The 57,671-nt window shown below is 42.2% G+C and carries 44 protein-coding genes (1 of these 44 cut by a window edge); 36 read left to right on the plus strand and 8 right to left on the minus strand.

The window, feature by feature from the left end:
• From OQX62_RS13255 to OQX62_RS13265, 3 genes are all read right to left on the minus strand, one after another.
• A protein-coding gene (locus OQX62_RS13255; RefSeq protein ID WP_265832014.1) for a DNA-formamidopyrimidine glycosylase family protein crosses the window boundary here: on the minus strand, positions 1-686 show its 5' portion. It extends 76 nt beyond the left edge of the window; the window shows 686 of its 762 coding nt (coding positions 1-686); its start codon is at positions 684-686; its stop codon lies off the left edge, out of view.
• Positions 687-986: 300 nt separating this feature from the next.
• On the minus strand, positions 987-2,144 hold the full coding sequence (locus OQX62_RS13260) for a hypothetical protein (protein ID WP_265832015.1): 1,158 nt from the start codon (positions 2,142-2,144) through the stop codon (positions 987-989).
• Positions 2,145-2,166: 22 nt separating this feature from the next.
• The gene (locus OQX62_RS13265) at positions 2,167-3,060 is read right to left on the minus strand and encodes a TssN family type VI secretion system protein (protein WP_265832016.1); all 894 of its coding nucleotides are present in this window, start codon (positions 3,058-3,060) and stop codon (positions 2,167-2,169) included.
• Positions 3,061-3,179: 119 nt separating this feature from the next.
• Between OQX62_RS13265 and OQX62_RS13270 the strand changes: the two genes are divergently transcribed.
• Positions 3,180-4,118 carry a type VI secretion system baseplate subunit TssG gene (locus OQX62_RS13270; RefSeq protein WP_265832017.1) on the plus strand — a complete coding sequence of 313 codons (939 nt, stop codon included), beginning with the start codon at positions 3,180-3,182 and terminating at the stop codon, positions 4,116-4,118.
• Here the strand turns inward: OQX62_RS13270 and OQX62_RS13275 are convergent.
• Together OQX62_RS13275 and OQX62_RS13280 are read right to left on the minus strand one after the other, a co-directional pair.
• Entirely contained in the window at positions 4,115-5,962 is a 1,848-nt protein-coding gene (locus OQX62_RS13275) for a hypothetical protein (protein ID WP_265832018.1), read from the minus strand. The two genes, OQX62_RS13270 and OQX62_RS13275, sit on opposite strands and share 4 nt — an antisense overlap.
• Before the next feature lie 177 nt (positions 5,963-6,139).
• A complete protein-coding gene (locus OQX62_RS13280) occupies positions 6,140-6,574 on the minus strand; it encodes a GPW/gp25 family protein (RefSeq protein ID WP_265832019.1) in 435 nt (144 codons plus the stop codon).
• Positions 6,575-6,721: 147 nt separating this feature from the next.
• Between OQX62_RS13280 and OQX62_RS13285 the strand changes: the two genes are divergently transcribed.
• The 34 genes from OQX62_RS13285 to OQX62_RS13450 all read left to right on the plus strand — a co-directional run bounded on the left by OQX62_RS13285 (position 6,722) and on the right by OQX62_RS13450 (position 54,149).
• Entirely contained in the window at positions 6,722-7,243 is a 522-nt protein-coding gene (locus OQX62_RS13285; RefSeq protein ID WP_265832020.1) for a hypothetical protein, read from the plus strand.
• 2 nt (positions 7,244-7,245) lie between these two features.
• Complete coding sequence (locus OQX62_RS13290) at positions 7,246-7,737, plus strand: type VI secretion system transmembrane protein TssO (protein WP_265832021.1); 492 nt, start codon at positions 7,246-7,248, stop codon at positions 7,735-7,737.
• A 23-nt stretch (positions 7,738-7,760) separates the two neighbouring features.
• A complete protein-coding gene (locus tag OQX62_RS13295) occupies positions 7,761-8,708 on the plus strand; it encodes a PKD domain-containing protein (protein ID WP_265832022.1) in 948 nt (315 codons plus the stop codon).
• Positions 8,709-8,714: 6 nt separating this feature from the next.
• Complete coding sequence (gene tssR, locus OQX62_RS13300; RefSeq protein WP_265832023.1) at positions 8,715-11,072, plus strand: type VI secretion system protein TssR domain-containing protein; 2,358 nt, start codon at positions 8,715-8,717, stop codon at positions 11,070-11,072.
• 6 nt (positions 11,073-11,078) lie between these two features.
• On the plus strand, positions 11,079-13,607 hold the full coding sequence (locus OQX62_RS13305) for an ATP-dependent Clp protease ATP-binding subunit (RefSeq protein WP_265832024.1): 2,529 nt from the start codon (positions 11,079-11,081) through the stop codon (positions 13,605-13,607).
• A 26-nt stretch (positions 13,608-13,633) separates the two neighbouring features.
• A complete protein-coding gene (locus OQX62_RS13310) occupies positions 13,634-14,080 on the plus strand; it encodes a hypothetical protein (protein WP_265832025.1) in 447 nt (148 codons plus the stop codon).
• 38 nt (positions 14,081-14,118) lie between these two features.
• The gene (locus OQX62_RS13315; RefSeq protein ID WP_265832026.1) at positions 14,119-15,510 is read left to right on the plus strand and encodes a DUF5458 family protein; all 1,392 of its coding nucleotides are present in this window, start codon (positions 14,119-14,121) and stop codon (positions 15,508-15,510) included.
• A 141-nt stretch (positions 15,511-15,651) separates the two neighbouring features.
• Complete coding sequence (locus OQX62_RS13320) at positions 15,652-16,221, plus strand: NAD(P)H-dependent oxidoreductase (RefSeq protein ID WP_265832027.1); 570 nt, start codon at positions 15,652-15,654, stop codon at positions 16,219-16,221.
• Between the two features lie 127 nt (positions 16,222-16,348).
• Positions 16,349-16,744, plus strand: a complete 396-nt coding sequence (tssD, locus tag OQX62_RS13325; protein ID WP_265832028.1) for a type VI secretion system tube protein TssD — start codon at positions 16,349-16,351, stop codon at positions 16,742-16,744.
• A 60-nt stretch (positions 16,745-16,804) separates the two neighbouring features.
• Positions 16,805-17,200, plus strand: a complete 396-nt coding sequence (gene tssD, locus OQX62_RS13330) for a type VI secretion system tube protein TssD (protein ID WP_265832029.1) — start codon at positions 16,805-16,807, stop codon at positions 17,198-17,200.
• A gap of 218 nt (positions 17,201-17,418) precedes the next feature.
• Entirely contained in the window at positions 17,419-17,814 is a 396-nt protein-coding gene (gene tssD, locus OQX62_RS13335; RefSeq protein WP_265832030.1) for a type VI secretion system tube protein TssD, read from the plus strand.
• A gap of 73 nt (positions 17,815-17,887) precedes the next feature.
• Positions 17,888-18,283: a type VI secretion system tube protein TssD gene (gene tssD, locus OQX62_RS13340; RefSeq protein ID WP_265832031.1), complete on the plus strand. Its 396-nt coding sequence runs from the start codon at positions 17,888-17,890 to the stop codon at positions 18,281-18,283.
• Between the two features lie 343 nt (positions 18,284-18,626).
• A complete protein-coding gene (locus tag OQX62_RS13345) occupies positions 18,627-19,280 on the plus strand; it encodes a DUF4142 domain-containing protein (protein ID WP_265832032.1) in 654 nt (217 codons plus the stop codon).
• A 50-nt stretch (positions 19,281-19,330) separates the two neighbouring features.
• Positions 19,331-19,846: a DinB family protein gene (locus tag OQX62_RS13350; protein WP_265832033.1), complete on the plus strand. Its 516-nt coding sequence runs from the start codon at positions 19,331-19,333 to the stop codon at positions 19,844-19,846.
• 147 nt (positions 19,847-19,993) lie between these two features.
• The gene (locus tag OQX62_RS13355) at positions 19,994-20,119 is read left to right on the plus strand and encodes a hypothetical protein (RefSeq protein ID WP_265832034.1); all 126 of its coding nucleotides are present in this window, start codon (positions 19,994-19,996) and stop codon (positions 20,117-20,119) included.
• 420 nt (positions 20,120-20,539) lie between these two features.
• On the plus strand, positions 20,540-23,518 hold the full coding sequence (locus OQX62_RS13360) for a SusC/RagA family TonB-linked outer membrane protein (RefSeq protein WP_265832035.1): 2,979 nt from the start codon (positions 20,540-20,542) through the stop codon (positions 23,516-23,518).
• Positions 23,519-23,537: 19 nt separating this feature from the next.
• Positions 23,538-25,058: a RagB/SusD family nutrient uptake outer membrane protein gene (locus OQX62_RS13365; protein ID WP_265832036.1), complete on the plus strand. Its 1,521-nt coding sequence runs from the start codon at positions 23,538-23,540 to the stop codon at positions 25,056-25,058.
• Between the two features lie 12 nt (positions 25,059-25,070).
• The gene (locus OQX62_RS13370; protein ID WP_265832037.1) at positions 25,071-26,171 is read left to right on the plus strand and encodes a discoidin domain-containing protein; all 1,101 of its coding nucleotides are present in this window, start codon (positions 25,071-25,073) and stop codon (positions 26,169-26,171) included.
• Between the two features lie 20 nt (positions 26,172-26,191).
• Positions 26,192-27,295: a DUF5007 domain-containing protein gene (locus tag OQX62_RS13375; RefSeq protein WP_265832038.1), complete on the plus strand. Its 1,104-nt coding sequence runs from the start codon at positions 26,192-26,194 to the stop codon at positions 27,293-27,295.
• Entirely contained in the window at positions 27,288-30,446 is a 3,159-nt protein-coding gene (locus tag OQX62_RS13380) for a SusC/RagA family TonB-linked outer membrane protein (protein WP_265832039.1), read from the plus strand. The genes OQX62_RS13375 and OQX62_RS13380 overlap by 8 nt, the downstream gene beginning before the upstream one ends.
• An 11-nt stretch (positions 30,447-30,457) precedes the next feature.
• The gene (locus tag OQX62_RS13385) at positions 30,458-32,014 is read left to right on the plus strand and encodes a RagB/SusD family nutrient uptake outer membrane protein (RefSeq protein ID WP_265832040.1); all 1,557 of its coding nucleotides are present in this window, start codon (positions 30,458-30,460) and stop codon (positions 32,012-32,014) included.
• Positions 32,015-32,045: 31 nt separating this feature from the next.
• On the plus strand, positions 32,046-32,774 hold the full coding sequence (locus tag OQX62_RS13390) for a hypothetical protein (RefSeq protein WP_265832041.1): 729 nt from the start codon (positions 32,046-32,048) through the stop codon (positions 32,772-32,774).
• Positions 32,775-32,787: 13 nt separating this feature from the next.
• On the plus strand, positions 32,788-34,410 hold the full coding sequence (locus tag OQX62_RS13395; protein WP_265832042.1) for a DUF5008 domain-containing protein: 1,623 nt from the start codon (positions 32,788-32,790) through the stop codon (positions 34,408-34,410).
• Between the two features lie 28 nt (positions 34,411-34,438).
• The gene (locus OQX62_RS13400) at positions 34,439-36,154 is read left to right on the plus strand and encodes a DUF4983 domain-containing protein (protein WP_265832043.1); all 1,716 of its coding nucleotides are present in this window, start codon (positions 34,439-34,441) and stop codon (positions 36,152-36,154) included.
• Between the two features lie 38 nt (positions 36,155-36,192).
• Positions 36,193-37,602 carry a PA14 domain-containing protein gene (locus OQX62_RS13405; protein ID WP_265832044.1) on the plus strand — a complete coding sequence of 470 codons (1,410 nt, stop codon included), beginning with the start codon at positions 36,193-36,195 and terminating at the stop codon, positions 37,600-37,602.
• Positions 37,603-37,642: 40 nt separating this feature from the next.
• The gene (locus OQX62_RS13410; RefSeq protein WP_265832045.1) at positions 37,643-38,674 is read left to right on the plus strand and encodes a PKD domain-containing protein; all 1,032 of its coding nucleotides are present in this window, start codon (positions 37,643-37,645) and stop codon (positions 38,672-38,674) included.
• A gap of 20 nt (positions 38,675-38,694) precedes the next feature.
• Positions 38,695-40,968, plus strand: coding sequence for a GH92 family glycosyl hydrolase (locus OQX62_RS13415; protein WP_265832046.1), 2,274 nt, complete (start codon positions 38,695-38,697; stop codon positions 40,966-40,968).
• Positions 40,969-41,023: 55 nt separating this feature from the next.
• The gene (locus OQX62_RS13420) at positions 41,024-41,584 is read left to right on the plus strand and encodes a hypothetical protein (RefSeq protein ID WP_265832047.1); all 561 of its coding nucleotides are present in this window, start codon (positions 41,024-41,026) and stop codon (positions 41,582-41,584) included.
• 79 nt (positions 41,585-41,663) lie between these two features.
• The gene (locus tag OQX62_RS13425) at positions 41,664-43,511 is read left to right on the plus strand and encodes a 7TM diverse intracellular signaling domain-containing protein (protein ID WP_265832048.1); all 1,848 of its coding nucleotides are present in this window, start codon (positions 41,664-41,666) and stop codon (positions 43,509-43,511) included.
• Positions 43,512-43,743: 232 nt separating this feature from the next.
• Positions 43,744-46,812, plus strand: a complete 3,069-nt coding sequence (locus tag OQX62_RS13430) for a SusC/RagA family TonB-linked outer membrane protein (protein ID WP_265832049.1) — start codon at positions 43,744-43,746, stop codon at positions 46,810-46,812.
• Between the two features lie 10 nt (positions 46,813-46,822).
• Entirely contained in the window at positions 46,823-48,694 is a 1,872-nt protein-coding gene (locus tag OQX62_RS13435; RefSeq protein ID WP_265832050.1) for a RagB/SusD family nutrient uptake outer membrane protein, read from the plus strand.
• 101 nt (positions 48,695-48,795) lie between these two features.
• On the plus strand, positions 48,796-51,462 hold the full coding sequence (locus OQX62_RS13440; protein WP_265832051.1) for a glycoside hydrolase family 2 TIM barrel-domain containing protein: 2,667 nt from the start codon (positions 48,796-48,798) through the stop codon (positions 51,460-51,462).
• On the plus strand, positions 51,463-52,974 hold the full coding sequence (locus OQX62_RS13445) for a hypothetical protein (protein ID WP_265832052.1): 1,512 nt from the start codon (positions 51,463-51,465) through the stop codon (positions 52,972-52,974).
• Positions 52,971-54,149, plus strand: coding sequence for a glycoside hydrolase family 88 protein (locus tag OQX62_RS13450; protein WP_322973752.1), 1,179 nt, complete (start codon positions 52,971-52,973; stop codon positions 54,147-54,149). The genes OQX62_RS13445 and OQX62_RS13450 overlap by 4 nt, the downstream gene beginning before the upstream one ends.
• Before the next feature lie 92 nt (positions 54,150-54,241).
• Here the strand turns inward: OQX62_RS13450 and OQX62_RS13455 are convergent, their stop codons facing one another.
• Both OQX62_RS13455 and OQX62_RS13460 read right to left on the minus strand, forming a co-directional pair.
• Positions 54,242-54,877: an MgtC/SapB family protein gene (locus tag OQX62_RS13455; RefSeq protein ID WP_265832053.1), complete on the minus strand. Its 636-nt coding sequence runs from the start codon at positions 54,875-54,877 to the stop codon at positions 54,242-54,244.
• Between the two features lie 113 nt (positions 54,878-54,990).
• Positions 54,991-56,070, minus strand: a complete 1,080-nt coding sequence (locus OQX62_RS13460) for a Kelch repeat-containing protein (protein WP_265832054.1) — start codon at positions 56,068-56,070, stop codon at positions 54,991-54,993.
• Between the two features lie 234 nt (positions 56,071-56,304).
• Here OQX62_RS13460 and OQX62_RS13465 point away from each other — a divergent pair, with 234 nt between their 5' ends.
• Positions 56,305-56,598, plus strand: coding sequence for a hypothetical protein (locus OQX62_RS13465; RefSeq protein ID WP_265832055.1), 294 nt, complete (start codon positions 56,305-56,307; stop codon positions 56,596-56,598).
• Between the two features lie 51 nt (positions 56,599-56,649).
• Here OQX62_RS13465 and OQX62_RS13470 read toward each other — a convergent pair whose 3' ends face one another.
• The gene (locus OQX62_RS13470; protein WP_265832056.1) at positions 56,650-57,372 is read right to left on the minus strand and encodes a hypothetical protein; all 723 of its coding nucleotides are present in this window, start codon (positions 57,370-57,372) and stop codon (positions 56,650-56,652) included.
• Positions 57,373-57,671: the final 299 nt, after the last annotated feature.

Raw genomic sequence — 57,671 nt, forward strand, 5'->3', positions numbered from 1 at the left:
TTGCCTGTCTCCATTTTTACCATTGGAATATGGCAACGCGGACATGTCTCTTTTGAATAGGCAAGCCATCTTTGTATTAAGGTTCGTTCTTTCTTCCACCTGTAAAAGTCGAAGCTGTAATTCCTTACTTCATCGATGATTTCTCTCAGTTTGGGTTTAGGAACTGCACCTATACGACTCAAAGGATGCACTTTTGAGCGAAACAAAGCTTCATTTTTAATAATATTGCCGGCGCCTGCAAAAACGGACTGATCTAATATTGCATCACAAATAAAAGTAGCAGGCTTTTTTATCAATTTCCGGAGTGCCGCTTCAGGATTCCAGGAAGGCGACATGATGTCGGCCGACCAATCATATATTTCTTCTAAATTCCGGGTAATGTAAACTAATGAAGCTGAATAAATATTAACTATCTGGCTGTCGAATGTAAGGCTGATGTCCTCCGATCCATTTGGTAACCCATTAATCGTATATGCGCCAGACATCATGAGATGTATCCTGATCGTGAATTGCTCAAAACACAGCAAAAGATGTTTCCCCCAGCTTTTTATCTCTATCAGCTTTGCATGCAGTAACTTTTGACTGGCTATTTCGGTGATGCCGGTTACTTTAGTAATTGCTTTTCCCTCAACGTGCAGCGCTTTGAGCCGCTCCTTAAAAATAGCGATTATAGGTCCTTCTGGCATAACAATGATACATTGTTGTTTCACATATCAAACCCTTATAGAGGTGATTTGTTTTTCACAGGCAATTAAAATATGTTTATCAAAAATTAGTTTCAGATTTGCTGGTGAGATAAGCTTTATCTCAAACAGTTCGATCTTGAAGCGGGGTACCAAGTACAAAGACCTTTTAAAGTGAAAAATGAATTGGGAACCTATCAGAAACCTGCACATACGTTCAGACTGGGGATAGGATACAGATTTAAATAGGTGAAAATACATTCAAGCGGTGATGATACCACTTGAATGTATTGATGGATGGAACTAATCCAGTAAGGTCCAGGTACGTTTTGTTTGCACCTGCTGCACCATCTGTTGTTCTGCAACAACGATATTTTCTTTACGCTGACCGATGTATTCGAGTAAGCTCAATTTATTCCACAACGCTACCATGACCTTAAGGAATTCCTCCACCATGGACATGGACGCAAAGATGTCCTGATGGTCATATACCAGTTCAATATTCCTGGCGAGCAGCTCTTCAAAGTTACCCGGTGTTACGTCTCTCCATTCGTAAAAATACTTCAGCATTTCTTCGCGTTCTTTTGGCTCAATCATCTTGATCCCGGTAAAAAACACATGCGCCAGATTTGAGCCTACGCCGGCAATGTATACCGGCGATTGCTGATAACCGAGGTTCCTGTAATTAAAAAAGATCTGTGCGATATAGTCCAGCATCTTTTCGGAAAGTAAACGGATATTTTTACCCAGTGGGGTGATTGCCTCTTTTCCTGAAGTTTTGTCGATAATTTTAAAAGCTGCCAGTTGAAGATCGTTAATCAGCTTGCTGTATAATTCATAATACCTGAGCAGGTTGGGGTGACTAATGATACTGCTGCTCGGCGGGATATAATTATTGTTAATCGAGATCCTGCCATTTTCCAGCACCAGCTGTCCGATGGTAAGGTGATAATTATCTATTGCCTTAGGTGCCATTTCTGAAGCGGGCAGAATTGAAATGCTGTACCCTTTTTTCACATCCGGATAGCGTGGTGGATTATCTTCCGGGTCAGGATTGCCTGTAGGAACTCTTTCAAAAGGGTTCACCAGTAGCAGGATATTATATAGTGTACTTTTAGAAGATTCTCCGTTTTCACCGCTGAAATACTGACTGTAAACCAGCTGGTCATCAACGTTTGAAGAATTTACAATGTCTATTCTGCAACCTTCTGCGGTGATCGCGTTACAATGCCTGACTTTAATTTCTATATGATTCGTAGCTTTCTCAATAATTTCTATATCATGAGAAGTACGCTGACCAGATAGAGGAGGTAATAATCCGTAATTGAAGTTATTGATAAATATAGAGCTGGCGTCTCTTACAAAATCCTGGTTAAACTGATCTGTGGCTACAAAATGATCGCTGGACAGCTTCATACCATCCACCCAGTTTACGGGTTTGTATTTTAATGGTGATATCATAATCGTTTAGGTATAATTTTATTTATATAAAAATAGATTCGTCACCTATTTTATCAGGCTTGTTTGCATTTTCAGACACTCTTTTCGCGTATATAGTATCTTTCTCCGTGATCTTGTTGTGAATAATATCCAGGTCGGGATCTATAAAAATGTTCTTTTTAAAGAATGATGTTTTAATGAAAAAGATCCACCGGTAAGAATCGTTGTCATCTGCTTTGAACTGGACAGGGTTCTTAGGGAATTTAAGATTATAATCTTCAATGAACTTATAAAACCAGTTGCCAAAAATCATATTTTCAGGTGCCTTTGCCTTTACTTTCAGTGGTTCTGCATCGTTTGTGTTTTTATAGAGCTCCAGTTCCAGTACCAGCATACGATCGAAATCCAGGTGGTCCATATCAATATTAATGGGTGTTGGCGGGTATGCCCAGATTTTGTAAATTTCTGTCGGAATACTGATCAGTGAAACATAAGCCCACCAGAATAATAAGGGAAGAATAAACGTAAAGATACTTGTAGCCGCCCATATCCCGAACCGGATATCGCTAAGCCAGTTGAAGGCGAGTTGAAACAGGTAAAAACTCAGCAAAAAACTAATTAAGATCCCAAATACAATGAAAAATTTCCTTTCAAGGATTTCTTTCGGATAATATTTTGAGAAAAGGTACACGAACAGGCAACCAAGGGCAACATAATAAATCTGGCAAATAATATAACCCCATGGCATAAAATCAAAGCTTAAAAATCCGAGTAAACCGGGAATGGAAAGCGTGATACTTAACACCAGAATGCTGACGATTAATCTTTTGTTGTTAAGAAACTGATTCTTCTTATTTACAATGGAGAGTAATGCAGCAGAGATGATGAAAATTAAAGGAAATAGAAGATAGCGGATAAAAAATGATTGAACGTCCATTAAATTATACTTGATGTTTTTTGTTTAAAGCCTTAACAAATATAATACCTTAAATTTTTTAGGATTAACTTGGTATAGTTATTAAGGTACTATGGTTTAATTATACGGTTAATTAATATATGAAGCAAAATCTACATTTAAAGAATGACCTGAACACAGACTTTAAAGCTGTGGCAAAAGCAGCGGAAATGATGGAGAACGGCGATTATCAGTCGGACCAGATTATGGTTCTTCCTGCCGGACCCCGCCAGATGGCTTATGCTAAAGATATCGGGAACCATTCTTTTTATTACTCTGACAGTAAACGTAAGGACTGTATCATCATCGAAACCAATCAGGAAGGCTTCTATGATATGTTGCCGGAAGGCCTGTTCCATGAGACACCCACTGGTAGTTCAGGTTTATCAGAGCAGGAAATGATTGAAGATGTGCAGTTAAGGCGCATTGAAGAAAAAGAAGCAAGAAAATTCTTTATGCCCTTTGAGGCTGAGGTTAATCATATGCGTACAGTGCTTCAGCTGTATGAGAACCGGCTGGATAAAAGAACTACCTATGATGACCTGACCATGATTTTTGGCGCAGAATGGAAAGAATTCGAATTATTTGATAAAGAACAAAGTATCATCTGGATGCATCTTTTGCCGGTAATTCATCAAAAACGTAACGATGTAAAATTTTTGGGACAATTACTTAGCCTGCTTTTTAAGGTGCGTGTAGATGTTGTGCTGAAATCACTGACTGCCAAGCCAAAGGCAATTGATGAGCATATGCAATTCAAACTGGGATTCGGCACATTGGGGATCAGTTCAATTATCGGGAGCAGTTTTGACTCGGATGAGGAAGAGATACATATCAACGTAGGGCCGGCAGATACGAACAAATTAGTCAATTTTATGCCTGGTACACCATATTCCAGGATTATTGATCTGGCGGTATCCTATCTTATTCCGGTAGAAACAGAGATCAGGGTCAACCTGGTCGCCAATGCGCGTGACCGTTCAGGCGCACTGGGACAGGACAATAGTCATTCTTTTTTAGGATATACGGTTTACCTCTAAGCGAGTATGAGCCTGTAATGAATATTCATGGTGCTGCGGTTCTCCAGTTTGGACTTGGTGAGGCTCAGCATAGATTTCCATTCTTCGCTGTTCAGCTCATTGTGTTGTGCAGGGGTAATCAGGATATCTGTCGTTTTTATAAATCCCTCCTTAGGGTTTTGTGCAGCCATTAAGCCCTTACGGATATTTACTGCCTTTATCTTGCTGCCCAGTTCATAGAAGCAGAAGTTCACAATATCAGCCTGTGTAACCAGTCTGTTTCCTGTAGTAAGGCCATATTTGTAAGCCTGGACCCTGTCGCCCGCATTTAGCCTGGATCGGCCGCCCTGAGAATTACTAAGCAAGAAGATACTTTCAGGAATCATCTTATTGCTTTCGAACGACTGTAAGTGACTTCCCGGTCTGATCTGGTTGCCCATCTCTGCATTCGTGGTCCAGTAATCTAAAAACATGATATCAGCATTGTTTAAAGGCTTTACAATGATATAATTGATCAGCTCTTTGATGGTGATCAGCTGGGCTTTCGTTTTCTGCTCAATAACAGAAATATTTTGTTCCAGTTCTTTCAGGGAGCTGTTCAGGAAATCAGATCCATAGGAAGAGAATGCGGCTTTTTCATCTCTCAGCAACTCAAAAAGATAGTCGACCACCTCTTTTGCATTACGGTTATCAAATCTTTCTGTTCCGCCGTAGCGGATAGAGAATGAGCCTGCATTCGCATCATCATCCTGACTGTGTGGTATTTCCGTATAGGCATTTCCTAACTTATCTGTCAACGAGTGTACGGCCAGAAACTGGTGATGATCCGGCAGTTTCACGGGAATAATATTCGTCATCATTTTCAAACGGTGTTTGAAATCATGAATCCTTTTGTTTACGACAGGGAATGCATTGATGGAGATATGTATCTCATCCAGCATGACCTCGTTGATAGCTGCGGGCAAAATAACTTTAAACCACAGTATTTCCTTCTTAAAGTTGGCCAGACTTCCCGGCTGAAAGACCTGATCAAATTCCGGTGGATATAACTGCGTTTGAGGAAGCAACAGATTATCTTCTTCAATAGTCAGGAACCGGTTGGAATAAAAGGCATTGATATCATCCGTAAGCAGGTTGAGGATGTCCTGTTTCTCGAAAGGAGATTGAAAGTTCTTTTCAGGCTCCAGATTAAATTTGTTTAATGTCGTATGAACGGGTTTATTGTTCAGGAACCATTTAGAAAGCGTCAACAGGTCATATACATTGTCTTCCACCACATAATTGCGCCAGTCGAAATAAAAGCTCAGTCCATTGATGGATTTCAAAGACTGAGGACTTTCTATGCCCAGGTAAACCGTATTGTTCTCCAGGGAGCTGCCGGGCAGGGAATGCAAGAGTAAAGATTTATTGTGCTGACCATCAACCTGAAAGATATTGCTGCCGGTTGCGATATAAGCTATTTCTGCATTGAAAACCCTGACGGGCTTTAAAGGGCTGAAAAATATATCTGTGGTGTTTTCTCCGTTTGCCTCGTTTTTGTCTTTTAATCGTTTTCTGTAGAAGAACTGAGTAGTTGTTTCAACCCTTTCCTCTCCTTCAAAAGGACGTGCGTGCAGGATGGCATGTGCAGGAAGAGCGGAGGTTAAAGTGTCGGATGCCAGGATACGCGATATACGGTCTAAAATTCTGTTCTCCAAATTTTTAACTTCATTAGAAACGTTGAAGAGTTCAGTACTCAGTGCCTCGATAATGAGTTTAACCAGGGGGTCGAAGTCGTTTGTATTCTTGATCCCCCAATAGTCCCGCGCATTCTTTAAAATTCTGTTTCTGATTTCGTCTTTTGATGAGTAGAATATGTTCTTCATATTTTTATATTAGTATGTCAGCTGAGGGTGAAGCCTGACCTTGGTTTGTTGATTTATTTTACGTTTTAGCCTTTATTAAATGATAATATTTATTTTCACAGAACATATAATGTTCCGCTTGTCAGGTCACTGTCTTTAATTTAGTTCATCGTTTCCTTAAAATAGAACAGTTTTGGTTTAACTGGAAAGTGGACTCAAAAAGAGACCTGTATTGAAAAAATATTTTTCCCCTGTTGCATTTATTTTTCCACGTATAGTGATGTCCACTTTTTTCTTAATTTCAGTGACATTTCTTACGGAAAAGGTTTGTTCTACTTCACTCATTTTTATCTCCACTTCCACCTGATAGATCCGAAGCTCGTAATCCGTTATAGATCTGAGCAATGATTGCCTGAATCTTTCTTCCCAAATGGTTTCGCTGACGATTAATTCAAAATCCAGGTCCCATATTTCGCATCCAAAGTTCCTGTTATGCCTGTGTTCACCAAATCTTGTGAAAATTATTAGCTGCAAATTTTGTGAAATAGACTTTCCAAGTTCTGCTTCGAACAGATCCTTGTTTTCCAGAATGTTTTTTAATCGAAATGGCTTGTTGTATAAGTAATCTGACATAATTTCACACGTAAATGGAACAGTAATTGGTAAATGGTTAATCAATATTACGTCCAAAACTTTGAAGGGCGGACATATTGATGCTTTGTTTTTTAAATTAATGTTTATTTAATTAAGATTTAACATATCTCATTCTAATCCGATATAATGAAACCTATAAACGCTCAGGAACTCAGCAGGTCATACCGGCTTTTTATTGCCAATTTTATTGTATTGATAGCCTTTTCGCTGTTGTGTGTCTATCTCTTTTTCGCCGCTTCCAAATATGAATATCAGATTTTAGAAAACGAAGTCAAACAAACAGATCAGCTGCTGTCCAGAAGGAAAGATATCAATACCAAATTTGATATGATCCTTTACAGGTTCAAACAACTTTCTAAATATACCTACTTCAATTCTGAAGAAATGAATAACCAGGCAATCCTCCTGGAAGATATTCAAAATACAAATTACAAAATTCAGGAGATTATCAAAAAGCAGGACTCGAAAGACGGCAGCTTCCTGCTATATAAAAAAATGACAGAGGATGTAGCCCAGATGGCAGGCATCCAGGATTCATTGTCGACTACAAGATTTCAAATTGAGAATGTAAAATCTCAGCTGGAATCCTGTATTAAATCCAACAAAGCAGTAGCAATCAAATTAAGGGGCGGAAAATTCGGACGATAGTTATGATCAAATTAAGTATAAAGGAACGGAGAGAGCAATTTTTATTTTTCATCGGGATATTCCTGTTTACCATCACGCTGTTGAGTTATGGACTGTTCCACGATTTTGGGGAGGGCCGACTGGTGTCCAAACAGGATCTGGCAGAGCAGCTTTCTAAAAATGCTGAATTTGAAAACGATGTGAAAGATCAGCGTGATATCGTAGACACTACCTATAAACAGATCATGAATTTCGATCCGGGTGTTCAGGCTGTTTTTCTGGAGAATGATATTAAAAATTCGTTGGCATCAATTAAATCGATTTATCAAAGAAAGGCATCCGATGCTCGTTATAAGTCGTTTTTGCAGGTCTCACAACTGTATAGCGATCTGTTTTACGACAGAAGGGAGCTAAAAGGAAATAATACGGATATAGAACAATTGAGTAAGTCTTTAGAAGATTGTAAGTTATCAAACAGACAGTTAAAACAAACAATAGGCACTCAAAACAGATAATATTTTAAAACCAATACAAGCATATGGCCGACACGACTACAAATGGAAAATCAGTAAGCAGTAATTCGCAGGGGTATATTTTCCTGTACATCTTTATTGCAATTTTATTACTTGCAGGGGTTATTTTTATTTTTAAAAGCTCATTGTTTGAAAAGAGGAGTGTAGACGCACGCATCCTGAAAGATGAAATGTTTTTAAATGAGGACCTCGTATTTACCGATAACACCAGAAATGCAAAAAAATGGCTGTGGGAATTTGGTAACGGAGCAAAGGCAACTACCCAAAATGGAAGTTATCATTACCTGAAATCAGGTTCTTATATCATCAGGTTAACGGTAGACGGAGAATTGAGAGAACAATTCCCTGTGACGGTGAGAGATACGGTGACCAATGCAGTAGATACCATGGTTACGATCAGCGGACCTACCTCTGGTATTGTAAACGAGCAGGTAAGGGTAGAAGCGGAAGGTAAGGCCAACTCTTTTGAGTGGTCGTTTGGTGAAACCAACAGGGTAGACGTAAAAGGCCGTACTGCGCTTTACACTTTTCATACAGCGGGAAAATATATGGTCAAGCTGACCACAGACCGTAGCCGCAGGCCAATTTACCATACCATCTTTATCACGGATCCGGATTCAGAGTTTGAAACAGACATCGTTGTTCCGGGTGAAGGTGAGCGTAAAGTGATTGATGATATCAGGGCACGTTTACAAGCCATTGCAAATGGTGCCGACTTTAATTCCAATTATTATTACCTGATCCGTAAATACATGTGTAACAATGAAAAGGTGACTGTAAACGTAGATCAGGATGGTGTGAAAAAAGCGAGCGACTTCTATTCGTATGCAATGGGACTCACCTTCGGGGGTGAAATCATGGTGGACGAAGCGCAACTGACCATCAGTCCTAATTCAACCTGTGCAACACTGGTAAACATCAAACAACATTCAGCCAAGACCGTAAAAAACTAACCATCTATGAAACGAATTATATCCCTATTGATCTTATTAGTCCAGGCTGCTTTCGTCATGGCACAGTCGCCATCAGCGTTTGGTAAAAAAGTAAAATATATGCCTGAGGCTTATGAGAAGCCATCAGCGACAACAGATCTGGAAGATGCAAACAGTAAAAGTCATTTGCCATGGATCGTGTTTTCTGACAGAGATGAAAACTACACCACTACTGCACCAGGTGGAAGTCTGATTATGAAAAAGCTGAACTTCATGGAGCCTTTTTATGTGTCCAAAGAAGAAAATGGCTATTTGAAGCTGATTAAGTATAAAGCCGGAATGGTGCGGGGCAGAAAGATCAACGATAAAAAAAGTGCGATCAGTTATGGCTGGATTCCGAAATCGAAGATGCTGCTGTGGCAAAGATCTTATTCTGATAAAAAATCAGGATATCCGCAGAAATCAATAGCAATCATTAATGGTAAAATGCCAATGACTGAATCTAAGTTTTATTATGATAATACGGATTCAGCCTATGTATACAGTTCACCTGAATTGAAAAAGAGAGTTGCTAAAGTCAGACTCCATGAAATCAACTATATCTACAAGAAATCAGAAGACGGTAAAAAATACCTGATTGGAAATGAAGATCAGCTGGTTACAGACAGTGCAGCTAAAAGCATTTATGGTTGGGTGGCTTCTGACGCGATCCATAACTGGGGAGAGCGCTTATATATCGCACCCGCAACAATGGAATCTTATGATCAGGGAGATTCTGTTTCTATGGCATTGACTAATGTTCATATCGATCCGCTGCTGGATGTGAATGATATCATTCTGCGAAGTGCGCCGATAGTTGGTAACGATGGTGCAGGAAACTATACCATAGGTGTAGCAAGTGATGTATATAACAAATCAAACAATAAACTCATCACGATCAGTGGTAATGCATTGCCATATCTGACTTATCTGAATGTAAGAAAAAACATCCACAAGATCAATGTGATATTTGTAGTAGATGGTGGTAGTCCGATGACGAAATATTTCTCAGGATTAACGAACACGATCCAGTCTTTTGAAAATATATTCAACGATTATGGTAAATCACACCGCATTAATTATGGTGCTGTGGTTTACAGGGGAGCGTCCGATTGTGTATCGTCCGGAGTATTAACTACACCGTCGGTATCACCGGATTACAGGAAGCTAATGAATTTTCTGGTAGGGGAAGCCAAAAAAACAGAAAGCTGTAACGGAAGGATTACTCAGCAACCGGTTTTTGATGGTATTAAAGCTGGATTGAATATGCTGAGGTCGCATAAAAACGAAACAAATCTGGTCGTGTTAATCGGGAGTACAGGAAACGAATCAAATTCTTCTTATCAGCTGAACCAGGTAGTGGATGAGTTTGCGGATGTAGATGCAAGATTACTGGCCATCCAGATGTATAGCGATTATGACCAGTCGTTCAACAACTTTGTCCTGCAATCGAAGAAATTAGTATCTGATGCAGCGGTTTATTCCGCACAAAGAAAGAAAAGATTTCTGGTAAACGGTGAGGGACTGGACAACAAACAGGCCTATAATACGAGTCAGCTGGATTCCATTTCTTACTACCTTGACTATCCAAAAAACAGTTTAATCCAGGGAGGAGTAGTATTCCCTACTAAAGGATCTGTAAATTCCAACCAGTCGATGAATATTGCGATGCGCAGGTTTATGAAGGAAACTGATATGGATATCAACAACCAGATCAGTTCATTAGATAGTGCATTCAGGTTAACAGGCGTAGAACGCAAAAACCTTTCTCCCCTGGTAGAGAGCCAGGTGACTGCACCGGTAGGGGAAGATGTAGCGGATAAGATGCCGCATAATGGTTTTAAATATTACATGACCTCATCTGTTCCCTCAGATGTGGTGGCCAAGAATAAAAACCTGTTGCAATATGCTATTGTGTTGAACACAATGGAATACAAACAGCTGAATGATATCTTCTCCCTGATGATAGGTCAGAACTTACAGCCGGATCAATCTTCATTCAGGAAAAAACTGGTGAAAAACTATATCAATATTCCAAAAAATCTATTGGACATGGATATATCGAAAGGCGATATCAAATCAATGACCCTTTCAAGTTATATCAGGTCGGTAACCGGATTGCCTGTTGAAAATGAAATGCTCACGAAATATAAAGTGAATGATCTGAAAAGCGACAGCAGAATGCCGCAGGCAGAATTTGAAGCTTATCTGAAATTCCTGATCAGCTCAAGTGAAAATATCAAAAGAGGCACTCAGGTGGGACAGCAATTTATATCGAACGGAAAGACCTATTATTTTGTAACAGAAAAGAATTTTACACCAAACCCTGAAAAGGAAAATCTCTAACCATATATGAGTCTTACAAATATCAGCGAATCAGTAAAATTAGCGATAAGGGTTGCACAATCTTTAGCTAAAGAATACCATAATCCAGAATTTACTGCTGCTCACCTCTTAAAGGGTCTGATGCATAAAGAAGTAGGCTTAAGAGGATTTTTATCTTCTATAGGGAAAGATGAGGAGTACATCAGCGAATGGGCTGAGGTAAGAATAGAAGAACTGGATAAAACGGCTGTGGCTGCAGATGAGGTGAAGGGCAGTCCGGAAATTGCCAGGGTTTTTGAAGAAGGAGATCTGGTAAGAATTAAACTCGGATTAGACCTGATTACGCCGGTATGCATACTTACTGCACTGTGTAAACCTACAGTAGGATTCAAACCTGATCAGCTGAAATCTTTTCCGATTAAAGAAAAGGAACTGTTAGACCTTTATCTGAAAGATGAGGAATTGCAGCAAGTGGTTGCACCTGCGGCAGGAGCAGAAAAAGGTGCTAAAAATACCGGAGCAGCTGGTGCCCTGCATAAATATTGTATCGACAGAATCGCTTTAGCCAGAGATGGTAAAACAGATCCGATCATCGGCCGTGATAAAGAGGCACGCATGATTATGGAGATACTATGTCGCCGTACCAAGCCAAACGTGATCATTACAGGTGACGCCGGTGTAGGTAAAACTGCATTGGTAGATGGCTTTGCACAGGATATCATTGCGGATAATGTACCTGAACTGCTTAAGGGGGTACAGCTTTTTGAGCTCGACCTGGGGTCGCTGATTGCAGGGGCATCTTATAAAGGGGAAATAGAAGATCGTTTAAAAAATATTTTAAAAGAGATCAAGCAATTTGATAAGGCTGTTTTGTTTATCGACGAGATTCATACCTTGCTGGATAACAAAGGACCTATCGGTGGTGGTGTAGGTAATTTGCTTAAACCCGAACTGGCCAGGGGAGAAATCACTGTGATCGGTGCCACAACTATAGATGAATACCGAAAGATCATAGAACCTGAACAAGCTTTCAGCAGAAGATTTGAAGTGTTACAGGTGAATGAACCCAATGAAGCTTCAGCGATAAAAATGCTGGAAAAGCTGACAGAAAAGTATGAAAGTCACCATCAGCTGAAGATCCATCCTGAAGCCGTTCCTGAATGTGTGCGTCTGGCAAAAAGGTATATGAAGGACCGCCGACTGCCGGATTCGGCATTCGATCTGCTGGACCGTTCTATGGCGGCGATGAAGATGATGAACGATACTTCAGAGAAAGTGCTGGACGAGCTGACTTATTCACTGACCGAACTGGAACAGTCTGATGCTGAAGAAGAAATCGACTTTGTGAATTATAAATGGCTGTACAGTTTGATGCAGGATAAGGTAAGTCCGGTTTTATTGGGTCAGTTAACTGATGAAACGCAGGTGGAATCATTTGAAACGGCTGATGAATACCATCAGTATTTATCAAAAAACCTGGATGCACTTAAAGTGCTGACTGCACAAAAATCGGATGAAGTAAGCAAACAGGATATCGCTTCGATTGTATCTTATAAAACAGGCATACCTCTGGGTAAAATACAGGCACAGGAGAAAGAGAAATTGCTGAATATGGAGCAGTTTCTGAAACGTCGTGTAGTTGGTCAGGATCAGGCCTTAAAAGCAGTATCTGATGCCATCCTGGAATCAAGAAGCGGATTGAATAAAAAAGGCCAGCCTATCGGTTCCTTCTTTTTACTGGGGCCTACAGGAACCGGAAAAACGGAACTGGCCAAATCAATTGCAGAGTTCTTGTTCAATGATGAAAAAGCAATGATCCGCTTTGACATGTCTGAGTTTAAAGAAGAGCATTCAGCTGCATTATTATATGGAGCGCCTCCGGGATACGTGGGTTATGAAGAAGGTGGATTGCTGGTGAATAAAATCAGGCAGCAGCCCTATTCTGTGTTACTTTTCGATGAGATAGAAAAAGCACACCCTTCCGTATTTGATACTTTTCTGCAGATCCTGGATGAAGGGCATATGCATGACAGGCTGGGAAAGGAGGGAGATTTCTCTAATTCACTGATCTTATTTACTTCCAATATCGGTAGTGAATGGATCGCGGAGCAGGTAGCTAAAGATGAGATACCTACCTCGCAGCAGCTCATGGAAATCATGGCGCGTCATTTCAGACCTGAATTTTTGGCCCGCCTATCGGAGATCGTTCCGTTTGCGCCTATCAGTGAGAAAAATGTAGTCAGAATTTTTGAGATACAACTGAAGAGCCTTATTGAAGCATTGTACAAACAAGGCATAACTTTTGAGATTGAAGAGGAAGCTACGAAGATGCTGGCGCTGAGTGGTTTTACACCTAAGTATGGGGCGAGACAGTTATCAGGAGTAATCCGTAATGAGCTCAGGAGACCGATCTCAAAATATATTATTTCGGGTGAATTAAAGAAAGGACATTCTATCGTCGTTACTAAACATGCGGAGGAAGAACGTCTGGAGTGGAAAATTGTAGAGCAACATCCTGTTATTGAAGTGGAATTAACAGAAAATAATATTAAATAGATCATAAACCTTTAAATATCAATACTATGTTTAATTATGAAATTGGTGGTAACGAAAGAAAAATTGATACCTCAGAAGCATTCGCAGATATTGCGCACAATAAAACACTTTTTATCCAGAAATTAACGGATAACGAGCCTATCAAGCCTGAAAAGGTAGAAGGTTTGAAAACAGTTCAGGAGGTATTTAACCATTACCAGCCGAAAGTTACTGTAGGATTTGAGAAGCAGGATGGATCACCAGTAGCTGAGACATTACACTTCAATAACCTGGGAGATTTCTCTGTGAAGAGTATCATTAATCAAAGTTCACATTTGAATAATATCAATATTGAAAAAGAGATGTCTCTCAATGTAATCAAACAATTGAAATCCAACAAAACCTTAAAGACAACATTGGATGATGCAGAAACTAAAAGTGCATTCATCAGTGCATTGAAGAACTTTGTTGCGGAATTAGAAGAAAATAAATAATTGAGGTATCTATCGGTTAAACGATTTAAAAACATATTATGTCAACTCCAGAAGAACAAAAAATAACACAGGATGCTGCTCACGAAGCTGCCTTCAAACCAGCAGAAAAGCAGGTTCAGGAAAAACTTTCCCTGCAGGAGAGTTTGGATAAACTGGCAAGGGTAGGTGGTTTCGACCTGTTGGAAGCAACGGTAGATGGACTGCAAAATCTGAATCCTGAAAGGAAAGCAAGAAAACAGATCTTCTTAACAGGTGATGAGAAGAAAAAAGAAAGAGAAGAACTGAAAAAGAAAATCCAGTTATGGATTGATGTATTGGAAGAATCGGATTCTGTAGCGGATATGACGACGAAAAGCACTGAAAAACTGCTTGCAGCAGAAGAAAATCTGAACAAAAATATTGCTGCCGCACTGGAAACAACGAGGGAGCTGGAGCAGGCTTACAGATCTGTTAACCTGTTTTATCAAAATACGGAATCAGATAAACTGAAAAATGTGGTGTTGCTGAATGCTTCGATGGATCAGATCAAAGATTTAGATAACCCGAGGTTTATTGATTATGTCGGTGATGAGCTGAAACAGAAGTATGACAGGCTTGATTTACGTGATAACTATTCACTGATGGTGATTCCGGGTTACATGGGCTCTAACAAAGTAGTAGAAAAGTGGGGTAAGATTGCTTACGAGAATAAAGCGATGCTGGTAACAGACTTCGCAGATTTAGACCAGCCTGATGATGTGATCGATCTGTTCACCGCAGCAAACCTGACTGGTGCAGATGCTTTCCGTTCGAATGTAATCATGACCTGTAACTGGTTAGTAGGCAGGGGTAAAGTTGCAGAGGTTGGTGAAGAGGATGACCTGACTATTCCGGGATCAGCAGCACTGGCGGGTAAAATGTATTATACCTTAATGTCACAGGTAACAGCTGGTAAAAAACATGGTGCCATCAATGATGTTGACGGGGTGAAGTTTGATCTGAAAAAGAGCGAGATTTCTCACCTGGAGCGTATTGGTTTAGTACCAATGGTAAATGAATATGGTAAAGTAATGGCCTTCTCTGCGAAAACATTGTTTAACGGAGATAACATTGGTCTGCAGACTTATTCAGTTGTTCGTGTATTCGACTATGTGACTAAAGTATTGTTCGACTTCCTGAACAGAAGAGCGTTTGAAAACTGGACTTCTAAAACTGAGCAGGACCTGCGTGGTCAGATTGTGAAGTTCCTGGATGGTATTCAGGGACCTGAGCGTTTGATCGAACGTTTCAAAATCATGCGTTTCGAACGTGACGAAACACAGAAAGATAAAATACATTTAGACATTCACATCACCCCATATTTCCCTGCAAAAAGTTTCGTAGTGAAACTTGATGGTCAGAAAGGTGAAGACGAAGAGACTACCTGGAGCTCAGAATACGCGCAGCAGTAGATATTATTTTTCTTCGCTCAACATATCCTGCACAGATTGTATAAATCTGTGCAGGATTTTTTTTTTAGGCTGATCAGATTTCGGTGCTTAACAATTTCTTTATAATTTAGCGTCGGAATCTTAATGTGGGTTTATAAATAAATGAAACAAGTACTGATCATCAACGGTGACCCTGATAAAACTACTGCCACAAGCTATCTCATCAATGCTTATATTAAAGGTGCCCAGGGTGCTGGTGCCCATGTAAAGGAAGTAGCCATTATAGATCTGATCTTTAATTCGAATAAACAGTTCAATAACAGGGTGACGGAACTGGAGCCTGATTTAAAAAAGGCGTTGGATATGATCATGTGGGCGAATCATGTTGTTTTATTTTGTCCGGTATATTTATCCTCAATTCCTACACGGATTACTGGCTTTTTTGACAGGCTCTTTATGCCTGATCAGGTATTTTCTGCAAAACAGCACAATATCAGTAACAATTTTAGTGGTAAATCTGCCCGTATTGTATCTATCCTGGACGAAGAAACTTTTGAGTATTGGAAACAAGACAAAAAGATTACGTATCTGTCTATAAAAAGAAACGTATTTGAAAACTGCCGCTTCAATCCTGTGCATACCAATACCATCGGGCAGCTGTACTCTCTTGAGAATGAGTATAGTAAAAAGTGGCTGCGTAAATTAGAGGCCTTCGGAGAGAAAATAATCTAACCAGGGCGCTTTAAGAGCGATGTTAATAAAATTTCTAATTTATCTTCTTAGATATCAATGTCTTTGGCAAACTTTTTGTTTATGTCTTGATAGTTTATAAAATTATTCAACCCAAAAACAAAAAGTTATGGCTTTCAAAGCAAGATTAGACTTTTCGGGCAAGGAGTACGATGTACTTCATTGTTCCTATTCCCTAAACCGTGATGTAGATGCAAAAGGAAGACCTTCTTCCGGAGTTTATGGTGGTACGATTGATATTGAAATCGAATCAACAGAAGACACTTCAGTGATCGAGGCCATGGTAAACAACCAGTACAAACCTTTAACAGGTACTTTGCTGATCAAGAAATCAGAAGAGGATGCTAAAATGAAGGAAGTTCATTTTGAAGACGGATACATTGTTAAGTATTCGGAAGGGATCAATATCACCGGCGATAACCCGATGACGTTGAAGTTCCAGATTTCAGCCCGTAAATTGAAGCTTGGTAATGCTGAGCACACTAACGACTGGCCGAAAGCATAGTTTAACCCGCTTAAACTATCTTTTATTAAACAAATCTTTAAAATTTAAAAAAACTTTATCATGGCATTTAAAACCAGATTAAACCTTGGATCCAAGGAATTCGACGTGCTGCAGTGCAGCTTTTCATTAAACAGAGATGTAGACGCTAAAGGCCGTCCGTCTTCAGGTGTGTACGGTGGTACTATACATCTTGAGGTAGAATCTACTGAAGATACTTCAGTGATCGAATCAATGGTGAACAATCAGTACAAGCCACTTTCAGGCACAATTGTATTCAAAAAAGGAGAAGAAGATGCGAAGATGAAAGAATTGTCTTTCGAAGACGGTTATATCATCCAGTACAATGAAGGCATTGCAGTAAACGACAATACCCCAATGACTTTAAGCTTTGTAATTTCAGCCCGTAAACTGAAGGTTGGAAATGCAGAACATACCAACGACTGGCCAAAAGCTTAATCGTTATAGAACATCTACCTTGATGCCACCTGATAACTCATCAGGTGGCATTTTTTATTGTACATTATTTGTACATTATGTAGCGCATATCAACAGTTTTCAACTTTATCTTCTGCTGAACCTTCCCTGAATTGCTTTGCTAAACAGATTGAGCAATTGGCAGGGTTGTTGTTTAACCATATATAGTTAATAAAATATCTCACCCAAAAACTAAAGTTATGGCTTTCAAAGCAAGATTAGACTTTTCGGGCAAGGAGTACGATGTGCTTCATTGTTCTTATTCCCTAAACCGTGATGTAGATGCGAAAGGAAGACCTTCTTCCGGAGTATATGGTGGTACGATTGATATTGAAATCGAATCCACAGAAGATACTTCTATCATCGAAGCTATGGTAAACAACCAGTACAAACCTTTAGCCGGTACTTTGCTGATTAAAAAATCAGATGAAGATGCTAAAATGAAAGAAGTTCATTTTGAAGATGGCTACATTGTTAAGTATGCTGAAGGAATAAATATCAACGGCGATAACCCAATGACATTAAAATTCCAGATTTCTGCCCGTAAATTGAAACTTGGTAATGCCGAGCATACCAACGACTGGCCGAAAGCATAGTTTTTCGCGTATATAGTTTATGCGTTAGGCTTGAAAAACTAACAAACATTTTTAAAACATTAAAAGAAATATTATGGCTTTCAAAACCAGATTGAATCTTGGATCTAAAGAATTCGACGTGCTGCAGTGCAGCTTTTCATTAAACAGAGATGTAGACGCTAAAGGTCGTCCTTCTTCCGGTGTGTATGGTGGTACAATTCATATCGAAATTGAATCAACCGAAGATACTTCAGTAATTGAATCAATGGTCAATAATCAATATAAACCATTATCAGGAACCATCGTTTTCAAAAAAGGCGAAGAAGATGCAAAAATGAAGGAGCTGTCTTTTGAAGATGGTTATATCATTCAATACAATGAAGGATTGGCAGTGAACGACAATACACCAATGACATTAAGTTTTGTATTATCGGCCCGTAAATTAAAACTGGGTAATGCTGAACATACGAACGACTGGCCGAAGGCATAAGCAATCGTTTTTATTATACCTAAGGGGACTGAAATTTTTCAGTTCCCTTTTTTTGTTTCTGGTCAGCCCCTGCAATATTCACCAGTAGCATAAAATAGCCGAAAATTAAAACATGCGCCTCTCTAAGCTGTTGACTAGTGATACGGGGTTATTTAAAAACAATATATAAATATGAAACCATCGTGAGCTTACAGCTTATCAATAATAGCGAATAGGCTCACGATAGCTTCAAAACCTTTAAAAAACAATATATAACTATGAAACCATCGTGAGCTTACAGCTTATCAATAATAGCGAACAGGCTCACGATAGCTTCAAAACCTTTAAAAAACAATATATAAATATGAAAAAGCACAATATTTTCTTAATGATGGTTTTAGTATTTGGCATGCAGGCATGCCAGAATCAGGATCGTAAACGTGATGATGCCAGTACAACAGCTGCCGATTCAACTTTAGACACTACGCAGCGGGCACAGATGTCTACTGCAGATGTAGATATGGATGGCGATGCGAAGGCCTTTATCTTACCCGCGATTGCAGGAGGAATGCTGGAAATAGAAGCCGGAAACCTGATGGTTCAAAAATCAGCTAATGCGGAAGTGAAAGCTTTTGCTGCGATGATGGTAAAAGATCACACCAAAGCTAACCAGGATCTGGAAAAGATTGCTAAAGGCAAAGGTCTGGCTGTACCCACTACTTTGCCTGAAGAACAGTTTAAAAATTTGAACACACTTAGAGAGTTATCAGGCAGAGATCTGGATGTTCGTTATATGACGATGATGATTAGCGCGCACGATCAAACACAAACACTTTTTACTAAAGCCTCGATGAATGAAAATGGTGATTTGAAACAGTATGCATTAAATACCCTGCCGGTGATACAGACACATTATAAGCAGGCTGTTAAATTAGGACAGAAGCTGAATATCAGCAATGTGAATAACGGTGATAATTTATCCAATGTAGATCCGGATGAAAAGAGTTTGAAACACTAATCATTTTGTATATTGTAATCAATAATAACATTTAATGTAAAATTGATCACATGTCACAAGAACTGGAAGTTTGGCAAAGAGGTCCCTTACCTCACATCACACCTCTGTTACAACCTGTTGCACATGCATTATTGCAGGCAAGAGAAGAAGTAGAGTTGTATATGCACGGTTTTCCGGCTGATTTGTTATGGCTGCGTCCTGCAGGAATGGCATCAGCCGGATTTCATCTGCAGCACCTGAGCGGGGTACTGGATAGGGTATTTACTTATGCAAGGGCAGAGGGCTTAACTCCGGAACAATTCGCACAATTAGCAGAAGAGGGAAAAGATGCCACTCCCGGTTACAGCGTAAACGATCTGCTGGAACGTTTTTCACTCCAGGTTGATCATGCCTTAAAACAATTGAAATATACAGATCCCGATAGTCTGGCAGAATACCGCGGCGTAGGCAGGGCAGGTTTACCTTCCACCGTTGTCGGTCTTTTGGTGCATGGTGCTGAACATACCATGCGGCATGTAGGGCAATTGATGGTTACCGTTGCCATTCTCAAAAACGGAGGCATTTGAGCTTTATTTCATCTCTCTAAATAGAGACAAATTGTAGAAATATTGATACGAAATGGTGCCGGAACTCAGTTTGTAAATTACAATATTTGACTATTGCTTGAAGATATTTACAAAAATCGTTTTAGCAGTAAACCAAATATTTATCCTATGAAAAAACTTGCCAACCGCTACAGGGAGCATGAACGCTGCGAATTGCAGATTGAAGCTTTATATGTAAATAACAACCGTTATTTATGGTTATCTCTATCCCCTGATCATGATGAATATATATAATTAAATGTATCAGGCTTGATGCTTAATTCAATTTATATTTTTATCAACAGGTTCCTTTATTACGTATTTGCTTTTATCCCCAAACAGTAATTTATAGCTCAATTTTACGCTCAGATCCCCGGTAATCTTTAAATAACAAATAGAAGAACAATATCCAGGCAGGTACGATGACGCATCAGATTTCCCGGACATGCCAGCCTGTCCAATTTTTATTGCCAATTATAAACTAATTAATACATATGAATGGAAATTTTTACTCTCTAATAAACATTTAAAACTCAATTCTTAAGATTTCATCAGAATCATTTCTGTAGACATTTTGCTTGGTCAGCTATTACCTGAAACAGGAATATAAGACCATTATGGAATTGTTTTGCCTGTTTTTTCGGTGTAGAACTCTCCAGCTTATAACTGAAGAATATGCGTATTTTATTACTAACAGGTTTCTTTTTATCGGCACTAAGCGGCAAAAGCTTTGCGAACGAGAGGGTATTTGCAGCTGGTTCTGCCTCGAGGCTGACTGTATTTATTCAGCAGGATAGCATTAAAAAAGACACCCTAAAGGCCGTTGTTACTGCCCGGAATAAGAAAGATAAATTATTCAGAAGGCTGCGTCCCTCTTCTGTTGTGAAAAAACCAGAGGAACTGGCCTTATTTCCGGCAGCGACTTTACAACAGACTTTAAAAGGGCAGGCCCCGGGTTTATATGTACAGGAATCCAGCGGTGAGCCGGGAACAGTTCAGCCAATGTTTATCAGAGGATTGGCCACACCGATCCTCTCCAAAAGAGATTTGTACCAAAACCAGCCACTAGTAGTACTGGACGGTATTCTACTGATTACAGACGAACATCCGTTTGCTTTCGATCTGCAGCAGTATGATTATAACCGGATTGGTACGGCAACAAACCTGCTGGCGGGGATCGACATCAACAATATTGAACACATAGAAGTACTCAAAGACCTGGCAGGTACAGCTGCTTATGGTCCGAGAGGCGCCAATGGCGTAATTGTTTTAACTTCTAAACAGGCGGGAAAAAAAAGAAAGATAAGTTTTAATTCCTATTTAGGGATTGCGCAAAAGCCATCAATTACCACCATAAATGGCGAATATGAAAATAATTTCCGTAAGCAGTTTTACGACAGGTATACGCCTAACGGAAGTTATAGCGGGGATGACGTGTATCCGCTGTATTTAAGTGACTCACTGAATACAGCTTATTATGGCGCGTCTGACTGGACGGATAGTTATTACCGTAATGCAATGGTATATGGTATTCAGGCAGATATTTCTGGTGGATCTGACCGTGCCAGTTTCCGTTTTTCTGCAGGTAATGTAAAAAGTAACGGCGTTGCAGACGGTACGGGACTGGATAAATACAATGCTTTCTTCAATGTGAATATCAAGCCTTTAACGTGGTTGCATTTCTCTGCTATGGTGAATGGAACGCGGTTGAACCGTGTGCGTAACAAGAACATGCGCGACCGTTTTGCACAGATGGCCTATATTCCTGATCTGGGATCTCCGCTGGCACCAAATAATGAGTCATACCGGCTCTATCTGGACCAGTTTAAGAATGGTTTTGATGATAATTTCAATAACCTCGTACAAGGGAGTGGTCAGCTGACGCTGGATCTTGGAGAATTTAAAGCGACTACGAGATTCTCTATGGATTATAATGAGGGCTTCAGGGACTTGTTTTATCCGCGTACTTTGATGGAAGGAAACAGTTATGCTTCCAACTATTATGGTTTCAATCAGCGGATGATCCTGGATAATTTCCTCTCCTATCAGCATACATTTAAAGAAAAACATCTGATCAGTATAGAGGCTGGTCAATCCATCCAGAAAGATACTTATAAATACAATTACGCCTATGCTTATAAAGGTGTGAATGATTTTATTAAACTGAATCTACTCGAATCGGATCCAAATAACGCTAATTACCTGAATCCTATCGCATTTCCTAAACCGCTGGTTTATAAATTCCTGGACCGCACACGGCAAAATCTGGTTTCTTATTATGCAAAAGGAGGATATAATTTCAATGACAAATATACTGCATCGCTGATCATCCGCGCTGATGCCTCTTCCAATGCACAACCCACCAGCAGATGGCTGATAACGCCGGTTTTATCTGCCGCATGGAATATTAAAAATGATTTGCTGGCTGAAAATAAGTTGTTTTCCGAACTGAGCCTGAGAGTAAGTGCAGGCAGATCAGGTAAGCTGAACTCTTTTGACAATTATGCACAGGGACCTCAATATACTGCCGATGCCGGTTTTACGGGCAACCTGACAGCACCGGGATACAATGCCTTTGCAGTACTTACGCGTCCCTATACTTTTGGCTGGGTAGGTTATGGAATACCATGGGCCTATACGGATCAGCTGAACGCGGGCGTAGACTTCAGCTTTTTGAAAAGCCGGATCAGAGGAAGTATAGACTGGTACACCAAAAATGATAAGAACCAGTTATTGGGTATTCCTGCGTACGCAGAATATGGCTATAGTCAGGCATATGAGCCCGGAATGAACGTAAACAACAGGGGAGTGGATTTCCTGGTGAGTGCGGACATTATTCAGGGTAACAAAAAGGCATTTAGCTGGACCAGTGCACTGAATTTTAACCTGAACAAAAACAAGCTGGTGGCCTTGCCGGGGCAGCGTGCCGAGATCATGATCGGCAACCGCCTGCTGAAAGTAGGAGAGCCAGTTGATCAGTACTGGTTACTTACAAATGATGGTATTTATACAGCTGATAAAGATGTGCCGGTAATGGATGGTAAAACAATGACCTATAATGGTATCACTCTGCATGGTGGCGATCCCAGATGGAAGGACCTGAATAATGATAACCGGATTGACAATAAAGATAAGACCTTAATGGGCCATAGCCTGCCTGAAGTTGCAGGGAGTTTCCAGAATAAGTTTACTTATAAAAAATGGGACCTGGGTGTAGAGATGTACTTCAACTTAGGTCGCCAGATCATTAACCAGGACATGGCAAACCGGTTCAATTTCATTAACAGGGAAGGAACGATCGCAATGACTTCTGTGAAAGAGATCACTTATTGGGAGAAGAGAGGGGATTACAGTAAGTACCCGCTTTACAATCCCTGGAGTACAGTGATTCCTTATCGCTCGGATCAGGATCTTTTCCTGGAAAATGCCTCATTCGTTAAGTTGAGAACCATATCAGTGGGCTACGACCTCAGTGACTTCATGAAAAAGAAAGGAATGGAAAAGCTGTACATCTATGGAACAGTAAATAACCTGCTGACAGTTACTCCTTACACTGGTCGTGATCCTGAACTGGCGGATTATATGGGTTCGGATAATGGTTACGGTATGCCCATTCCAAAAATATATACCATCGGTGTCCGCATGGGCCTTTAGTGATTTAGAAGATTAAGCTATGAAGATAATGACAGGAAATAGAATTGCATACATTTTAATGCTCATGACCTTATTAACCACCGGATGTAAAAAAATCCTTGATATTGACTCGACCAGAACAGTGGGAGAGAAAAATATGTGGAATAAGCTGGAGGATACGCGCGCGGCACTGGTCGGGACATATGCTTTGACCAGGGCGGCGCTGGTAGACAACAACGCCCACTGGATTTATGGCGATGTACGTTCAGGAGAATTTGCCAGTCCGACCCGCCAGGACCTGAAAGCTGTGATTAACAATGACCTGAGTGCTTCCTATCCGGTGATGGATGCGCTGTCTAACTGGAGACGCTGGTATGCTGTTGTCAATGCGGCCAATATTTTTCTGGAGCGTGCAGGGGAGGTCAGAGTGGCAGATCCAAGATATACAGAAAATAACATGACTGTAGATATGGCTCAAATGCGTTTTCTCCGTGCCTTTGCTTATTTCTATATGGCCCGGATCTGGGGAGATGTGCCTTTGATCATCACCTCACATGATGGCACATTTGAAAATAAACCTAAAGACAGCAAAGACAGGGTACTGGCCTGGGCAGAGCAGGAAATGCTGAAAGCTGCGGCAGACCTGCCTTATAAATACAGCGCTAATGATATCCAGCAGCCGGGTAACTATTATAATGAGGATGAAAACCGTTGGAATGGCGTGCTGGTACGTAAACTCACTGCATATGCTGTTCTGGCTCACGTTGCGGCATGGCAGGGAAACTATCCTGATGTAGCGAGTTACACCAAGTTTGTAATGGATAATTACAATAAAGGAGCAAACAGCTATATCAGCACCGAGACCCTATGTGCACCGAATGGCTTTTTCTATGAGAAAAAATACAACCATCTTTTTGGTTTCAACTTCGACTATGGTCACCAGGATGGCACCTTTACCGGACACCTGGAAGAACTGACCCTGGCAGAACCTGTAGTGAGCAAAAGTTTGCCAGATATCTACATGACTAAAGATTCTATCTTATCCATCTTTAATGAAGATAAAGATGAACGTTTCTATTTAGATACACTCGGCCGACCCGGACCAGAAAGGTACTTTGCCAATTTCAACGGCAAGTATCCCATATTCAGCAAGGTGAAAGTAATTATGGCCGCAACAACTGATCCCAGCTTCCGTATGTTTTCAAGTGCCGTTGTGTTCACGCGTCTGGAAGACATTACCCTGCTCCGTGCTGAGGCACTGGCCGTGCTGGGAGAACGGGAAGGGGCAATCGTCAGCCTCAATACGATCCGGGAACTCCGGAAACTTAAGGCCTATGATGAGCTGGTGAATGGCGACCTGATTAATGCCATTTTTCATGAACGTCAACGCGAATTAATGGGAGAAGGTCACCGCTGGTATGACCTGATCCGCTATAATCGCCTGAGGCCAAATAACCAGAAGTTCAAAGAGCTGATCAGCAGAAACGGTATTTACTGGCCAATTTCTCCAACCATACTGAGTCAGAATCCGCTCCTTCAACAAAATCCTTACTGGAACTAAAAGACATTAGTTATGAAAAATTTCAAGCTGTATTTTATATTATCCGTCCTTTTTATTTTCAGTTTATCCTGCACAAAGGATGGGGGCTACCATGACCCGCAGCAGGAGGACAAAGAATTTAAAGGAACCACTTATGAGTATCTGAAAAGCAAACCCGGAATTTATGATTCCCTGCTGGTGGCAATTGACAGGATAGGCGCAAGAAAGTTATTGACTGACAGCAGTGTAACGCTCTTTGCAGTGACAAATTCGGGCTTTCAGATTGCGCTGACCAACCTGAATAATTTATACGCTTTATCAGAGAAACCGGCACAGTCGCTCGCCACCGTAAAATATGCACAGCTGGATACAATGATCAGCCAGTATGTGATCAAAGGCAAATATACGGCAGACAGCCTTCGTCAGCAGGATGGACTATTGCTGGGCACTGCCCGCTATGGCTATCCTATGCATGCCAGGATTTTAAAGGCTGCCTCTTCAGGATATATCAAAGGAGGTCCGGAATATATCACCCTTAGCGATACAAGGAGAAGCCAGTTTAACCGCGACTGGGTTTCTTCTAATACAGGATCAATCAATATCAGAACGAGTAACGGGGTAGTGCATGTGATGGCGTCGGACCATGTATTTGGCTTCGATAATTTCATCACCCGTTTAACCTTTAATCCTCCTCCGCCAAACTTATTCAGTACGATAGGTGGCAGGCAGACGGTATCCAGGGAAAGTGGAGGCGGTGCTAATGGGGTAGAAGGATCTAATAATGTGATTGATGGTGATTCCAAAACGAAATTCCTGGTCGGCTGGAACCCGCCTAATGTGGAGCTGACTTTCGAACTCGCATCTCCTGCAATAGCTGGTGCCTATACGATCACCTCTGCCAATGATGAGTCGCCACGGGATCCGTCCGACTGGAATCTGCAGGGATCGGTGGACGGAGAAATCTGGGTATATCTTGATAGTAAGTCCAACCAGGTATTTGAAGAGCGTCAGCAGCAAAAAGTTTTCAGGTTTACTAACCGCACTGCCTATAAATTTTATAAGCTTCAGTTTACCCGAAACAATGGAAGTGATGTGATGCAGTTTGCCGACTGGACAGTCAATTTAGCCAAATAGAAATAGTTTAAAAAAAGAATATGAATCCTAACGCGATATTTAAAAGGAAAGTGAAGCTCCCTGTTCAATGCATGATTCTTGCTTTGCTGGTCTTTCCTGCCTGTAAAAAACTGTATAATCTGCCGGATGCCAGGGAGTACCTGAGCAAGAATATCAATTACGATAATAAAATCATTGAGCCGGTACTTGGACGATATAATATCCATGGCGGGTTTAAGGCTGATAATTCCAGCTTTCCCCTCACTTTCGAAATTCTCAATGCGAGATATGGTGATGGGAGACCGGTTACTGACCTTTTTCAGAAAAAGCAGACCTATGTATGGACTGGTAAGTATGATGGGCTGGAAAAAAGCCTGGAGGAGATAGAAGCCAAAAGAAAACTGGAAGAGCATCCGCTTTTTGAAGTGCGTTCTTCCGGCGAATTTGTCTTGTGGGCCAGTTCAAGTAATGACCTGATTCAACCCCGGCCTGAAGACAGTACTAACCTTGCGCAGGATACCAGATTCTTTGATTTAAAAGTCTCCAATTCCGGGGGAACCATAGTGCTGAAAGATTTTCAGCTCCGCCCCTGGAGGGAAAGAAGTTATTCGCCGGACAATGATATTAATCCCTATACGGGCAAAGTAAGGAGAGATCCGCTGGCTCCTGCTGATCCTACCAAAAGAGACTATATCCGTCCGCGACTGGAGAATGTGATTGGAGAAAGGACGCTGAAAAACCTGATCAGTAACGATAATCTTAAAGATGTCGTGGTGTATATCCGTCGCTTTGAAGGGGGAAACGGACATAGCCTGCGCTTTAAGTTTTTAAATACCGATAGCGTAGCAATGAATCCGGCAGTTTTTAACGAAACAAAATGGGATCAGTTAGTTCACGGTTTTAACCGCAAAACGACCAGTGAATACGTACAATACGATGTGGCCTATCCTATTCCGCTGACGAGTATACAAACTCAGTTTACCAATGGTGGTAATGCAAGGGCAGAATTCAGATACTCACGCAGAGGATTTGGAGGGACACTGACTACCGGCATGATCGGTCTTGATTTCAAAATCTTTTCAGCAGGGGACTGGGAGATTGTATTCCATTTTAAAAACGACAATCCAAAGTTTGAAGATGAATAACCGCTACAAAAATATATCGATAAGGCAGCTCATGATCATGATCTTCATGTTATGTATCATGCAGGTTATCACCGCCACTGCGCAGCAAAAAATCCGTATCAATGGTAAGGTCACTGATCAGACAGGGCAGGGAATTCCGGGCGCAACGATCTTTTCCGGTTCACCGTTAAAGAGTTTAACGGCAACGAACAGCAGCGGAGACTTTGCTGTACTCGCTGAACCCGGCACCGAACTTATTATCCGCTCTATCGGTTTCCTGGAACAGCGTTTCGTGGTGAAGGCCGGTCAGACTACTATTGCTGTCCGTCTGAAAGACAATACCAAGGAAATGGATGAAGTGGTGGTACGTGGTTATGTTGCACGTTCCAAACAACTCAGTACCGGATCTTCGACTACAATTAGTGGCGATAAAGTGCAGGACGTACCTGTTTCCAACATAGAGCAGCTGCTTCAGGGTAAGGTGCCGGGATTAAACATTCAGGTAAACACCGGCGCGCCGGGATTCAGGGGTACAACCACGATCAGGGGAATCTCTTCACTGGCCGTAACAGGGGGCGGGAGTGAATCATTTCTGCAACCTACCTCACCTTTATATGTGATTGATGGTGTGCCACTGGATGCAGATCAGGCATCTCAGTTCGGCCTGCAGCAACAGGGGCCGGGTGTGAGTCCGGTTTCTATGATACCGCAGGAAGACATTGCCAGTATTGAAATTCTGAAGGATGCCCAGGCGACTTCCATGTACGGCTCACGCGCCGCTTATGGGGTGATTATTATCACCACTAAAAGAGGAAACTCCGTCATCCCCAGAATCCGTTATACACTGAATAGCTTTATGCAGCGTCCGCCAAAATTAAGGGAAACCCTGGGTGGTAATTTAGAGCGAAAACTTAAAATCCGTCAGGCTATAGAAAATGCGGTGAATCAGGGCGATATTGATCTGATTAACGCCACGCCCTTTCTGGCCGATAGCTTAAATGCTTATTACAATAATTCTACGAACTGGCAGGATGTGTTTTATGCTACAACTTTCAATCAGACACATAACCTTTCCATAGATGGTGGTGATCAGAAATTCAGTTACAAAACCAACCTGAATTACTATTCAGAAAACGGGGTCATCAAAAACACCGGCTTTGATCGCTACAGCATGAATATGCGGATGGATTACAAACCTAATGATAAATTCACTTTTGTAGGATCTGTCTTTGGTGGTGTGGGTAAAACGAATAAGGGCGAAGGTATGGGACTGCTGCAATCCGGCGTGGCCAATAATGGTATGGCTTCTTCTCTGCTCCCCGGGCCATCCTTTTTCCAGTCCACCGCCGGTGTAGTTGCCGCCCTGCAAACCAGGAATGATAACAATGCCCGTAACCTGAGAACGAATATTGAAGCCAGTTATGTGATTATTCCCGGGTTAATGGCTTCTACTAATGTGAGTTATAATTTTGATTCCAATACCGAAGATACCTTCACACCTGCCGCAGCTAACGGGCAGTTTGCCAAAGTATATGCTTTTAATGGTCGTTCAGACCGTTTGTATAACAGAAGTGCGGTGAATTATTCGAAAACTTTCGGTGAAAACCACAACCTTTTTATCAATGCTTTTAATGAAATATACGTGGAAAGCAGGCAGAACTCTATCACCAGGCAAGAGCGAACGCCAAATGACCAGTTTCAGGGACCGGTGGGCTATGACGGTTATTTCTCGCGCGGGGGTGGGGTGCTGACTGATTACCGCAACTTCCGGTCGGCCTCCTTTGCCGGCTCGGCCTCATACGATTACATGAAAAAATATGTAGTAGATCTTTCTTACCGTCTGGATGGAACATCCGGAAGCGGAATTGAGAATCCCTACTCAAAAAATCCGGCCATAGGTCTGCGCTGGAACTTTCAGAAAGAGGGATTTATGTCTAAACTGAGCTGGCTGGATATGGGCGCCCTGCGCTTAAGCTGGGGAATGAACATCAGCCCGAATTCATCCCTGGTAGATATTTATGGCCGGTATAATATCAATGGCAGTTATAACGGTCTGCAGGGTATTGGCATAGATTATAACCTGATTCCCAACCCGAATTTGAAACCAACGACAACAATGCAGTACAATTTCGGCTTTGATGCGGTATTGTTTAAAAATACCGTTGAAATTGCCTACGATACTTACTATAAAAGTGTAGAGAATATGATTATAGACAGGGGTTTGTCTAACATATCCGGCTTTAACGTTTTGAAAAGTAATGATGCCAGTATCGTCAATTATGGTCATGAGCTATCTCTGACCGTCCGGCCGATACAACAGGGGCCACTTACCTTGTCCTTTTCCGTAAATGGTGCAATCAATAATGATGTACTGACTAAACTGCCAGATGAATACAACGGTCAGCTGATCCGCTTTGATCCCCGCCAGGATTATTTACAGCATATTATCTATCGCGTAGGAACAAATACCCTCTCCAATTACCTGAAAATCAATCAGGGGGTATATTCGACGAATGGAAATGTGCCGGTAGATCCGGTAACCGGATTGCCTTATCAGACCGGCGGAAGATTCTTTGAAGGCGGTGATCCTATTTTCCGGGACATGAACGGTGATTACATTTTGGATGAAAGGGACTATATGATTTCCGGTAATTCGCAGCCTGTTTTTACAGGAGGTTTGTCTACCAATATAGGCTATAAACAATTCAGATTGGATATTTATGCCTCTTTTACCGCGAAGCGGACGATTTTGAACAACGCCCTGGCAGACAGGTTACTGTTACTGAAAGACCCCTTTGGAGACCGTGCCGTGGTGCCTGTGGGTAACCTGGATATGTGGACCAAACCGGGCGATATTGCCGTCTATCCCTATGCGTACGATTACAGGCGTTTCGAGGCGATCCAGCCATTCAGGTTAGATCAGTCCTTATGGGAAGAAAGTGGTTCTTATTTGAAAATTAATACCGTAACCCTATCCTACATGTTCAATAAAAAGGCTGCCAGAAGGGTAGGACTGCAGAGCATCAGAATTTATCTCTCTGCAGAAAACCTGAACACTTTCACCGCCTATACAGGTCCGAATCCTGAAAACGTGACCAATATGGGACGTGATGCTTCAGGCGGATATCCTGTTCCCCGGAAATACAATATTGGCTTAAACGTAGAATTTTAAACAGAGAATTTATGCAACCGAAAAATAAAATCAGTCTTTTTCTACTTGCCTTCAGTCTTTTATGCTGCATGGGCTGTAAAAAGTTTTTAAACGTATTGCCTAAAGATCAGCTGACAGGTAATAACTATTTCAAATCAAAAGACGATGTGGAATCAAACATCACCAGTTTATACAGCAGGTTTTTTGAGAAAATTAACCAGACCCAGGTCATGGGGGCTATTGGCGAATACCGTTCCGGTGAAGTAATGGCTACGCCGACACATTTCGGCTACAACGATGGAAAAATGATAGATGCACTGGGCAGAAATGACCTGAATCTGGCTATCACTGGTCCCGGGGTAAACCGCTTTCATCTCAGGGATATTACCAACTGGACTACCTATTACCAGGTGATTCAGGGAGCAAATATACTGATCAGCAAACTCGAAGAAGGTGTGCCTGGTGTATCCGGCACAGAAAAAGAGGCTTATATAGGTGAGGCGACTTTCATCCGTTGTTTTACTTACTTCTGGATGGTGAGAATCTATGGCAACGTTGCTTATTATACGAATCCTTATCAGGCAGATCCGCTACCGCGCGAGGATATGGTTGCCGTATTAAACAAGTGTATTGCAGATATGAAGAGCAGGATGAACAGTATGCCCTGGACCAACAGTGATCCTTCAAAAAGGGGAGCAAGAGCCAGTAAGGGCGCTGCCGTAGCGCTAATTATGCATATGAATATGTGGAATGCTGGTTTTGATGCGGCAAAGCGCGATGCCTATTATGAGGAAACCGCTGCCCTGGGAGGAGAACTGGTAAGCAGTAACAGTTATACCCTGCTGAGGCTGAGTGACTGGGAACAGGTAGTCAAAGGACGTTCTGCAGAAAGTATCTTCGAATTTTACAGGAGTATAAACTATGGTGATCAGGTAAATATTGATGCCCCAATTTCTGCACTGTTCCTGCGCTGGCCATATAAAAATCCAAGGTTTGATAATCAGGTAAGTCTGTTCTATTATACTTCGGAATACATGTACAAGATTTTTCCTGATGGTGTGGAAGACGGGCGTAAAAATCCGCTGGAAAATGATGGCTGGTTTGGTGATCAGTACGGAGGCGGTGTTTACTCCGGCGCTGAAAAGTTTGTGATGACCAAGTTTGCGCACAACATTCCTGCATCAGAAAATACAAATGTGAATCCGGATAATACCTTCATGATCTTTCGTTATGCCGATATCCTTCTGTTGCGTGCTGAAGCACTGGCTGCTTTAAACATGAATGGGGAAGCAATCAATATGCTGGCGAAAGTAAGGACGCGTGCAAATGCCTCGCCCTATAGCGGGAGTACCGGGCAGGAACTGAAAGATTTCATTTTTCTGGAACGCTCAAGGGAGCTGATCGGAGAAGGGCAGCATTATTTTGACCTTGTCCGTACCGGCAGAATCATGAGCGCTCAATGGGCGAGACATCCACTGAACCGTGATCAGTTTAACCGGGGCGCATGGACCTGGCCGATAGATCATGCGGCTACGAATAACAATCCTTTTATGACGCTGAATGAATACTGGGAAAGCTCCGGTATATAAACAGCTGGTATAGATTTTTAAAAAAGACAAAATGAAACAGTTAAATAATCCAATTCTCTGCCGCTTATTTCAGCTTTTGCTGATCGTATGCTGCTTCACAGCTTGTAAACGTGATGAGTATTACCAGGATGGCGGACTTGCACAGGGTAAGTTCGGAGGAACAATAGTGGAATACCTCAGTTCCAAACCAAAGGAGTTTGATACCCTTGTCCAGATCATTAAGCTGGCCGGACTGGAACCGACTTTAAACAATGAAGAGGTTACCTTTTTTGCTCCCGGAGATGTCAATATCAAAGCCCTGATTGGTCGCCTTGACCAGGGGGGCGTAAACAGAAGACTGTATGAAGAACGCAGGGATACGATTAAAGTGCTGGCAGATGTTGATTCCCTGATCTGGAGGAAGTACCTGATGCGCTATATCTACCGGGGAAAAAATAGGCTGATGGATTATCCCCAGATAGATATCAATCAACAGGCCATCTTTCCCGGACAGATCTACTATTCCCTCAGCAACGAGGTGGCTAATATTGGCGTGGTATACAATGATGCCGGCGGGGTGAAGTATATGGGATACAGGCAACTTAATATCTCCTATATACCTGATATTTCCAGGCCAGCAGATAACTGGCGGACAGTGAAAATTTCTTCCTCAGACATAGAGCCCAGAAATGGAGTGGTGCACATCCTGCAGGTAGGTGGGAACGACTTTGGTTTTAATCAGGGCGAAGTAGAAAATGACATATTAGACAGCAAGCGTTAAGCAGGACCTTTATATGAGAGCAATAATTACAATAACCATCATCGCATATGTAATGCTGATGGCCGGATGTTCCAAGACTGAAGAAGAATTCAGTGAACCTTATGGTCAGGGTAAAAGTCCGCTGGGAATAGTGATCAATACCGCCCAGATGCCGGTTCCGGAGTCGGGTTTACCAGGCACTGAAGTCACTATTAAAGCGACCGGCCTCCTCCCTTATAAAGACAAGCTGATCCTGAGGATCAACGGTGAGCAGGCTGTCATTAAAGAGGTTACAGAAAGCACGATTAAAGCTGTGGTTTCTGATAATGCCAGTTCAGGCGTGATTTCGATTTCAGTAGATGATAAAGTAGTGTTCGGTCCTATTTTTAAGGTAGAGGGATACCTGTCTATAGATCCAACCTTCCGTGCAACAGCAGGTGCAAATGGTGGGATTTATCAACGACTGGTTGCGGATGATGGTAAAATTTTCTTTGTGGGTAGTTTTAACAACTATGATAACAGAGGTGTTTTACGCCCGATCAACCGGATTGTCAGGACCTTTCAGGACGGTAGTTATGATGCCAGTCTGCGCTCCGGAAGAGCTGCGAATGGATTACTGACCAGTATTGCGGCATTGCAGGGAAAATATGTTGTTGCAGGGGGCTTTAACGGGTACGATCAGCGGACAGAAAATATCAGCAATATTACCCTGTTGAACAGTAATGGCAGTATTGATACCATTGGTATAAAAACCTTCAGAAGACCTTCACAGCGGGATACCATTAAGTATTTTCCAAAATTTAACGGGGGAACTGACCGGACTATAGACCAGCTGTATGAAACGAACGGCAAATTGCTGGTTGCGGGCTCCTTCCGGTATTATGTCTCCAGGAGGTATGATCAGCCCAACAGGTATGAAACCCGGGATACGGTGATTCTGGATAGTATTGAGATGAGACAGCTCGCGCGCCTGAATGCAGATGGTTCCCTTGACAAAACCTACCGCTTTAATAGTACCACCAATTCCGGTTTGCCGGGAGGAAACGGAGAGATCCGGTCTTATATGCACAAGGAAGGATCACTCGCAGGCAAACTGCTGGTTTATGGTTCGTTTACCAGGTTCGACAATACCACGGCGGGTAATATCATCAGGCTGAATGCGGATGGAACAATAGACAATACATTCAACGCCGGCGGGGCAGGAACGGATTTCAAAATTAACCGGGCCACCTATAGTGCGGCGAATCAGAAATATATCATTACGGGCAGCTTCCGCACTTATAATGGGAAAAGCAGCGAATATATTGCCATGCTGAATGAAGACGGCAGTTTAGACCCATCCTTCGTACCTAAAAAAGTGGAAGGTGGTACATTAGCTGATGCCAAACAATTGAACGGCGGACTGATTGTGGTTAACGGTGGTTTTAAAACCTATGGTGGCATAACCCGTAATGGCTTTATGATCCTGGATAAAACAGGTGAGCTGGCGGTAGGTTACAATGCTACCGGTATATTCAGTGGATGGATTGCAGATGCAATAGATACCACAACAGAAGACGGTAAGCCCGCAATATTGCTGATCGGCGGCTTCGACCGCTTTGATAATCAGCCTGCAAATAATATTCTGCGACTCGTCATCACTAAGCCAGCCCCATAACAGATCCCATGTCTATAATCAATAAATTATGAGCACAATCGTAAAAAAATATAAATCAGGCCTGCTGTTCCTGTTTTTCGGAACACTGGCTTTGCTTTCTGCCTGTAACAAGGGATTTGAAAAAATGATACCCGAAAATGGTGCGACAGACAGCGCAAATGTTGCATTTGGTAATCCAAAGGTACTGTATATCATTGTCGATGGCGCCAGGGGGCAGTCGGTGCGCGATGCAAAGACACCTAACATTACCGCCCTGCTGCCAAAATCTATCTACACCTGGGTATCACTCAGTGACGAAACTGTCACAGCACCTGGTACTGCATGGACAGACATGCTTACGGGGGTGAGGAAGGCAAAACACAATGTGGATGGAAATAATTTCTCCGCCAACAAATTTTCTGCCTTCCCTTTGTTATACAGCAGGGTTAAGGAGACTTATCCCAATAGTTCTATTAAGGTTTTTACCAGTTCTGCGGTATTCAAAGATAACCTCACTGCTGGTGCAGATGTCAGCGAACTGCTCGCTAATGATGCTGCGGTAAAGGATAAAGTTGTGGCCAGTCTGTCGGAAGCATCCGCTACAATGATCACCGGACACTTCACGTCTATCGATGCCGCTGGTGCACAAAGTGGATACGATCTTGCTGTGCCCGCATACCGGGCGGCAATAGTCACATTTGATAATTACCTGGGAGAAATGGTGCAGGCATTGAACAAAAGACCCGATTATACCAAAGAAAACTGGATGATTGTCGTAGCTTCCAGTCGCGGTGGCCATTATACCATCCCTGCAGAAAATAACGATAATACCGTCTTCAGTAATCCGGATATCAATACCTTCACTATACTGTATTCCAGCAAATATAAAACCCGCTTTATAGGTAAACCCTATCTCGGAAATAAATATCAGGGAGATTTTGTACGGTTCAACGAGCAGAAAAAGGCGCAGGTGACTGCAGGAGATAATACTTTTTATAACCTTGGAACAGGTGAGTTCACCATAGAACTGAAGGTGAAAAAGAATGTGGGGCCGAATAACAATTACAAATTTTACTATCCCTCTATCTTGGGAAAGCGCCAGGAATGGTCGTCCGGATGGCCGGGAAATGGCTGGGTTATCTTTCTGGAAGACAATTTCTGGATGTTTAATGCGAAAGGCCCGGGAGGGGGAGAGCAGGTAAGGGGAACAACCTTATCGGATGCTACCTGGAACAGTCTTGCCGTAGTCGGTGTGATCAGGGATAACAGGCGGTTTGTGCGGACTTTCACCAATGGTAATTTCAACAATGAGCGGGACATTACCGACTGGGGGAATCTGGACAATAATGCGCTGCTGACGCTGGGTTATCTTGCAGGTAACGGGCACCGGGAACCGGATGCTTACCTCAGTGATGTCAGGATTTGGAAAGCCGCATTGCCCGATACGGTGATCAACCGTTTTGCCTGTGATACATACGTCGATCCGGGTCACCCTTACTATAATTTTCTGGCTGGTTACTGGCCTGTAGTGGGTAACAGCGGAAATACCATTCTGGATGAAGGTCCTTACGGAAGTCACATGACTTTCTCTGGTGGCGACCCATCCTGGGATAGGCTTTCAGAATACCTCTGTGCACCCTCTACAGATAACCTGGGTACACTGGTTCCACGGAACGTAGATATTCCAGCGCAGATTTTCAGCTGGTTAAAGGTGCCCCGGCAGGAAAGCTGGCAGCTCGACGGAAGAGTCTGGCTGGATCAGTAAAGTCTGAACATTAAATAGAACCATATATACGCAAACATATGAAACGTAATTTTCTCTACCTGACCTTTTTTGCAACCTGTCTCACGCTGTTCTTTTCCTGCAAGGATCATATCCTGGAGGATTTTAATGCAGACAAGTTAACACCAGTGACTGTCTCTGCCGGTTCCGTAAGCGGGACCATGGAGCGCGACAATGAAAAAGTGATCTTACATGTTGGTGTCAGGTTATCTGCGCCGGCAACTAAGGCATTTCAGATTAACCTGACACTGAATTCGGATACAATTAATACCCTTATTGCCAACAATACGCTGCAGAATACTGTTTTATTACCCTCCACGCTGGTGAAAGTGCCAAACGTTGCAGAAGTTAGTTATGGCGTAGATAGTGTGTTTTTTCCGGTTCAGGTTAATCTCACTGCTCTGGAGCAGTATTATGGAAAAAAAGTTGCTGTCGCTGTGAGCCTTACCGATCCGACAAAAGGGAATCAGGTGGGGAGTAAAAAGACAAGTATCATAGTACTGGATACCAAAAGTATCGTTAAGGAGGAGGAAATCCACTACCTCTCCATTAAAAATGGCGGAGGGGGAACCTTAAATGTAACCAGAGGGCTGAACTATAATGTGACTTCTGCCGGTGTGACCATTCCTTTGGGCATTGTCATGGCGGGCATTCCCGGATCTGCCTTTACGATCAAAACCTCTGTCAATGCAGATACGGTGGCTACACTGGTTGCACAAAGTAAACTGCCTGCAAACACAATTGCGCTGACTGCCAGTCAATACCTGCTGGACTCTGTAATTAATTTCCCGGGTAATAAAAGCGAGGTAGCCTATGAACTGAGCATTCCCTGGAACGTCATGGATCAAAACCTCAATAACCCTATCGCCTTTGTGATCAGCCTGAAAAGCTCCAATAAACATGTGCTGCATCCTGTTAATAAAATGGTCATTGTGCTGATAGATCCATCCGTAAGTCTCGATAATAATTCTCCGCTCACCGGAAATGGTACAGGGCTTAAGGCTGAATATTTCAAAGGCACGCAGACCATCAATGAAGGGGGCAGACTACCAGACCTGACGCGCATTGATCCGCAAATCAATTTTGGCGGATGGCGACCATTTGAGGATGCTGATGATAATTGGTCATCCCGATGGACGGGGGAGTTCTTTGCGCCGGTACGCGGGGAGTATACTTTTTACCAGACGAGATGGGATGATGGTGCCAGATTATTTATCAATGGCGTAACTATCGTGAATGATTTTACTGCAGAATGGGATAAACCTTCAAGAACCGGAAAGATAAAACTTGAAAGAGGTCAGTGGTACCCTATAGAGGTGCATCACCGCGAAAATGTGGGTGGCCAGCAAGCCTTCCTCGAATATGAAGTAACAGGTGCAGGAATAGGCAGGGTAGTCGTTCCGAAATCGCAGCTGCGCCCGGCACCATAATGAACCAGCTTTCCAATGAAATTGAAATAATCCTTAGCTCATGAATACAAGATCATATATAACCCTAATCACCATCATCATTGCTACCTGCTGCTTATCCTGTAAAAAGGATAAGGAGGCGGTTGCTGAAGTTCCGGAATCACCCAAGCCGACGGCTGGCTTTACCTATAAAGTGGTGAGCACTGATGATCCTTTTACTTTTAAATTTGAAAACCTGTCCACCAATTTTAAAGAGGTAAGATGGGAGTTTGGTGATGATTCTACCACTACGGAAGGCTCTCCTGTACATACCTATATCAATACAGGAGATTACCGGGTCAGGGTAATCTCCAAAAATGACCAGGGCTATTGGGCGCAGCGGGAAACGATCATCAAATTAAGACCAGACAGTATATTTAGTATTGGCTCTAAGGTCAATGCAGATGGCAGCATCACGCTGGGGCTGACCAGCCCGGTAAAAACCAGGCAAATCAGCTGGTTTAAAATTACACAAGGGCTGGCTACGCTGGTAAAAACAGCAGAGACGGTAACCGTTATAGTTCCTGCAGGTACATTTGATACTTACGTAGCGCTAATATCCACACCAAAAGGTTCACAAGCGCAGCTGACCAGGCAGGTAGGAAGTGCAGGGGTATTAAAAGATGTAACACAGGACGGTATTTTTGCGGTCTCCAGAGATAATGATAGCGGACCTTCAGCGCAGGAGGGCTCACTTAAACTGATCGATAACAATACGAGATCTAAATTTGTACAGTTTAACTATAAAGAAGCGCTATGGGCCAGATTGGATTTCGGGCAGAGTCCGGTTGTTGCAGGGGGTTATTCCATCACCTCTGGTGATGATGCGATAGAACGCGATCCGAAGAACTTCACCCTGGAAGGCTCTGATGACATGTTTGCCTGGCAGGTTTTGGATCAGCATACCGGCGAAAGCTTTCCTACCAGGGGACTCACTAAAACTTACCTTTTTACTAACAACAGGCCATTCCGTTATTACCGGCTGAATATTAGCGCAAACAATGGCGCCGGATTGATTCAGATAGCAGAATGGCGATTACTCGTGATGCAATAAAACCCAAAAGATAATATTCCATGAAACTTAAATTATTAGCACTGAGCTTATTGGCAGGAGCCGCGACAACCGTTTCAGCACAGCAACCAGATCTTGTAAAATATGTAAATACTTTGCAGGGCACCAATTCCAAACATGAACTGACCAGGGGAAACACCTATCCCACTACGGCATTACCTTTTGCCATGCATACCTGGACGCCCCAGACCGGCAGGAATGGTGATGGATGGAAGTACCAGTATTTCAAGGATAAGATCCGGGGTTTTCAGCAGGCACATCAGTGCAGTTCCTGGACCAGGGATTATGCCGTGTTTTCATTTATGCCGATGGTAGACCGGCTGGTGGTCAATGAAAATGACCGTGAGGCTAAATTCAGTCACGCCAATGAAATAGCAAAACCCAATTATTATAAAGTACAGTTTGATAACCAGATCACCACAGAAATATCCCCAACGGAACGCGGAGCACAGCTGCGGTTTACATATCCTAAAGGAAAAAAGAGCTTTCTGGTTTTAGATGGATATACGGGGATGAGTGGCGTAAAAATATATCCGAAGGAAAATAAGATTACTGGTTACGTACATAATGGAGAGGGTTTTAAAGAAGGATTCAGGAACTTTTTTGTGATCTGTTTTGATCAGCCATTTCAGGCATATGGCACCTGGGAGAATAAAAGCAACACTGTCAAAGCAGATTCCATTGCTGCGGAAGGACCCGGAAAAGGGGCCTATCTGCAATTTAAAGCCGGCGCCACGGTGCAGGTAAAAGTAGCTTCTTCTTATATCAGTATGGATCAGGCAGCACTGAATCTGAAAACAGAATTAGGTGCTGATAAAAGCCTGGAGCAAACGAAGGCGAAGGCGGGAGTGATATGGAATAAATCATTGGGCAAAGTATTGGTTGAAGGCGGCACAGCAGCGGATAAAGCCACTTTTTACTCTTGTTTTTTCCGGGCCAGTTTGTTCTCCAGGAAATTTTATGAGCTGGATGCCAAAGGACGGCCTTATTATTTCAGTCCTTATGACGGTAAAATCCATAACGGATATATGTATACCGATACTGGTTTCTGGGATACTTTCAGGGCACAATTCCCGTTGAATACGATTATGCATCCTGAAATGCATGGCAGGTATATGCAGGCTTTACTAGATGCGAATAAACAATGTGGATGGCTGCCCTCCTGGTCCTTCCCAAGTGAAGCCGGCAGTATGATTGGTAACCATGCAATTTCCCTGCTGGCAGATGCCTGGGCAAAAGGAATCAGGACATTTGATCCGAAAGAAGCATTGTCCGCTTATTTGCATGAGGCAACCAATAAAGGTCCCTGGGGACCAGCGAACGGTCGTGATGGCTGGAAAGAGTACTTTCAGTTAGGCTATGTTCCTTATCCAAAATACAGGGAGGCGACGGCAAAAACACTGGAATATGCTTATGATGATTACTGTGGCTGGCAACTGGCCACAACTACCGGGAATGCATATTATGCGGGTATATTTGGCAGGCAGATGTACAATTACAAAAATGTATATGATGCCTCTACCAGATTTATGAGAGGCAGGGGGACAGATGGCGCATGGGCACCTAAATTTGATCCTGCAGAATGGGGCGGACCTTTTACGGAAGGTAATGCATGGCACTGGCAATGGTCGGTTTTTCAGGATATTGAAGGACTTACCAAACTAATGGGTGGGGAACAAAACTTTACGGCTAAGCTTGATTCCGTATTCAGTGAACCAAATAGGGTTAACGTAGGATCTTATGGGGGAATGATCCATGAAATGACAGAAATGGTCATGGCAGATATGGGGCAGTACGCGCATGGGAATCAGCCAATTCAGCACATGGTTTACCTGTATAATTATGCGGGACAGCCCTGGAAGTCCCAGTATTATGCCCGCAAAGTAATGAGCAAATTATACGATGCTACAGAAAATGGTTATCCCGGAGATGAAGATCAGGGCCAGACCTCTTCCTGGTATGTGTTAAGTGCGCTGGGTTTTTACAGTGTTACACCCGGAACAGATCAGTACGCTCTGGGCAGTCCTGTATTTAAAAAGACCACCATCAGCCTGGAGAATGGAAAGAAATTTATCATTGAAGCACCTGAGAATACGGCTGAAAATGTTTATATCAAATCAGCCACTCTTAATGGAAAAACATACACTGCCAACTTTATCCGGCACAGTGACCTGGTCAATGGTGGTGTGTTAAAATTAGATATGTCGCCCAAACCGGAGATGAAAAGGGGGCTCTCTGCGGCTGACAAGCCTTTCTCTTTGAGTCAGGCAAAATAAATATTCTATGGCATGGTGTATGTATGAAAGAAGCTATCCAGCTAATACATACACCATGAAGTCCATATCATTTCCTAAAATTAATCTGAAAAGTCTGAGGTCAGGCCTGAAAGAAGGCTTTCAGCAACTTTCCAAAGGAGGTTTTCAGCGAATCTTTAACCAGATTGATCAGTTAGGGATCAAAAAAGGGGTTGATCAGATGGGGATCGACAAATTTATCAACCAGTGTGCCTTGCTAGCAGCAGGTTCCGGTGTCATTACCGGTGCTGGCGGACTCTCTACGATGCTGATTGGTGTGCCGTTGGATATGATTAATGTCATTACCCAGCAATTCAGGGTAACCCTGGCGATCTCTTATCATCAGACCGGCAGTTACCAGCTTCGTTTTGATGATTTTTTTAAAGTCGTTGCCGGATCATTGAAAGTAGATACAGGCATGGCAGTATCAAAAAATGTAATGGAGCAGGTGGCCGAAAAGCTGATGGTCAATGTAGGTTCAAGAACCGCACAGCGCCTGGTGCCTGTTGTAGGAGCCGTTATCGGTGGCTCCGTTAACTACTTGTTCATTAAAAAGGTGGCAGCATCAATAAAAGAGATAGGTCCGGCGAGAAAATAAGATCATTTGTATTAAAATTCATTTAAATTTAGGGCGACCAATATAATTTATCCCTTAGCATCCGGGGTTGCCTGTTAAAATGAATAGATTTTTTCAAATAGTACTAACAGCTTGTATCTTATCGGCTGTATTCCATCATCATGTAATTGCCCAGCAGCCGGTACGTATTGAAGACCAGCAACCACATCATTTTATTTCATTTGCAGAGATGGAGTATCTGGAGGACAAAACGAACAGACTTACCTTTACTGATATCCTGAGATCCAATGTTCATTTCAAGGTAAACACAAAACATATTCCCAAAAATTTCAATACAGGTTCTTCCTATTGGTACCGCTTTAAAATTATACATACTGCCCGTTCCAAAAAAAACTGGATCCTTGAGTTTTTTGATCAGTCCATTGACCAGGTTAGCCTCTATGCACCTGATTCAGCGGGCCGCTATCATGTGCATTATTTTGGCACCAGATATCCCTTCAATAAAAGAGTCTATCAGCATAAAAATTTCATTTATAATCTTGATAATGATACTGACAAGGAGTTCACCTACTATGTGAAATTGAAATCTTCACAATCTGTCGGTGCCATCATTGCCCTAAGAGATATAAACTGGTTTTTCAAATATGCATTAAATGAGTACCTTATTTTTGGGTTATTCTATGGAATGGTGACTGTTTTCAGTCTCTATAACCTGTTGATGTTCTTTGCGATCAGGCAGAAGCAGTACCTGTATTATGTAGTTTACAATTTAAGTATAGGACTGTATGAGATGAGTAGTGATGGCCTGGCTTTCCAGTACCTGTGGCCGCATTCACCACTTTGGAATGAGTACGGCTATGGTCTCGCGCTGTTTCTGAGCAGTATTTTTGCTTTGTTATTCACGCTCAGTTTCCTGTCTGTCAAAAAACGGGCACCTCAGTTTTACAAACTGATTATCCTGGTCATGATCGCCAGGGCAGTATTCTTTGTCGCCTGCCTCTTCAACAAAGATCTTTTTGGCCTGAAACTGGTAGAGTTTATTCCTTTAATGGCTGCTTATGTCACCGGTATTTATATTCTTCGGGGCAATTACAAACCTGCGAGGTTTTTTGTGCTGGGTTATACCTTTCTCGTTATCGGTTTTGTCATCAAAATTCTGCTGCTGATTGAGGCACCATGGCTGCCATACGGACCCATCACTTATTACAGTTTAAGTATCTGTTTCGTGATTGAAATGATCTTCGTTTCCTTTGCAATTGGTGAAAGCATCAGGAGCCTGAGAAAAAAAGAAGTTGAAGCACAAAAAGAAGTCATTAGTCAGCTTCAGATCAATGAGGCTTTAAAAGACACCCTTAATACAGAACTGAATACGCTGGTGATTGAGCGCACAAAAGAAGTGAGCGATAAAGCCGCTATTATTGAAAAGCAGAATCAGGAAATCACCCTGATGAATGCCATGCTGGAAAAAGATAACCAGGAGCTGCATGAAAACATCGAAAAGGTGAGCAGGGCACGGGTAATGTCGGATGAAGTTGATTTTGCCGAGTTCAGCAAAATCTATCCGGATCGCGAAACCTGTTTCAAATTTCTTTCTGAATTGAAGTGGACTGACGGTTATGCCTGTAAGAAATGTGGCAATACCCAATATCTTGCCGGCTTCCTGCCCTACAGCAGGCGCTGTACAAAATGTGGCTATGATGAATCTGTCATTGCACATACCATTTTTCAGAATAGCAGGATCCCTATCAATAAAGGATTTTATATGCTCTTCCTGGTCTACTCTACTAAGGGAAAAATATCCTCGCACAAACTATCCGAACTTTTGCTCATCCGCCAGAGTACCTGCTGGGCCTATAACAGCAAAATGCAAAAGATACTGGCAGAGCGTAAAAAGGAATTGAAAAATGCCGGGCAGGCGGGCTGGAGTATGCTAGTACTCGAAAACTAAATATTTTTTTACACAATTTTTAATGTCTTTAAACCGTATCAGACCGGAAAAGGGCAATGGCCTAACTGTATCTTAATCAGGCATAAATTCTCTTTTAGGCTTGTGTTTTAAACGTATTAAAATTATTGTAAGTTATTGTTTTACAGTTATTTAACGATATTTTTCTCTTGGTATTATAATATAATTGAAATAGTTTTGGGTAAAACCAAATGTAAATTATAAACCAAAAAAGATGAAGAAGGGAATTTCAATTCTTATTATTCTTGTGCTGACAAGCTATGTACTGTCTTTTGCTCAGGACCGTACAGTAAAAGGTGTTGTGAAGGACAAAGGAGGTTCACCAATACCTGGTGTATCTGTTAAAGTTAAAAATTCAAATACAGGTGCTTCTACAGGACAGAAAGGTGAATACGCTATTGTTGTCGGACAAAATGCAGTGCTGATTTATTCTGCTGTAGGTTTTACGCCACAGGAGATCCCGGTAAATAACCGGACTGAAATCAATCTTTCTTTAAATGATGATGTGCAGGGTTTATCAGAAGTAGTCGTGATCGGTTATGGAACTGCACAGAAAAAAGATGTTACCGGAGCAATTTCGAGTATCAGGGCAACACGGCTGGAGAATGAGAATCCACAAAGTGTGGCAGATATTTTAAAGGGCAATATTGCCGGTCTGAGTGTTGGCCTCGAAACCAGCGCAAAGGGTGGTGGCAGTCTGCTGGTGAGGGGTAAAACAACGCTGAGTGCAGGAACATCTCCTTTAATTGTATTGGATGGCGTTATCTATAACGGGCAGCTGTCTGACATCAATCCCAATGATATTGAATCTGTAGATGTATTGAAAGATGCCAGTTCACTGGCTGTTTTTGGTGCAAAAGCGGCTACCGGTGTAGTGGCCGTGACGACTAAAAAAGGGAAAGGAGACACACCCACAATCACTTTGAATACGAATTTCGGTATCGCCGAGCTTGCCCAGAATATGAGGCCGTATTCGCCACAGGGTTTCCTGGATTGGCGTGCAGATGTGATGCGCAGTGGTGCAACAACAGCGTCGTATTTATATAATAATCCGGATAATCTCCCGGAAGGCGTAACACTCACACAATGGCTGAATGGTCAGAGTGGTGATCCAACAGATTTATGGTTAAACAGACTCGGACTGCTGGCGAATGAGAAAGCGAATTACAGAGATGATAAATCGGTTAACTGGTATGATGAGATTTTCAGAAAGGGACTGCGTCAGGATCATACACTGAGTGTTTCGGGTAAAAAAAGTGATGTAACTTATTACATGTCCTTAGGTTATCTTAAAAATGAAAACCTGATCAAAGGTGGCGAATTCAGCACCGTAAGATCGCGGATTAACCTCGAAGCGCAGGCAGCTAAGTTTTTAACGCTGGGTATGAATGTGCAGTATGCACAACGTGATGAAGGGGCAATTGAGGCTGACTGGTCGCAGCTGGTCAACCTTTCTCCTTATGGTGACATGTATAACGCAGATGGATCTTTAAGAAGAATCCCTACGGATGATAATGGACTAAATGCTAGAAATCCATTTCTGGACATGACTTATAATGATAAAATGGACAAGCAAAATACCTTGTTCGCAAGTCTGTATGCAAAAACAAAACTCCCATTTGGCATCACCTATCAGCTGAACTTTAGTCCGGGAATTGATATGTACCGGACCTTCAATTACAGGTCTTCGAAAAATCCCAATGTAAATACAGTAGGGGGACAAGTAACCCGCGCAAACGAAACACAGTACAACTGGCAGCTGGATAACCTGCTGAAATGGAATAAAACCATCGCAGATATCCATAATTTCGATGTGACCTTATTAGCGAATACGGAAAAATTTCAGACCTGGTGGACAGAAGCAGGGAACCAGGGATTTGTTCCGGGAGATGTGCTCGGCTACCATAATATTTCCAGTGGAGTTCTGGCTACAGTAAATAGCGAAGATAAGATCTATACCGGCGATGCACTGATGGCGAGGTTAAACTATAGCCTGAAACAACGTTATAATTTAACACTGTCTGTCCGCAGGGACGGTTATTCAGTATTTGGTATCAATGCCAAAAGAGCTACTTTCCCTTCCGCTGCATTCGCCTGGAGCTTCACAGAAGAATCCTTCATGAAGTCGGTTAGCTGGTTAAACTATGGAAAACTGCGCGTTTCTTACGGTATCAACGGGAACAGGGATTTACGTAATCCCGATAACAATACCATCGATCCTTATGCGGCATTAAATCAGCTGGTTGTCGACAAGTATCAGACTGTCAACGGGAGTGGAGCGGCATCGGATGTGAATACCGTGGTGATTGGTAACCGGCTGCCCAATCCAAACCTGAAATGGGAGCAGACCGCATCATTGAATGTGGGGCTGGACTTCTCTGTGTTGAAAGAAAGAATCAGCGGCTCTGTGGATGTGTACAATAAAAAGACAACAGATTTGCTGGTGCGGCCTACAGTGACCAGCGTTACCGGTTATCAGAATGTTTATTCCAACCTCGCTGAAGTCAACAATAAAGGTTTAGAGATTACGCTCAACAGCCAGAACATTACAGATGGCAAAATTAAATGGAACAGCAGTTTCAATTTTGCATTGAACAGGAACAAAATCGTTAAACTGGCTACTACAGCCAATGAGCCGGGAAATGGCTGGTTTATCGGTCAGGATATCGACGTGATCTGGGATTACAAAATCCTGGGTGTCTGGCAGGAAAATGAAATAGCCGAAGCCAATAAATTCAATAAAGGAATCAAGGCGGGCGATTTCAAACTGGAAGATACGGATGGTAACTATGTTTATACCGAGGCGGACAAGCAGTTTCAGGGATATAAAACACCACGTTTCACCTGGTCGTTAAGAAATGAGTTCAATATTTACAAAAGTTTCGATTTCTCTTTCCTGCTGATCTCTAACTGGGGACAGTATAAACAATACGATCAGGCTAAAAATCAGCCCGGAAGCGTAGGTTTCGCCCGTCAGACTTCCTATCAGATCCCTTACTGGACTCCTGCTAATCCCATTAACGATTACGCGAGGCTGAATTCAGGAGCCAGCGGAACCAGTTTCAGTGTATTTAGAAAAAACTCCTTTATAAGGTTAAATACAATTGCACTGGCTTATACGCTTCCTGCAAATCTGCTCAGCAGCATCAGGGTTAAAAGTGCTAAAGTATATATGAACGTAAACAACGCTGCCGTGTATGCAACGGACTGGAATTTCTGGGATCCTCAGAATAACGGACCTACACCAAGATATTATACACTGGGCCTAAATGTTTCTCTATAATAATTTGAAAATGAAATCTAAACCTACAAAAATCTACATATTACTGTTATCCGCCCTGATCGTTTCGGGAAGTTGCAAAAAAAGCAACCTGGATTCAGATCAATTGTCTCAGTATTCGCCCACCAATCTGGATAATGTTGCCGCGTTGAGAGGCTCTTTAAATGCACTGGGTGCCAACGTACGCCAGGAATATTTTGGTGATTCTGCACCAATGCTCACAGAATCCATCTTTTCTGATGTGGCTGTAGACGGGACTACCGATAAAAATACACCCGCGCAGGATCTGATTACACGCATCACTCCTGATGCAAACCTGAACAGTGATGATTATACCAAGGTAGGATGGTACTGGGAACAGGAATTCCGCGGAGTCCGATTCGCAAATACAATTGTTTCCAATATTGAAAGGCCTGTGTATAGCTCCCAGGCAGAAAAAGACATCATTTTGGGTTCTGCTTATTTCTACCGTGCTTATCATTATTACAGGTTAGTGCACCAGTTTGGTGATGTGCCCTTATTGCTGACAGATCTTGATTCGCCAAGAGATGATTTCTACTCTACTAAAAGAGAGGTGATCCTGACTAAAATGAAAGCAGATCTTGAATTTGCAGAAGGTGTGCTGACGGACAATGTGAACCGTGGAGAAGTAACCAAAGGTGCTGTGAGTCACCTGCTGACCAAAATCAACCTCGCTCTGGGTAAGTTCGATGATGCCATTACCTCCGCAAATAATGTATTGAATGGTAGCCGGTATGGATTAATGGCTACCCGTTTTGGGAGTACCGCTGCGGATGCCACTAAAAACGTGATCTGGGATTTACACCGGATGGACAATAAATCCCTTCCAAACAACAGGGAAGGTATCTTCCTGGTAATTGACAGGGAAAGCATTCCGGGTTTTACCAAATTGGGTTCTCAGTTAATGCGAAATACGGTTCCTGCATGGCATTTTGCCAACGTTAAAACACCTTCAGGAGCTACAGCTTTAACAGATGCGATCTCTGCAGAAATTCCGCTGACCAGAATGTACGGTCGTGGTATCGGCAGATATCGTGGTACGCCGTACAGTACAAAATATATCTGGACAGACAATACGGACTACAGACATGCGAAAGGCATGTGGATGGATATGACTGACCTGGTGTATAACAATCCAGCCTTAAAAACCTCTAAAAATGAAGCAGATAAAGCTTTATACGGGAAACCATTAGTGCAGTACAACAGTACGAATGTAGCTGCCAGGTTCCAGAATGGTGCTTTGGATACGATACGCCATTGGTTTGGCTGGCCACATTACAAGGTATTTATCAACTCTACCAATGCCCTGGCAAATGATCCTTACTGGACTCCGCCTCGTGGTACAAATACGGATTGGTATGTGTTCAGAGCAGCAGAAACTTATTTACTGAGGGCAGAAGCTTATTATTGGAAAGGTGATCTTGGGCTTGCTATGGCAGATATCAACACCGTGAGAGCGCGTGCCAATGCTACCTTGTTGACAGATGTGAGTCAGATCACTATTGGAACTATCCTTGATGAGCGTGCCAGAGAATTGTATTGGGAAGAACCCCGCAAAACTGAGCTGACCCGCATCGCTTATATCTTTGCATTGACAGGTAAATCAGCCTATAATGGCAAAAATTATAACCTCGCTAATTTTTCTGACAATAACTTTTTCTATGACAGGATTATGGAGAAAAATGATTTTTATAAAAATCAGGTGCCTACCTTACAAGGAGTGAATTACCGGATTGCACCTTATCATGTATTATGGCCGGTACCAATCAGTGCGCAGCGTTTTAACGTAAACGGAAGGATCAATCAGAATAAAGGTTATGCAGGATTTGAGGCCAATGTACCTGCGCTGGATCAACTTCCTTAATCCAAAATTTATGTTAATTTTACTATTGAGGATAAAAATTGTCCTGCCGGCATTACACGGCAGGACAATGCGCAATCGTTTTAAATTGTTATCACCCAAATATGACCTACGCAAAAAAAGTATTCTTCTTGTTTTTATATAGCTTAATTGTTGTGCCTTTTTTAGGAGAGGCACAACAAATGAGTGCGCAAAGGCAAAAAACAGGCTTTAATGCAGGCTGGTCTTTTAGTAAAGATGAAAAGCAATGGGCACCTGTTGTTGTTCCGCATACCTGGAATATCGCAGACGTAATGGATGACGAGCCCGGTTATTATCGCGGTTACGGATGGTACCGGAAAACCTTTATTGCTGGTGCGGAATTAAAGAACAGCAAAATCTCACTGTCTTTTGACGGCGTAAACCAGGAGGCTGAAATCTTTGTAAACGGGATCAGGGCGGGATCACATGTAGGAGGTTATACCGGTTTTGACATACCCATCACTGACTTATTAAAGTTCGGCGGGCACTTTAAGAATGAAATAATTGTCAGAGTGACTAGCCGTTTCAATGCGGATATCGCACCCCTTACTGCTGATTTTACCTTTTATGGCGGCATTTACAGGAACATTAATTTACTTGTTACAGCTCCTGTTCATTTTTATGGTGAGGATTATGGTGCCGGTGGTGTGTATATTTCTACACCTAGGGTATCAGCAGCACGGGCAGAGATCAGGCTAAAAGGTGTATTGGAAAATTCTTCTGCCGGCACACGTAAATTAGGTTTGAAAACGGTAATTTATGATCCGGAAGGACAAGTCGTTTCTTCATTGATCAGCTCAGTGAACCTTAAAGCGGCAGAGAAAAAAACAATACTGCAAAATCTGCCTGAATTGCTTAAACCCAAATTATGGTCGCCCTCAAACCCTGAGTTATACCGCGTGGTTACACAGATTCTTGATAGCCGGACAAATGCTGTACTTGATGAAGCGGTTAATCCTTTAGGCCTTCGTTGGTTTAGGTTTGACGCGGATAAAGGATTCTTTCTGAACGGAAAAGCCCTGAAACTGATCGGCGCTAGTCGCCATCAGGATTATGAAGGATTAGGGAATGCTGTACCGGAAGCCCTGCAAATCAGGGACGTAGAATTGTTGAAAGAGATGGGTGGCAATTTCCTGCGAGTTGCCCACTACCCGCAGGATCCTGTGATCCTGCAAACATGTGACAGGCTCGGTATCCTCGCTTCGGTAGAAATTCCTGTTGTCAATTCCATCACTGAAACTGCTGAATTTACAAAGAACTGTGAAAATATGCAGATCGAAATGATCAGACAGAACTTTAACCATCCTAGTGTGATTATCTGGGCCTATATGAATGAAATCCTGCTTAAACCTCAGTTTAATGATGATAAAGCGCGACAAAATATTTATTTTGATCATGTCAGAGCGCTGGCGAAGTCATTGGATAACCTGACCAGAGCTGAAGATCCTTCAAGATATACCATGCTTGCCTGTCACGGGGATTTTAACCGTTACAACCAGGTAGGGCTTACTAAAATCCCTATGATTCTGGGTTGGAATTTATACCAGGGCTGGTACGGTGGCGACCTGTCCGGCTTCGCTGATTTTCTGGATAAACACCATCGCGAATTACCCGGAATGCCCTTACTGGTTACAGAATATGGTGCAGATGCAGATCCGCGCATCCGCTCATTTTCACCGGTGAGATTCGATAAAAGTGTTGAATATGCACTAAAGTTTCATCAGGTTTATCTCAATGCGATTTTGGAAAGGCCATTTGTAAGCGCTGCGATGGCCTGGAACCTGGCTGATTTCAATTCGGAAACGAGGGATGAGACTATGCCGCATATCAATAACAAGGGGCTGCTTACTTTTGACAGAAAACCTAAAGATACCTATTATCTCTATTGGGCTTATTTGTCCGACAAGCCTTTTTTAAAGATTGCGGCCGACTGGAAAGTGAGAAGTGGTGTGGCTGATTCCGGACATGTCTTTTCGGTACAAACGATTCAGGTGGCTACTAATCTGGATAGCGCAGAATTATTCTCAAACGGAAAAAGCCTGGGTGTGAAAACTGCGAAAGACCATTTGTGTGAGTGGCAGGTACCATTCACTGACGGGGCAAACCAGCTGCTTGCTGTAAATCCTTCCAATCCTGTGCTGGCAGACCGGATCGACATCAGGTTTAGTTTAATCCCTTATGTTTTTGATTCGGGCCAGGCGTTTCGGCCATTACGTATTTTGCTCGGCGCTTCACGTTATTTTATTGATGACGAAAATTCCTTGTGGATGCCTGATCAGCCTTATAGAAAAGGTGCCTGGGGATTTATCGGAGGGCAGTCATATCAGACCGGTAATGGTCGTACGGCCTACGGAACAGATAAAAATATCAGGAATACGGTCAATGATCCGATTTATCAGACACAGCGGGTAGATTTAAAACAATATAAACTAGATGTTGCCGATGGTATTTATGAAGTTACTTTATATTTCGCTGAATTGCTTGGCGGTGCAAAAAAGGAAGCTTTAGCTTATAATCTGGATAACAGACAAGTCAAAGAACAGAAGGAAGAACGTGTGTTTAATCTTAAAATAAACGAAGCGATGTATCCGGAAACTATCAATCTTGTGGCGGATAATGGTTATGCTACAGCTGTACAAAAGAAGATACAGGTAATGGTAACCAATGGCAAAGGGATAGTGATCGACCTGCTCCCGCTACAAGGTAAGCCAGTATTAAATGCTTTAAAAGTTATACAAACCTCATTTTAAATGATCAATCAACTCAAATATTTTCTTTTTATCGCGATCTTAATTCCCATCGGCCTGTCCGCACAGCAAGCCCATTGGCAATCTGCATTTGTTAAGATGAACAAAGACAGCAGCCTGATTTATATTCCCGATGCGAAAGGAAATATATTTCCTGATTTCAGCAAGGTAGGGTATCATGCCAATGAAAAAGTCATTCCGCAGGTAAAAGTAGTGAAGGAATTGTCTGCTACAGGTGATGATGATCAGCAAAAAATACAAGCCGCGATAGACCAGCTTTCGGCAATGCCGGCAGATAAAAATGGTATCCGTGGTGCACTACTGCTTAAAGCAGGGGAATATAAAATACCCGGCAGCCTCAGGATAACTGCAGGAGGGATTGTGCTGAGAGGTGAAGGCGGACAGACAAAACTGATCGCTACCGGTAAAGGACAGCGAAAGCTGCTGGCGGCTGCAGGAAAAGGAGAACTGGAAGAACTGGTCGGAACGAGAATCGCAATCACGACTGATTATGTTCCTGTCGGTGCAAAGTCTTTTGAACTCAGCACTACTGAACATTTGAAAAAGGGAGATAAAATTGTCGTATTCAGACCCGGCACAGCAAATTGGATAGCCGATCTGAAGATGGATCAGATTCCCAGCGGAACAGGGACAAGGCAATGGGTGGCGGGCGACTATAACCTTCAATTCGAAAGGGTAATTACTGCGATAAAGGGAAAAACGATATATATTGACCAACCTGTTGTTATGGCTATGGAAACTAAATATGGCGGAGGCGAGATTTTTCGCTGTGCATTTAGCGGAAGAATTGCCGAGGTTGGGGTAGAAAATTTATGTTTGGAGTCCGAATATACCTCTGAAACAGATGAAGACCATGGCTGGGATGCCATATCATTTGATAAAATAGAGAACAGCTGGGTATCCAATGTGACCAGTCGTTATTTCGGTTATTCCTGTGTAAACCTGGGGCAGGGCAGCAAAAATATTACCGTCAGCAACAGTAAATGCCTTGCGCCGAAATCACAGGTGATCGGCGGACGGAGATATTCGTTCAACAACGACGGGCAGTTAAATCTGGTGATTAACTGTTATGCTTCCGAAGGACGGCATGACTACGTTACCGGGGCCAAAGTATGCGGACCTAATGTGTTTTTCAACTGCATCGCTGAAAATTCCAAAGGAGATATTGGTCCGCATCACCGTTGGGCTATGGGCACACTGTACGATAATATAACTACAGATGGAGAAATCAATATCCAGGACCGCGGTAATTGGGGAACAGGACATGGCTGGGCAGGAGTAAACCAGGTCTTATGGAACTGTAAAGTACGTAAAGCTGCAGTACAAAGTCCTTATGTATCAGGTCAGAATTATAGCATTGGTTTGATTGGTGAAAAAATACAAGGTCGTTTAGACGGAAGGCCGGACGGCATCTGGGAAGGACATAACAAAGCTGGTTTAACCCCAGTCTCACTTTACCTGTTACAGGTAAAAAACACGCAAAAATATAAATGATGAAGGCAATAAAAATAATCCTGATGCTGCTGGTACTGAGCCTGGCATCCGGCACTTTGAGTGCCCAGAAAGTAAATGTAGACAAAGCCTTTGCCGCTGCAGAAAAGCAGACCATAGTGCTGCTGAAAGAAATAGAAAATGATACTGCTGCCATCAGGAAAAATCAGGTATCCCCGCGGACGGTGGAACATGGAAAACTAACCATGGTTAGTTCCAGAGATTGGACAAGTGGCTTTTTTCCTGCTGAACTCTGGTTCCTTTACGCGCATAGTAAAGACCAGAAATGGCTTGATCTCGCAAGAAAATATACAGAGAAAATAAAAAGAGAGCAATTCAATACCGCTACACATGACCTGGGTTTTATGATCTACTGCCCGTTTGGCAATGGCTACCGTTTAACAGGTGATACAGCTTACCGGAACGTCATCATACAAGCTGCAAAATCACTTTCTACCAGATTTAACCCTGTGGCAGGCGTAATTAAATCATGGGACCATAATACCAGCAAGTGGAAGTATCCAGTGATTATTGACAATATGATGAACCTGGAGCTGCTCTTTGAGGCGACTAAACTCAGCGGTGACAGTTCTTTTTATAAAATTGCTGTAGCCCACGCAAACACGACAATGAAAAATCATTTTCGCCCTGACTTTAGCAGCTGGCATGTGCTGGATTATGATACGGCCACCGGAAAAGTGCTGCAAAAACTAACCGCTCAAGGATATAACAATGCATCTTCATGGGCCAGGGGTCAGGCATGGGCACTTTACGGTTACACCATGTGTTACCGCGAAACAAAAAATCCTGTATATCTGGCGCAGGCCAGAGGGATTGCCAACCTTATTTTGACACATCCTTCCATTCCAAAAGATGGTATTCCTTACTGGGATTATAACGACCCGAAAATCCCCAATGTTTCCAGAGACGCTTCCGCAGCAGCGATCACTGCATCAGCATTATATGAATTAAATACCTATGTTCCCGGCGCAGGATATAAAAACAAAGCAGATAAACTTCTGTACAGTTTGCATACTGCCTACACCAGTAAACCCGGCGCAAATAAGGGTTTCATTCTGGAACACAGTACAGGACACAGACCAGCGCATTCAGAAATAGATGTGCCAATAAATTATGCAGATTATTACTACCTTGAAGCATTGCTGAGAAGTAAATAAAAAAGAAAGCCGGCAAAAAATCAAGACTCAATTTTTGCCGGCTTTCTTAACCTTTACAAGAGAAAGGTGAGGAGAAGTTTATTGTAACAGGGCTACGCAAAACTGATGATATCAGGTATTGCTGCCAGCTTTTCATTCAGCTCTACCAGATACTTTTTTCTTCCTGATACCTGCCAGACAACCGTTAGCGTGTCCTGATCTTTACTCACTTCCAGTGGATCTATCCGTAAATGTTTGCTGTTCAATTCAGCTTCGAGCGATTTAATCAGACCGAAATCAGGCGTTCTGAAAGTGACACTAATGATCTTCTGTTTCTGCATGGTGCTGATCAGTTGCTCTATCTTGGTGGATAGCAGCAAAATGACTAGTGTGATGATGGTAAATACAAAAGCCAGTGCATGGTAACCTATACCTGTTGTCATTCCTATCGCCGCAGAGGTCCAGATTACCGCTGCTGTTGTTAAACCTCTTACCGAAAACTGGTCTTTGAAAATTACCCCCGCACCGATAAAACCGATACCCGTAATGATATTTGCTGATACACGGTCGTCGCTTCCTGCACCGTGACCCGATACAATAGTAAAAATAGTAGAGCCTAGTGAGATCAGAATGATTGTTCTAAAGCCCGCTGCTTTACTTTTATATTCCCTTTCAAAGCCTATGATCCCTCCGCAGAGGATAGACATGAACATACTGATTATATCTTCCGTTTCTAAAGTGAAGTCCATTAAATTAATATTTTATATTTAAAATATGCTTAGCAATTATCCTGCTAAAGTTCTGGTCAGCTTCATTAATAGAAATCTATAGGCTTATTTTTAAAAAGAGCCGCCCGTTTTTACTACCTTGACAGTGTATACACATTTACCACCTTAGACAAACCCGAAGAAAGATCTCCGCCCGCGAATAACAATTTGTTACCGGTAGATGCGGCTGCAAGATCGCTCGTTAGTTCGCTAAACTGCAATGTAGAAAAGGTATTGAGTTCTACATCATAAATGTCCACAGTAGCTGAAGAACCGCCCCCACCGAATACAATTTTTGACCCGCCTGCTGCTGCGCTAACATATTTACGATCTTCCGGTACAGGCAAAGTCGTCCACAGACCTGTAACCACATTATAAATATCTGCAGTTTTTGCATTGCCGCCACCAGAAAATACAATTTTACCACCTGCGCCTGCTCCAGCCAGATCATACCTGGTCTCACTGAGTTGGGATGTGGTCCATGTATTGGTACTGACATCATAAATGTCTACCACTTTCGAATCGCCCGTATTGGATTGACCACCGGCAAAAAGTATTTTATTTCCTGCTGCCGCACCTGCCAGTCTTCTGCGTCCCTGACTCAGTTGTGCGGTTGTCCATACATTGGTAGAAACATCATAGATATCAACCGTACTCACATAATTAAGACCGGTATCACCTCCTGCAAATACAATTTTATTTCCTGCCGCTGCTGCTGTTAAACGGCCTCTTGCCTGACTCAATTGAGCGGTCGACCATGTATTGGTAGAAACATCATAAATATCAACAACCTTAGAATAACCAGTTGCATTTAAGCCGCCAGCAAATACAACCTTCGTACCTGCTGCCGCTGCTGCCAGGTGGTAACGCGCTTCGCTAAGTCTTGTTGTAGTCCAGGCATTAGTAGAGACATCATAAATATCGACCGCCGAAGAGTAAGCAGCGCCGCCAGCTGTTCCGCCCCCGGCAAAAACTATTTTGTTTCCTGCTGCAGCGGCTGCCAGTCCAACCCTTGCCTCAGACAGGCTGGCTACCCCACTATACTCTATTTTGCGATAGATTAAGTTATCCATTGGTGGATCAACAATAATTATAGCTTCGTCACTGCTTTTACTGCAGGAAGAGATTTCTAATAAGCATATAGTTAATAGTGTGATCGTCAGTAATCTTTTCATCAGAGGAGCATTAGTTTATAAGACTAATTTAAGCGTTTAAATTTAATACGCACAAAAAAAAATAGGATATAAAAGCTATTATTTCTTCGGATAATTCAGGCGGGTTGTACACTTAGGATTTATTTCAGCAGATCCTTAGATGGCTAAGCGTCAGGATTTACTATTATTTATCCTTTTTGGCATTCAACTTGTAGCTTTCTGTTGATTATTATTCAGAGGGCTAAATCAATCATTATGCAAACAGATTACAGGATTTCTTTGAACCTAAAAACTGTGAATGGCCATACCACGGTAGGCTGTTTTTATATGGGTAATGACAGCGCATTCGCAGAAAAGACTTTTCATATGTTAAGTGGCGATGATAACATTTCAGAAAGTACGGTGCTATGTATAGAACTGACCAGTTTGATAGATGAGATCTCTTTACCGATCACCATCAAACATTGCACACTCGACGAGTTGGCCACAAACATCCAGATCCTTGCCAAGGAATTATTCAAACAATTGAACCTTACTAATCCAGGCTAAGTATATGTATTTATGCCTGGATTAGATATGAAGGGCTATAAGTCTATCCTGTTAAAATTTAACAGACAACTTTTCGCTGACCAACTGGTCATTTTTGTAATAATCGAAAAACCAATTCTCATTTTTTTTGAAGACTATTCCATTCACATTGCCATTGGTTGCGATAAAATAGTCCGGCACTGAAGTTTTCAGTAGCGTGAATACTATTTTTGGAGAAGTGTCAATTAACTGATAGCCAGTAGCTGTTGCCTGTGCATATAATGTGCCGTTAATTTCAACCTTTTCCGTTGTTACAGTTTTTACAGGAGTTTGGATTGGTGGCGGTGGAGGTGTCACTGTAACTGTGACCGTTTTTACTTCCTCCTGTACACTTGTTGCTGGGGTATATGCATATGGAAGGTCATTCAATGAAGTGAATGCCTCTCTTAAAGCGTTGGTATAAGAAATATCATATTCTTTTTCTCTGCTTTTGCCTTCCTTTCCTTTGAAAAGAACGGCCCCTTTGCAGTCCTTTAACAACAAGGTAAGATTAGTGCTGAACATTGTACTTTTTCCCAATATATCCAGCGTAAGGGCTTTACATTTATTATTTGCAATTTCTTCAGGTAAGTCTGTGTTATCATAATAAACAGTGAAACCTTTATCGTCTAACAACTTTTTAGTCAGGGCATTTAAGTTATACTGGTTTTCCTGTTTCAGAAAGCTGAATTTTTCGGGTACCAATACATATTTGTAATTATTAATGGTATTCTGGGCATAGCCTGAAAAGGACATTAGTAAAAGGGATAATAGAAAGTATTTTTTTATAGCAGACATAGTATTTAAGCTTCTTTGGAGCTAATATACAAAATAAACAAATTGAGCTGATTTTCTTTTCAAATTCACATTAAACAGGTAAGTCATCCAGATGCTTATCGTTACGATATTTGACGTTAAAGTTTTTTAAAAATATGCCGCGTACATTATTGAGCGGAGAAACGCAGATCAGCAAAGCGGGAGGAATGTGTTACAGGGTTTTCCTACTATTATCATCCTGATAGCCCGCTATAAATCTGGTTATTTTACAATAACCG

The sequence above is a fragment of the Pedobacter sp. MR2016-24 genome (assembly GCF_026239655.1).
Lineage (GTDB): Bacteria > Bacteroidota > Bacteroidia > Sphingobacteriales > Sphingobacteriaceae > Pedobacter.

What these genes read in the sequence shown, in the direction of transcription:
- OQX62_RS13260 (WP_265832015.1), bottom strand. Translation starts at nt 2,144, where the DNA reads ATGATATCACCATTAAAATACAAACCCGTAAACTGGGTGGATGGTATG.
- OQX62_RS13265 (WP_265832016.1), bottom strand. Translation starts at nt 3,060, where the DNA reads ATGGACGTTCAATCATTTTTTATCCGCTATCTTCTATTTCCTTTAATT.
- OQX62_RS13270 (WP_265832017.1), top strand. Translation starts at nt 3,180, where the DNA reads ATGAAGCAAAATCTACATTTAAAGAATGACCTGAACACAGACTTTAAA.
- OQX62_RS13275 (WP_265832018.1), bottom strand. Translation starts at nt 5,962, where the DNA reads ATGAAGAACATATTCTACTCATCAAAAGACGAAATCAGAAACAGAATT.
- OQX62_RS13280 (WP_265832019.1), bottom strand. Translation starts at nt 6,574, where the DNA reads ATGTCAGATTACTTATACAACAAGCCATTTCGATTAAAAAACATTCTG.
- OQX62_RS13285 (WP_265832020.1), top strand. Translation starts at nt 6,722, where the DNA reads ATGAAACCTATAAACGCTCAGGAACTCAGCAGGTCATACCGGCTTTTT.
- OQX62_RS13290 (WP_265832021.1), top strand. Translation starts at nt 7,246, where the DNA reads ATGATCAAATTAAGTATAAAGGAACGGAGAGAGCAATTTTTATTTTTC.
- OQX62_RS13295 (WP_265832022.1), top strand. Translation starts at nt 7,761, where the DNA reads ATGGCCGACACGACTACAAATGGAAAATCAGTAAGCAGTAATTCGCAG.
- tssR (WP_265832023.1), top strand. Translation starts at nt 8,715, where the DNA reads ATGAAACGAATTATATCCCTATTGATCTTATTAGTCCAGGCTGCTTTC.
- OQX62_RS13305 (WP_265832024.1), top strand. Translation starts at nt 11,079, where the DNA reads ATGAGTCTTACAAATATCAGCGAATCAGTAAAATTAGCGATAAGGGTT.
- OQX62_RS13310 (WP_265832025.1), top strand. Translation starts at nt 13,634, where the DNA reads ATGTTTAATTATGAAATTGGTGGTAACGAAAGAAAAATTGATACCTCA.
- OQX62_RS13315 (WP_265832026.1), top strand. Translation starts at nt 14,119, where the DNA reads ATGTCAACTCCAGAAGAACAAAAAATAACACAGGATGCTGCTCACGAA.
- OQX62_RS13320 (WP_265832027.1), top strand. Translation starts at nt 15,652, where the DNA reads ATGAAACAAGTACTGATCATCAACGGTGACCCTGATAAAACTACTGCC.
- tssD (WP_265832028.1), top strand. Translation starts at nt 16,349, where the DNA reads ATGGCTTTCAAAGCAAGATTAGACTTTTCGGGCAAGGAGTACGATGTA.
- tssD (WP_265832029.1), top strand. Translation starts at nt 16,805, where the DNA reads ATGGCATTTAAAACCAGATTAAACCTTGGATCCAAGGAATTCGACGTG.
- tssD (WP_265832030.1), top strand. Translation starts at nt 17,419, where the DNA reads ATGGCTTTCAAAGCAAGATTAGACTTTTCGGGCAAGGAGTACGATGTG.
- tssD (WP_265832031.1), top strand. Translation starts at nt 17,888, where the DNA reads ATGGCTTTCAAAACCAGATTGAATCTTGGATCTAAAGAATTCGACGTG.
- OQX62_RS13345 (WP_265832032.1), top strand. Translation starts at nt 18,627, where the DNA reads ATGAAAAAGCACAATATTTTCTTAATGATGGTTTTAGTATTTGGCATG.
- OQX62_RS13350 (WP_265832033.1), top strand. Translation starts at nt 19,331, where the DNA reads ATGTCACAAGAACTGGAAGTTTGGCAAAGAGGTCCCTTACCTCACATC.
- OQX62_RS13355 (WP_265832034.1), top strand. Translation starts at nt 19,994, where the DNA reads ATGAAAAAACTTGCCAACCGCTACAGGGAGCATGAACGCTGCGAATTG.
- OQX62_RS13360 (WP_265832035.1), top strand. Translation starts at nt 20,540, where the DNA reads ATGCGTATTTTATTACTAACAGGTTTCTTTTTATCGGCACTAAGCGGC.
- OQX62_RS13365 (WP_265832036.1), top strand. Translation starts at nt 23,538, where the DNA reads ATGAAGATAATGACAGGAAATAGAATTGCATACATTTTAATGCTCATG.
- OQX62_RS13370 (WP_265832037.1), top strand. Translation starts at nt 25,071, where the DNA reads ATGAAAAATTTCAAGCTGTATTTTATATTATCCGTCCTTTTTATTTTC.
- OQX62_RS13375 (WP_265832038.1), top strand. Translation starts at nt 26,192, where the DNA reads ATGAATCCTAACGCGATATTTAAAAGGAAAGTGAAGCTCCCTGTTCAA.
- OQX62_RS13380 (WP_265832039.1), top strand. Translation starts at nt 27,288, where the DNA reads ATGAATAACCGCTACAAAAATATATCGATAAGGCAGCTCATGATCATG.
- OQX62_RS13385 (WP_265832040.1), top strand. Translation starts at nt 30,458, where the DNA reads ATGCAACCGAAAAATAAAATCAGTCTTTTTCTACTTGCCTTCAGTCTT.
- OQX62_RS13390 (WP_265832041.1), top strand. Translation starts at nt 32,046, where the DNA reads ATGAAACAGTTAAATAATCCAATTCTCTGCCGCTTATTTCAGCTTTTG.
- OQX62_RS13395 (WP_265832042.1), top strand. Translation starts at nt 32,788, where the DNA reads ATGAGAGCAATAATTACAATAACCATCATCGCATATGTAATGCTGATG.
- OQX62_RS13400 (WP_265832043.1), top strand. Translation starts at nt 34,439, where the DNA reads ATGAGCACAATCGTAAAAAAATATAAATCAGGCCTGCTGTTCCTGTTT.
- OQX62_RS13405 (WP_265832044.1), top strand. Translation starts at nt 36,193, where the DNA reads ATGAAACGTAATTTTCTCTACCTGACCTTTTTTGCAACCTGTCTCACG.
- OQX62_RS13410 (WP_265832045.1), top strand. Translation starts at nt 37,643, where the DNA reads ATGAATACAAGATCATATATAACCCTAATCACCATCATCATTGCTACC.
- OQX62_RS13415 (WP_265832046.1), top strand. Translation starts at nt 38,695, where the DNA reads ATGAAACTTAAATTATTAGCACTGAGCTTATTGGCAGGAGCCGCGACA.
- OQX62_RS13420 (WP_265832047.1), top strand. Translation starts at nt 41,024, where the DNA reads ATGAAGTCCATATCATTTCCTAAAATTAATCTGAAAAGTCTGAGGTCA.
- OQX62_RS13425 (WP_265832048.1), top strand. Translation starts at nt 41,664, where the DNA reads ATGAATAGATTTTTTCAAATAGTACTAACAGCTTGTATCTTATCGGCT.
- OQX62_RS13430 (WP_265832049.1), top strand. Translation starts at nt 43,744, where the DNA reads ATGAAGAAGGGAATTTCAATTCTTATTATTCTTGTGCTGACAAGCTAT.
- OQX62_RS13435 (WP_265832050.1), top strand. Translation starts at nt 46,823, where the DNA reads ATGAAATCTAAACCTACAAAAATCTACATATTACTGTTATCCGCCCTG.
- OQX62_RS13440 (WP_265832051.1), top strand. Translation starts at nt 48,796, where the DNA reads ATGACCTACGCAAAAAAAGTATTCTTCTTGTTTTTATATAGCTTAATT.
- OQX62_RS13445 (WP_265832052.1), top strand. Translation starts at nt 51,463, where the DNA reads ATGATCAATCAACTCAAATATTTTCTTTTTATCGCGATCTTAATTCCC.
- OQX62_RS13450 (WP_322973752.1), top strand. Translation starts at nt 52,971, where the DNA reads ATGATGAAGGCAATAAAAATAATCCTGATGCTGCTGGTACTGAGCCTG.
- OQX62_RS13455 (WP_265832053.1), bottom strand. Translation starts at nt 54,877, where the DNA reads ATGGACTTCACTTTAGAAACGGAAGATATAATCAGTATGTTCATGTCT.
- OQX62_RS13460 (WP_265832054.1), bottom strand. Translation starts at nt 56,070, where the DNA reads ATGAAAAGATTACTGACGATCACACTATTAACTATATGCTTATTAGAA.
- OQX62_RS13465 (WP_265832055.1), top strand. Translation starts at nt 56,305, where the DNA reads ATGCAAACAGATTACAGGATTTCTTTGAACCTAAAAACTGTGAATGGC.
- OQX62_RS13470 (WP_265832056.1), bottom strand. Translation starts at nt 57,372, where the DNA reads ATGTCCTTTTCAGGCTATGCCCAGAATACCATTAATAATTACAAATAT.